Source organism: Lysinibacillus antri (genome assembly GCF_003977595.1).
Lineage (GTDB): Bacteria > Bacillota > Bacilli > Bacillales_A > Planococcaceae > Ureibacillus > Ureibacillus antri.
In genome coordinates, this window is sequence record NZ_RYYR01000010.1 from 57,672 (window position 1) to 115,342 (window position 57,671).

The 57,671-nt window shown below is 37.9% G+C and carries 59 protein-coding genes (2 of these 59 cut by a window edge); 57 read left to right on the plus strand and 2 right to left on the minus strand.

The features are described 5' to 3' along the window. The 15 genes from EK386_RS09235 to pyrG form a co-directional block, all read left to right on the plus strand. Positions 1 to 969 carry the 3' portion of an acyl-CoA dehydrogenase family protein gene (locus tag EK386_RS09235; protein ID WP_126658874.1) on the plus strand. 243 nt of this gene lie to the left of the window's left edge, so 969 of the gene's 1,212 nt are visible here — the last part of the coding sequence; its start codon lies off the left edge, out of view; its stop codon occupies positions 967 to 969. Beyond that, positions 966 to 1,847 (plus strand): transporter substrate-binding domain-containing protein, encoded by an 882-nt coding sequence (locus EK386_RS09240; protein ID WP_126658875.1) that lies wholly within the window; start codon positions 966 to 968, stop codon positions 1,845 to 1,847. The genes EK386_RS09235 and EK386_RS09240 overlap by 4 nt, the downstream gene beginning before the upstream one ends. A 108-nt stretch (positions 1,848 to 1,955) precedes the next feature. Further along, positions 1,956 to 2,666 (plus strand): amino acid ABC transporter permease, encoded by a 711-nt coding sequence (locus EK386_RS09245; RefSeq protein WP_126658876.1) that lies wholly within the window; start codon positions 1,956 to 1,958, stop codon positions 2,664 to 2,666. Positions 2,667 to 2,678: 12 nt separating this feature from the next. After that, complete coding sequence (locus EK386_RS09250) at positions 2,679 to 3,392, plus strand: amino acid ABC transporter permease (protein WP_246027634.1); 714 nt, start codon at positions 2,679 to 2,681, stop codon at positions 3,390 to 3,392. 12 nt (positions 3,393 to 3,404) lie between these two features. Then, entirely contained in the window at positions 3,405 to 4,160 is a 756-nt protein-coding gene (locus EK386_RS09255) for an amino acid ABC transporter ATP-binding protein (RefSeq protein WP_126658877.1), read from the plus strand. A 183-nt stretch (positions 4,161 to 4,343) separates the two neighbouring features. Next, positions 4,344 to 4,904, plus strand: a complete 561-nt coding sequence (locus EK386_RS09260; RefSeq protein WP_126658878.1) for a cob(I)yrinic acid a,c-diamide adenosyltransferase — start codon at positions 4,344 to 4,346, stop codon at positions 4,902 to 4,904. 411 nt (positions 4,905 to 5,315) lie between these two features. Continuing rightward, the gene (locus EK386_RS09265; RefSeq protein ID WP_126658879.1) at positions 5,316 to 7,490 is read left to right on the plus strand and encodes a (Fe-S)-binding protein; all 2,175 of its coding nucleotides are present in this window, start codon (positions 5,316 to 5,318) and stop codon (positions 7,488 to 7,490) included. Between the two features lie 481 nt (positions 7,491 to 7,971). Next, entirely contained in the window at positions 7,972 to 9,165 is a 1,194-nt protein-coding gene (locus EK386_RS09270; protein WP_126658880.1) for an acetyl-CoA C-acetyltransferase, read from the plus strand. Positions 9,166 to 9,207: 42 nt separating this feature from the next. Continuing rightward, complete coding sequence (locus EK386_RS09275) at positions 9,208 to 10,062, plus strand: 3-hydroxybutyryl-CoA dehydrogenase (protein ID WP_126658881.1); 855 nt, start codon at positions 9,208 to 9,210, stop codon at positions 10,060 to 10,062. 12 nt (positions 10,063 to 10,074) lie between these two features. Beyond that, positions 10,075 to 11,205 carry an acyl-CoA dehydrogenase gene (locus EK386_RS09280; protein ID WP_126658882.1) on the plus strand — a complete coding sequence of 377 codons (1,131 nt, stop codon included), beginning with the start codon at positions 10,075 to 10,077 and terminating at the stop codon, positions 11,203 to 11,205. An 89-nt stretch (positions 11,206 to 11,294) separates the two neighbouring features. Beyond that, positions 11,295 to 12,434 (plus strand): acyl-CoA dehydrogenase, encoded by a 1,140-nt coding sequence (locus EK386_RS09285; protein WP_126658883.1) that lies wholly within the window; start codon positions 11,295 to 11,297, stop codon positions 12,432 to 12,434. A gap of 3 nt (positions 12,435 to 12,437) precedes the next feature. Next, on the plus strand, positions 12,438 to 13,076 hold the full coding sequence (locus tag EK386_RS09290) for a TetR/AcrR family transcriptional regulator (RefSeq protein WP_126658884.1): 639 nt from the start codon (positions 12,438 to 12,440) through the stop codon (positions 13,074 to 13,076). A 163-nt stretch (positions 13,077 to 13,239) separates the two neighbouring features. After that, on the plus strand, positions 13,240 to 16,509 hold the full coding sequence (gene icmF, locus EK386_RS09295; RefSeq protein WP_126658885.1) for a fused isobutyryl-CoA mutase/GTPase IcmF: 3,270 nt from the start codon (positions 13,240 to 13,242) through the stop codon (positions 16,507 to 16,509). Positions 16,510 to 17,005: 496 nt separating this feature from the next. Next, positions 17,006 to 17,581, plus strand: a complete 576-nt coding sequence (gene rpoE, locus EK386_RS09300; RefSeq protein ID WP_179966016.1) for a DNA-directed RNA polymerase subunit delta — start codon at positions 17,006 to 17,008, stop codon at positions 17,579 to 17,581. 362 nt (positions 17,582 to 17,943) lie between these two features. After that, the gene (gene pyrG, locus EK386_RS09305; protein WP_126658887.1) at positions 17,944 to 19,539 is read left to right on the plus strand and encodes a CTP synthase; all 1,596 of its coding nucleotides are present in this window, start codon (positions 17,944 to 17,946) and stop codon (positions 19,537 to 19,539) included. 227 nt (positions 19,540 to 19,766) lie between these two features. Here pyrG and EK386_RS09310 read toward each other — a convergent pair whose 3' ends face one another. Continuing rightward, a complete protein-coding gene (locus EK386_RS09310; RefSeq protein WP_126658888.1) occupies positions 19,767 to 20,300 on the minus strand; it encodes a DUF2529 family protein in 534 nt (177 codons plus the stop codon). A gap of 165 nt (positions 20,301 to 20,465) precedes the next feature. Here EK386_RS09310 and EK386_RS09315 point away from each other — a divergent pair, with 165 nt between their 5' ends. The 41 genes from EK386_RS09315 (at position 20,466) to EK386_RS09515 (ending at position 56,877) form a co-directional block, all read left to right on the plus strand. Continuing rightward, a complete protein-coding gene (locus EK386_RS09315) occupies positions 20,466 to 20,825 on the plus strand; it encodes a response regulator (RefSeq protein WP_126658889.1) in 360 nt (119 codons plus the stop codon). A 482-nt stretch (positions 20,826 to 21,307) separates the two neighbouring features. After that, positions 21,308 to 22,162, plus strand: a complete 855-nt coding sequence (locus EK386_RS09320) for a class II fructose-bisphosphate aldolase (protein ID WP_126658890.1) — start codon at positions 21,308 to 21,310, stop codon at positions 22,160 to 22,162. Between the two features lie 215 nt (positions 22,163 to 22,377). Beyond that, the gene (gene fsa / locus EK386_RS09325; protein WP_126658891.1) at positions 22,378 to 23,028 is read left to right on the plus strand and encodes a fructose-6-phosphate aldolase; all 651 of its coding nucleotides are present in this window, start codon (positions 22,378 to 22,380) and stop codon (positions 23,026 to 23,028) included. A gap of 220 nt (positions 23,029 to 23,248) precedes the next feature. Then, positions 23,249 to 24,526 carry a UDP-N-acetylglucosamine 1-carboxyvinyltransferase gene (murA, locus tag EK386_RS09330; protein ID WP_126658892.1) on the plus strand — a complete coding sequence of 426 codons (1,278 nt, stop codon included), beginning with the start codon at positions 23,249 to 23,251 and terminating at the stop codon, positions 24,524 to 24,526. 110 nt (positions 24,527 to 24,636) lie between these two features. Next, complete coding sequence (glpX, locus tag EK386_RS09335) at positions 24,637 to 25,599, plus strand: class II fructose-bisphosphatase (protein ID WP_126658893.1); 963 nt, start codon at positions 24,637 to 24,639, stop codon at positions 25,597 to 25,599. A gap of 178 nt (positions 25,600 to 25,777) precedes the next feature. Then, positions 25,778 to 27,061 carry a transcription termination factor Rho gene (gene rho, locus EK386_RS09340; RefSeq protein WP_126658894.1) on the plus strand — a complete coding sequence of 428 codons (1,284 nt, stop codon included), beginning with the start codon at positions 25,778 to 25,780 and terminating at the stop codon, positions 27,059 to 27,061. A gap of 192 nt (positions 27,062 to 27,253) precedes the next feature. Then, positions 27,254 to 27,454: a 50S ribosomal protein L31 gene (rpmE, locus tag EK386_RS09345; RefSeq protein ID WP_126658895.1), complete on the plus strand. Its 201-nt coding sequence runs from the start codon at positions 27,254 to 27,256 to the stop codon at positions 27,452 to 27,454. Between the two features lie 134 nt (positions 27,455 to 27,588). Next, positions 27,589 to 28,161 (plus strand): thymidine kinase, encoded by a 573-nt coding sequence (locus EK386_RS09350; protein WP_126658896.1) that lies wholly within the window; start codon positions 27,589 to 27,591, stop codon positions 28,159 to 28,161. A 161-nt stretch (positions 28,162 to 28,322) separates the two neighbouring features. Next, entirely contained in the window at positions 28,323 to 29,399 is a 1,077-nt protein-coding gene (gene prfA / locus EK386_RS09355) for a peptide chain release factor 1 (protein WP_126658897.1), read from the plus strand. Then, positions 29,386 to 30,249: a peptide chain release factor N(5)-glutamine methyltransferase gene (prmC, locus tag EK386_RS09360; RefSeq protein WP_126658898.1), complete on the plus strand. Its 864-nt coding sequence runs from the start codon at positions 29,386 to 29,388 to the stop codon at positions 30,247 to 30,249. Before prfA ends, prmC begins: the two co-directional genes overlap by 14 nt. Positions 30,250 to 30,294: 45 nt before the next feature. Further along, complete coding sequence (locus tag EK386_RS09365; protein WP_158674402.1) at positions 30,295 to 30,888, plus strand: stage II sporulation protein R; 594 nt, start codon at positions 30,295 to 30,297, stop codon at positions 30,886 to 30,888. Positions 30,889 to 30,992: 104 nt separating this feature from the next. Continuing rightward, the gene (locus tag EK386_RS09370) at positions 30,993 to 32,036 is read left to right on the plus strand and encodes an L-threonylcarbamoyladenylate synthase (RefSeq protein WP_126658900.1); all 1,044 of its coding nucleotides are present in this window, start codon (positions 30,993 to 30,995) and stop codon (positions 32,034 to 32,036) included. Positions 32,037 to 32,240: 204 nt separating this feature from the next. Further along, positions 32,241 to 32,753 carry a manganese efflux pump MntP gene (locus EK386_RS09375; RefSeq protein WP_126658901.1) on the plus strand — a complete coding sequence of 171 codons (513 nt, stop codon included), beginning with the start codon at positions 32,241 to 32,243 and terminating at the stop codon, positions 32,751 to 32,753. 15 nt (positions 32,754 to 32,768) lie between these two features. Continuing rightward, entirely contained in the window at positions 32,769 to 33,221 is a 453-nt protein-coding gene (locus EK386_RS09380; RefSeq protein WP_126658902.1) for a low molecular weight protein arginine phosphatase, read from the plus strand. Next, positions 33,218 to 34,513 (plus strand): methyl-accepting chemotaxis protein, encoded by a 1,296-nt coding sequence (locus tag EK386_RS09385; RefSeq protein ID WP_126658903.1) that lies wholly within the window; start codon positions 33,218 to 33,220, stop codon positions 34,511 to 34,513. Before EK386_RS09380 ends, EK386_RS09385 begins: the two co-directional genes overlap by 4 nt. A gap of 340 nt (positions 34,514 to 34,853) precedes the next feature. Continuing rightward, positions 34,854 to 35,291: a ribose 5-phosphate isomerase B gene (gene rpiB / locus EK386_RS09390; RefSeq protein WP_126658904.1), complete on the plus strand. Its 438-nt coding sequence runs from the start codon at positions 34,854 to 34,856 to the stop codon at positions 35,289 to 35,291. Positions 35,292 to 35,300: 9 nt separating this feature from the next. After that, complete coding sequence (locus EK386_RS09395) at positions 35,301 to 35,852, plus strand: TIGR01440 family protein (protein WP_126658905.1); 552 nt, start codon at positions 35,301 to 35,303, stop codon at positions 35,850 to 35,852. Between the two features lie 102 nt (positions 35,853 to 35,954). Continuing rightward, positions 35,955 to 37,217, plus strand: a complete 1,263-nt coding sequence (glyA, locus tag EK386_RS09400; protein ID WP_126658906.1) for a serine hydroxymethyltransferase — start codon at positions 35,955 to 35,957, stop codon at positions 37,215 to 37,217. Positions 37,218 to 37,464: 247 nt separating this feature from the next. After that, entirely contained in the window at positions 37,465 to 38,094 is a 630-nt protein-coding gene (gene upp / locus EK386_RS09405) for a uracil phosphoribosyltransferase (protein ID WP_126658907.1), read from the plus strand. Positions 38,095 to 38,254: 160 nt separating this feature from the next. Next, positions 38,255 to 39,376 (plus strand): non-hydrolyzing UDP-N-acetylglucosamine 2-epimerase, encoded by a 1,122-nt coding sequence (wecB, locus tag EK386_RS09410; protein WP_126658908.1) that lies wholly within the window; start codon positions 38,255 to 38,257, stop codon positions 39,374 to 39,376. 533 nt (positions 39,377 to 39,909) lie between these two features. Then, positions 39,910 to 40,287 carry an ATP synthase subunit I gene (locus tag EK386_RS09415; protein WP_126658909.1) on the plus strand — a complete coding sequence of 126 codons (378 nt, stop codon included), beginning with the start codon at positions 39,910 to 39,912 and terminating at the stop codon, positions 40,285 to 40,287. A 21-nt stretch (positions 40,288 to 40,308) separates the two neighbouring features. After that, entirely contained in the window at positions 40,309 to 41,022 is a 714-nt protein-coding gene (gene atpB, locus EK386_RS09420) for a F0F1 ATP synthase subunit A (RefSeq protein WP_126658910.1), read from the plus strand. Positions 41,023 to 41,097: 75 nt separating this feature from the next. Continuing rightward, positions 41,098 to 41,310 (plus strand): F0F1 ATP synthase subunit C, encoded by a 213-nt coding sequence (gene atpE, locus EK386_RS09425; protein WP_036200106.1) that lies wholly within the window; start codon positions 41,098 to 41,100, stop codon positions 41,308 to 41,310. A 201-nt stretch (positions 41,311 to 41,511) separates the two neighbouring features. Next, the gene (gene atpF, locus EK386_RS09430) at positions 41,512 to 42,033 is read left to right on the plus strand and encodes a F0F1 ATP synthase subunit B (RefSeq protein ID WP_126658911.1); all 522 of its coding nucleotides are present in this window, start codon (positions 41,512 to 41,514) and stop codon (positions 42,031 to 42,033) included. After that, the gene (locus EK386_RS09435; RefSeq protein WP_126658912.1) at positions 42,030 to 42,560 is read left to right on the plus strand and encodes a F0F1 ATP synthase subunit delta; all 531 of its coding nucleotides are present in this window, start codon (positions 42,030 to 42,032) and stop codon (positions 42,558 to 42,560) included. Before atpF ends, EK386_RS09435 begins: the two co-directional genes overlap by 4 nt. Before the next feature lie 28 nt (positions 42,561 to 42,588). After that, positions 42,589 to 44,097: a F0F1 ATP synthase subunit alpha gene (gene atpA, locus EK386_RS09440; RefSeq protein ID WP_126658913.1), complete on the plus strand. Its 1,509-nt coding sequence runs from the start codon at positions 42,589 to 42,591 to the stop codon at positions 44,095 to 44,097. A gap of 53 nt (positions 44,098 to 44,150) precedes the next feature. Continuing rightward, entirely contained in the window at positions 44,151 to 45,014 is an 864-nt protein-coding gene (gene atpG, locus EK386_RS09445; RefSeq protein WP_126658914.1) for an ATP synthase F1 subunit gamma, read from the plus strand. 48 nt (positions 45,015 to 45,062) lie between these two features. Next, on the plus strand, positions 45,063 to 46,478 hold the full coding sequence (gene atpD / locus EK386_RS09450; RefSeq protein ID WP_126658915.1) for a F0F1 ATP synthase subunit beta: 1,416 nt from the start codon (positions 45,063 to 45,065) through the stop codon (positions 46,476 to 46,478). A gap of 23 nt (positions 46,479 to 46,501) precedes the next feature. Next, complete coding sequence (locus EK386_RS09455) at positions 46,502 to 46,912, plus strand: F0F1 ATP synthase subunit epsilon (protein ID WP_126658916.1); 411 nt, start codon at positions 46,502 to 46,504, stop codon at positions 46,910 to 46,912. 68 nt (positions 46,913 to 46,980) lie between these two features. Further along, on the plus strand, positions 46,981 to 47,223 hold the full coding sequence (locus EK386_RS09460; RefSeq protein WP_126658917.1) for a DUF1146 family protein: 243 nt from the start codon (positions 46,981 to 46,983) through the stop codon (positions 47,221 to 47,223). Between the two features lie 674 nt (positions 47,224 to 47,897). Beyond that, on the plus strand, positions 47,898 to 49,214 hold the full coding sequence (murA, locus tag EK386_RS09465) for a UDP-N-acetylglucosamine 1-carboxyvinyltransferase (protein ID WP_126658918.1): 1,317 nt from the start codon (positions 47,898 to 47,900) through the stop codon (positions 49,212 to 49,214). Between the two features lie 242 nt (positions 49,215 to 49,456). Then, a complete protein-coding gene (spoIID, locus tag EK386_RS09470) occupies positions 49,457 to 50,413 on the plus strand; it encodes a stage II sporulation protein D (RefSeq protein ID WP_126658919.1) in 957 nt (318 codons plus the stop codon). Between the two features lie 70 nt (positions 50,414 to 50,483). Continuing rightward, positions 50,484 to 51,140 (plus strand): M23 family metallopeptidase, encoded by a 657-nt coding sequence (locus tag EK386_RS09475; protein WP_126658920.1) that lies wholly within the window; start codon positions 50,484 to 50,486, stop codon positions 51,138 to 51,140. A gap of 312 nt (positions 51,141 to 51,452) precedes the next feature. Further along, positions 51,453 to 51,710, plus strand: a complete 258-nt coding sequence (locus EK386_RS09480) for a sporulation transcriptional regulator SpoIIID (RefSeq protein WP_126658921.1) — start codon at positions 51,453 to 51,455, stop codon at positions 51,708 to 51,710. 245 nt (positions 51,711 to 51,955) lie between these two features. Next, positions 51,956 to 52,954, plus strand: a complete 999-nt coding sequence (locus EK386_RS09485; protein ID WP_126658922.1) for a rod shape-determining protein — start codon at positions 51,956 to 51,958, stop codon at positions 52,952 to 52,954. A 68-nt stretch (positions 52,955 to 53,022) separates the two neighbouring features. After that, on the plus strand, positions 53,023 to 53,859 hold the full coding sequence (locus EK386_RS09490; protein ID WP_126658923.1) for a flagellar hook-basal body protein: 837 nt from the start codon (positions 53,023 to 53,025) through the stop codon (positions 53,857 to 53,859). A 25-nt stretch (positions 53,860 to 53,884) separates the two neighbouring features. Continuing rightward, on the plus strand, positions 53,885 to 54,724 hold the full coding sequence (locus EK386_RS09495; RefSeq protein WP_126658924.1) for a flagellar hook-basal body protein: 840 nt from the start codon (positions 53,885 to 53,887) through the stop codon (positions 54,722 to 54,724). Positions 54,725 to 54,836: 112 nt separating this feature from the next. Then, on the plus strand, positions 54,837 to 55,115 hold the full coding sequence (locus EK386_RS09500; RefSeq protein ID WP_126658925.1) for a DNA-directed RNA polymerase subunit beta: 279 nt from the start codon (positions 54,837 to 54,839) through the stop codon (positions 55,113 to 55,115). Between the two features lie 124 nt (positions 55,116 to 55,239). Further along, the gene (fabZ, locus tag EK386_RS09505; protein WP_126658926.1) at positions 55,240 to 55,677 is read left to right on the plus strand and encodes a 3-hydroxyacyl-ACP dehydratase FabZ; all 438 of its coding nucleotides are present in this window, start codon (positions 55,240 to 55,242) and stop codon (positions 55,675 to 55,677) included. Positions 55,678 to 55,884: 207 nt separating this feature from the next. Continuing rightward, the gene (locus EK386_RS09510) at positions 55,885 to 56,277 is read left to right on the plus strand and encodes a type 2 periplasmic-binding domain-containing protein (RefSeq protein WP_126658927.1); all 393 of its coding nucleotides are present in this window, start codon (positions 55,885 to 55,887) and stop codon (positions 56,275 to 56,277) included. A 198-nt stretch (positions 56,278 to 56,475) separates the two neighbouring features. Further along, positions 56,476 to 56,877, plus strand: a complete 402-nt coding sequence (locus EK386_RS09515) for a hypothetical protein (protein ID WP_126658928.1) — start codon at positions 56,476 to 56,478, stop codon at positions 56,875 to 56,877. Between the two features lie 34 nt (positions 56,878 to 56,911). On the opposite strand, the gene EK386_RS09520 is transcribed toward EK386_RS09515, so the two are convergent. Then, positions 56,912 to 57,337, minus strand: coding sequence for a YwpF family protein (locus EK386_RS09520; RefSeq protein WP_126658929.1), 426 nt, complete (start codon positions 57,335 to 57,337; stop codon positions 56,912 to 56,914). Positions 57,338 to 57,585: 248 nt separating this feature from the next. Here EK386_RS09520 and EK386_RS09525 point away from each other — a divergent pair, with 248 nt between their 5' ends. Further along, positions 57,586 to 57,671: the 5' portion of a single-stranded DNA-binding protein gene (locus tag EK386_RS09525; RefSeq protein ID WP_126658930.1), read on the plus strand. It continues 349 nt past the right edge of the window; the window shows 86 of its 435 coding nt (coding positions 1-86); its start codon is at positions 57,586 to 57,588; the stop codon falls past the right edge of the window.

Genomic DNA, 57,671 nt, shown 5'->3' on the forward strand with positions numbered 1-57,671 from the left:
GGCAGTACGGCCCTTGCGATTGGATGGACTTTGCTTGTAGTGGGAGAGCTTTTTGAAAATAAATATTGGGAACCTTCAAAATTAAGCGAGTTTGCTAAGAAAGTAGAAGACGGGGCCATTATTAATCGTTGTGTTAGTGAAGTAGCAACAGGTAGTCCGATTCGTGGCGGTCGTCCAGGTACAACGGCAACAAAATCAGGGAACCAATGGATTATTAATGGACGCAAAAGCTATACAACAGGATCGCCAGAATTAGATTATTTCTTAACATCAGCTTGGATAGAAGAACAAGAGAAAATTGGCTTCTTTTTAATTCCTAAAGATGCGGAAGGTTTATCAATCGATGAGACGTGGGACGTTATTGCGATGCGCGGCACTGGAAGTCACGATTTAGTTCTAAATAATGTAGCCGTTGATGAGTCGGATTTAGTGGAATTACCAACTTACACAACTGGTTTTAAATTAAATGGCTGGTTATTGCTTGTTTCTGCTACGTATTTAGGTATTGCACAAGCAGCAAGAGACTACGCTTTGGAGTTTGCGAACACGCACTCACCAAATAGTATAAAAGGTACGATTGCTTCATTACCAAACGTCCAATCATTACTTGGTGAAATTGAGTTAGAGCTTGCAACTGCTCGCTTCACACTATATGGCGCAGCACAAAGTTATGTGGAATTAAAACAAAAAGAAGCAAATGGTCAAGAGCTTACAACAGATGAAGCGGCTTTAATTGTCAATGCAGTGAACACAGCCAAACATGTCGTAACCAATGCAGCCATTACAGTAGTGGATAAAGCAATGCGTGTAGTTGGTGCGAAAAGCTTACAACGTACAAATCCACTTCAACGCTATTACCGTGATGTCCGCGCGGGATTACATAACCCACCAATGGATGATATGACGATTAAAAAATTAGCAGAAGAAGCATTAAAACAACAAGAAAATAAAGGGAGATCATCAAAATGAAATTTAACAAACTATTAAAATTTGCAGCAGTAAGTTTAGCATCTGTAACAATTTTAGCAGCATGCGGAGGAAATGAAGAAGATAAAGCGGTTGAAACTTCTGGCACAACAGATACACAATCTGGTGAAGTGAAAAAAGTAAAAGTAGCTTATGCAATCGGTTGGAAACCAATTTCTTATCAAGATGAAAACGGTGAAGCAGCAGGTTATGATTTAGATGCATTACGCCTAGTAGATGAAGCTTTAGAAGATTACGAGTTTGAATATATCGGTACTACTGATGATGACTTATTAATCGGTGTAGAACAAGGAAAATATGACATTGGTGTTAAAAACGTATTCTATACAGAAGAACGTGCACAAAAATATGTTTATCCAAAAGAGTTCTTAGGTTTAAGTAGTACAGGATTATTACTGAAAAAAGAAAAAGCTGATATTAAAAACTTAGTTGATTTTGCAACTGCAGGATTAGAGTTAGCACCAATCGCAGCAAACAATGCACAATACACAGTTATCGCAGAGCATAATGAAGCAAACCCAGATAATCCAGTAAAATTAGTAGCCGGTGATGAATTCGCTGTAGATGCGGTTCAATGGGTAAATGAAGGTCGTGCAGATGGTGCAGTTGCATTGGAACCAGTATTTAACTTACAAGTAATTGATGAAAAAGGACCATACCATAATTTAATTGATGAAGTAGTTTACAATGAATTTACAGTAATCAAAACTTGGCCTTTATTCAATAAAGAACAACAAGATTTAGCAAATGCTTATGATGAAGTAATGACTGAAATTAAAAAATCAGATGAGTTAAATCAATTAATGATCAAACATTATGGTAAAGATTTATTTGAAGTTTTAGAAACAGTAACTAGATAATTAAAAAAAGGCTGTTAGGTATACACCTTGCAGCCTTATTTTTTGATTAATATAAAATGAGAAGCGTGTCTAGCTCTAAGCATTCGCTCAAAAAAGAGGTGAAAATGAATGGAAAAATACTTTGATATAGATTACATATGGACTGCATTACCGAATTTATTGCCGTATTTAAAAGTTACCTTTCTTGTAGCAGGGCTTGCTGTACTTTTCGGGACGTTGCTTGGCTTACTTTTAGCATTTGCCAAAATGGGTAAAAGCAAGTTGTTACGCGCTTTGGCAAATGGCTATACGACAGTTATGCGTTGTACACCATCAATCGTCCTTTTATTTTTAGTTTACTATGGGATCCCATTTGTAGCAGATTCCCTATTTCGTATAAATCTACAAGATATTCATACAGGGGTATTTGTTGTGGTAACCTTCTCCTTACAATTTGCTGCCATGATGTCAGAAGTAATTCGTTCGGCAATCCAAGCGATCAATCACGGTCAATATGAAGCAGCCGTAAGTGTAGGATTAACACCGTTTCAAGCGTATCGACGCATTATTTTTCCACAAGCTTTTGTCGTAGCTTTACCAAACTTCGGGAACGGATTGATCTCGATTTTACAAGAAGGTGCCCTAGCCTACACAATCGGGTTTATTGATATCGTAGGGAAAGCCAATTTAATTATCGCATCGAATTTCAATACACATGCTCTCGAAATTTATATTGCCCTAGCCGTGATCTATTGGGTCGTTTCGATTACGATTGAAAAAGTTTTTGAGAAACTAGAAAAAATATTCAGCAAAGGTTCACGTTCATTAAAAGCATCGTAGGAGGTGGGGAAAATGGATTCAAGTTTGAACATACCTTTTTTAATTGATACATTTTGGGTTGCGTTAAGTGGAGTACCCACTGCGCTTCTTGTAACGGTTGTTGCGATGCTGATTGCTGTTCCAGTGGCATTCTTCTTTGCACTAACTCGAATAAATAACATTCCAGTAATTAGCCAAATTGCGAAAATTTACGTTTCCTTTGTCCGAGGAACACCGATCATTATTCAAATCTTTGTATTATATAGTTTCATCCCAATTTTCTTGAATAGTATATTTACAAAATACAATATTGATTATCCGATTTATGATATCCACCCGTTATGGTATGCCTTTATTATTTTCTCCTTCAATACAACTGCGGTGCTAATTGAAGTATTCCGTTCCGCACTAGGTACTGTCGATCGAGGACAATTAGAGGCGGCTCATTCTGTGGGGCTTACGACGAAACAAGCGTACATACGAATCATTATTCCACAAGCATTAGTTTCGGCTTTACCGAATATTTGTACGGCGACAGTCAATTTAATCAAAGCAACTTCTCTTGGTTATGCGATTTCATTACAGGAAATTACATTAAGAGCGAAAGTGGAAGCAAACTTAGGATATAACTATTTAGAAGCCTATATTGATATTTTCATCGTCTACTTAATTGTTTGTATTGCAGTAGAGCAACTATTTAAATGGTGGGAAAAACGATTAAGTCGCTATAAAATGGCTAGCGCGTAAGGAGGGAAATCTATGTTAGAAATTAAAAATATCCATAAATCGTTCGGCAAAAACGAAATATTAAAAGGTGTAGATTTAAGAATTGATAAAGGTGACGTGGTTGTCATTTTAGGTCCGAGTGGTTCAGGGAAAACAACACTATTACGATGTGTGAATTTCTTAGAGCGCGCGGATAAAGGAACGGCGAGCTTTGGTGATATAAATGTCGATTTAAAAGAAGCGTCTAAAAAGGATGTACTAGCGATTCGTAAAAAAACGGCCTTTGTCTTCCAAAACTACAATTTGTTTAATAATAAAACAGCGCTAGAAAACGTAGCGGAAGGTTTAATTATCGGAAGAAAAGTACCGAAACAAGAAGCTTACGAAATTTCGAAAAAAGCCCTTGATAAAGTAGGATTATCAGAGAAATACGATTTTTATCCGAGCCAGCTTTCTGGAGGTCAGCAACAACGTGTCGGGATTGCCCGCGCCGTTGCACTGAATCCGGATATTATTTTATTTGACGAACCAACCTCTGCACTGGATCCAGAGTTAGTAGGTGAGGTACTTCAAGTAATGAAAGACATTGCAAAAGAAGGTACAACAATGTTAGTCGTAACGCACGAGATGGGATTTGCCAAAGATGTAGCCAATAAAGTCATCTTCATGGATGGCGGGGTTATCGTAGAAGAAGGTACACCCCACGATATTTTCGATACACCAAAAGAAGAACGTACACGCAAATTTTTACGCCGTGTATTACCGGATAATTATGAATTTGATAATTAAGTTTGTTGGGCCAGTCCTTTTTGTGGGGCTGGTTTTTTTCATATGCGAGTAAAATGGTTAGAAGCGCGAGTATTTTCATAAATTCCGCGAGTATTTACACAAAAAGCACGAGTAAATGTAGGATTCTATACAATACGTTAAAATAAGATATAATAATAAAAAGTTTAAAGGGGATCTTAAAATATGAAACTTTACACAAAGACAGGGGATAAAGGGAAAACAAGTTTAATGGGCGGCCGTGTTAGCAAAGATGATTTACGTGTTGAAGCATACGGCACAATTGATGAATTGAATTCCTTTATTGGCAAGGCTGTAACAGAACTAGATCAACAAAAATTTAAAGATATTTTAGCTGACTTAGAAACAATTCAACATGAGCTGTTTGATTGTGGTGGCGACTTAGCAAATGTAATGAAAGAACGGAACTATAAATTGCAAGAAACTTCTATTGAGGCACTCGAAAAACGTATCGATGCTTTAACGGATGAAGTACCACCTTTAAAACGTTTTATTCTACCAGGTGGGACTCCAGCAGCTGCAACTCTCCATATTGCCCGCACAGTAACACGCCGAGCTGAACGTCGAGTCGTTACATTAATGAATGAAGTAGAAGATGTTCCGGCAATTGTGCAAAAGTATTTGAACCGTTTATCCGATTATTTCTTTGCTGTAGCTCGCGCAGTGAATTTTAGATTAAACGTAAATGATATTGAATACATTCGTAGTGGGGATGTATTTAAATAATTTAAAAAGAACAATCCTATCATGATGGTAGGGTTGTTTTAATTTCCCCATAAAATGGGCATTGGATTTGCAACAGAATATATAAATTAGGAGCTAGAAGAGGATGTATGAACATCAATGTTAAATATTTAAACAAAAGGAAAGCAAAATGAACAAAATGAGGGAGGTCAGTAACAAACAACGAACAAAAAGCAGAAAAAATAAGCGTAATGAACAAAAAGCGAAACAAATTGTTAGAAAAATTTGAACAATGCGTTGACTGAATGCTCATTCATAATTACAATGAACACATAGGATAATTTAGTAAAAGGTTATCGGTTTATTTTATCTATAAAACTTGTATCATATTTATAGTTTTACAGATACCGATCAACACAAAAAAGGGGAGTATATGTCAAAGGAGGAGCGTTAATGAGTCCGTTATTAATTGCAAACTGGGTGTTCTTCGTAGCGGTTGTACTGTATGCATTAGGATTGTTTATCTATTTATTGAAAACACGAACAGCATACGTCAAGCTAGGAAAAAAAGAAGAGTTCAATGAAAGTATAAAAGAACGACTCGAAAAAATTTGGGTCAACGTATTTGGACAATCTAAACTATTAAAAGATAAAAAAAGTGGATTTATTCATGTTTTATTTTTCTATGGATTCCTACTTGTTCAATTAGGGGCAATTGATTTTATCTGGAAAGGGTTGGCTCCAGAATCACATTTACCATTAGGTCCGCTATATGAAGTGTTTACTTTGTTTGAAGAAATTGTCGCGGTTGTCATTTTAGTTGCAGTGTTTGGCGCATTTTATCGCCGTTATATTGAAAAATTAGTTCGATTAAAACGCGGTTGGAAAAATGGACTCGTATTAATCTTTATCGGTGGATTAATGGTGACAACGTTAATCGGTAACGGAATGGGCATTATTTGGCATGGACATGGCTTTACTGGAAGCGAACCAATTGCATCCGGTATTGCTGCAATCTTTGGCTTTTTATCATCTGAAGTTGCCACAGCAGGATTTTACGTGATGTGGTGGGCGCATCTACTAATTTTGTTAACATTCTTAGTATATGTACCACAATCAAAACACTTCCATTTAATTTCAGGTCCAGTCAATGTGTACTTTAACCGTTTAGACCGTGCCGGAACGCTTCGCCCAATTAATTTTGAGGAAATGGAAGAGGCAGAAGATGAAGAAGAAATGCCTTCATTCGGTGTTGGCAAAGTAACTGATTTCACACAAAAACAATTAATTGATTTATATGCTTGTGTGGAATGTGGCCGTTGTACGAATATGTGTCCTGCAACGGGTACAGGGAAGATGCTTTCACCTATGGATTTAATCGTAAAGTTACGCGATCACTTAACAAATACAGGCGCAGTAGCTACAAAACAAAAGCCTTGGGTACCAGCATTTGCCTTTAACAATACAAAAGGCAACCAATTAGCAATGGCGGCTGGAGCAGAAGGTGCAGTGATTGAAGATATCTATAGTCCATCATTAATTGGAGATGTGATTACAGAAGAAGAAATTTGGGCTTGTACAACTTGCCGTAACTGTGAAGATCAATGTCCAGTAATGAATGAACATGTAGATAAAATTATTGACCTACGCCGTTACTTAACGATGACGGAAGGAAAAGTAAACTCTGACGCACAGCGCGCAATGAATAATATTGAACGTCAAGGAAATCCTTGGGGTCTTAACCGAAAAGAAAAAGAAAACTGGCGTGACCTTGATCCAGAAGTAAATATCCCAACAGTAAAAGAAGCGAAAAAATCTGGGGAAGGTTTTGAATACTTATTCTGGGTTGGTTCAATGGGTGCTTTCGATAGCCGTTCCCAAAAAATTGCATTATCTTTTGCTCGCTTAATGAACGAAGCTGGGATCAAATTTGCGATTCTAGGAAATAAAGAGAAAAACTCAGGAGACACACCACGTCGTCTAGGAAATGAATTTTTATTCCAAGAGCTTGCAACAGCGAATATTGAAGAATTCGAAAAAAATGAAGTAACGAAAATCGTCACAATCGATCCGCATGCATACAATATCTTTAAAAATGAATACAAAGATTTTGGTTGGGAAGGCGAAGTATATCACCATACAGAACTGTTATATGACTTAGTAAACGAAGGTCGACTAACGTTAAATCATCCAGTAGAGGAAACGATTGTATTCCACGATTCTTGTTACTTAGGTCGTTACAATGATGTCTACGATGCACCGCGAGAAATTTTAAAAGCCATTCCAGGTGTAAATTTAGTAGAGATGGAACGAAACCGCGAAACAGCGATGTGTTGTGGAGCAGGTGGTGGCTTAATGTGGATGGAAGAACATGTTGGAAACCGCATTAACGTAGCACGAACAGAACAAGCACTTGAAACAAATGCATCTGTCATTTCTTCTGGATGTCCATATTGCTTAACAATGCTTTCAGATGGAACAAAAGCAAAAGAAGTAGAAGAAAATGTCGGTACATTTGATATTGCAGAACTTTTAGAGCGATCTGTGTTTGGTGAAAAGCAAGTAGAAGAGGATGCAGCTTCAATAGAAGAAGGTATCCCAACAGAAATTGCCGTAACAGAAGAATAATGCAATAACGCAATGAATTTGTGGAAATTTAACGGATATTATTAGTTTTTAGAAAAATATAAATTGAAAGAAAAATGAATGTTTTGTACAATGGATATGAAAAGGAAAATGGGAGTTCTACACGACTCCCATTTTTCATAGGGTGAGGTTGAGCGAGCGTTCAGTCAAGTTACATACCTAAGCTTGCTTTGGTATGTAACTTTGCGACGAGTAATCGCAGGAGCACACTTTTGACGAGCAGGCTTGCCAGCGCAGGAGCAACATAACATGGCTCTGCCGGATCGAGAGCCATGTTATGTCTGCGTCGAGTAACCGCAGACGCACAATTACTTATGGCTCTGCCGGATCAAGAGCCATGTTATATCTGCGACGAGCAATCGCAGACGCACAAACCTGCGACCAGTAAGCTTGCATCGAACAACCAAAAATAATTAACAAAAGAAAACTCAGTATCTACAATCAAACAAAAGGGGATGGGGATTTGAGTAAGACAGTGATTTTAGATGGGGCAAGAACACCATTTGGTAAATTTGGGGGAAGTTTATCAGCATTATCCGCTAGTGATCTTGGGGGAAGAGCGATCGCAGCAGCGTTAGAAAAATCGAATGTAAAGCCAGAAGAAGTAAATGAAGTCATTATGGGGACAGTCTTACAAGCAGGGCAAGGGCAAATCCCATCTCGCCAAGCAGCAACAAAAGCGGGGATTCCTTACAACGTTAAAACGGAAACCATCAACAAAGTATGTGCTTCAGGCATGCGCAGTGTCACATTAGCCGATCAACTGATTCGTTTAGGAGAAGAAGACGTGATTGTGGCAGGTGGTATGGAATCGATGTCTAACGCACCGTACTATTTGCCAAAAGGACGATGGGGACTTCGAATGGGCGATGCGAGTTTAGTAGACGGAATGGTTTTTGACGGCCTTTCTTGTGCATTTGATCCAAACCATGTGCATATGGGGACTTACGGTAATTCCACTGCAAATCAATTTGACCTGTCACGAGAAGCACAAGATCAATGGGCGGCTCGAAGTCATCAGTTAGCAATAAAAGCAATCGAAGAAGGTAAGTTTGCAGAAGAAATTACTTCAATTGAAATAAAGGGGCGTAAAGGGGACGTCACAACAGTTTCTATTGATGAAGCACCTCGTAAAGATACATCTCTGGAAACGCTCTCAAAACTGCGACCAGCATTTGATAAAGACGGAACGATTACTGCAGGGAATGCACCAGGGATTAATGATGGGGCTTGTGCGCTTGTGTTAATGAGTGAACAAAAGGCGCAACAAGAAGGTCGTACACCACTTGCCGATATTATCGGTCATGCAGAAGTGGGAGTTGAGCCAAAAGATTTTCCACAAACTCCAGGTCTTGTGATCAACGAACTATTAAAGAAAACAGGAAAAACAGCTAGTGAGATTGACTTAATTGAAATTAACGAAGCTTTTGCAGCCGTAGCTCTTGTTAGTAATCAAATCGCTGGATTAGATCCAGAAAAGGTAAATGTCAACGGAGGAGCTGTTGCACTAGGTCATCCAATCGGCGCATCGGGAGCAAGAATCATTTTAACCCTTGCCTATGAATTAAAACGCCGTGGTGGTGGAATTGGGATTGCAGCAATTTGTTCTGGTGGTGGTCAAGGGGATGCCATCATGATCGAAGTTCCAAAGCAATAAGGGGATCGAAATGTTCACATGTTCAAAAAAGGGGATTAATATATGACAATTCAAAAAGTAATGATCGTTGGTGCAGGGCAAATGGGGTCAGGGGTTGCGCAAGTTTGTGCACAAGCTGGCTTTACTGTATTACTAAATGATATGAAGCAAGAGTTTTTTGATAGAGGATTAGGGGTAATTACAAAAAATCTTTCTCGTGATGTGGAAAAGGGGCGCAAAACAGAGGAAGAAAAACAAGCAATCTTAAATCGCATTTCAATGTCACTAGATTTAAAGGATGCCGTTGATGTGGATATCGTCATTGAAGCAGCTACTGAAAATATGGATATTAAACAATCAATTTTCAGAGAGCTAGATGCGATTGCACCAAAGCATGCCATCCTTGCAACGAATACGTCATCACTTCCAATTACGGAAATCGCAGCCGTAACAGAACGACCAGAGCAAGTAATTGGGATGCACTTTATGAATCCTGTACCTGTAATGAAGCTCGTTGAAATTATCCGCGGACTTGCAACAGCAGATGAAGTGTACCAATCAGTAGAGGAAATGACGCGTAAGCTTTCAAAAACGCCTGTTGAAGTAAACGATTTCCCAGGCTTTGTCTCAAATCGAATCTTACTTCCAATGATCAATGAAGCAATCTACGCGTTGTATGAAGGGGTTGCAACGAAAGAAGCAATTGATGATGTGATGAAACTAGGAATGAATCATCCAATGGGGCCATTAACACTCGCAGACTTTATTGGTCTTGATACGTGTTTATATATCATGGAAATCTTGCATGACGGATTAGGCGATAGTAAATACCGTCCATGTCCACTTCTTCGTAAATATGTGGCAGCTGGATGGTTAGGAAAGAAAACAGGTAGAGGCTTCTATGTATACGAAAATTAAGGAGGGGTTTCAATGAATCTCGTCTTCTCAGAAGAACAAACTATGATGCGTGAGATGGTTCGGCAATTTGCTGAAAGTGAAATCGCTCCTTTCGTTGAGAAAATGGAAGAAGGGGAATTTCCACGAGACATTCTAAAAAAAATGGGTGAGCTCGGGTTAATGGGAATTACGATACCTGAAAAATTTGGTGGGGCTGGCATGGACTTCACCTCTTATATACTCGCAATCAATGAAATTTCAAAAGTAAGTGCAGTCGTTGGGGTCATCTTATCTGTTCACACATCGGTAGGGACCAATCCAATCCTTTACTTTGGCACAGAGGAACAAAAGGAAAAGTACGTGCCAAAGCTTGCAAGGGGAGAGTATCTGGGTGCCTTTTGTTTAACAGAGCCTGAAGCGGGTTCAGACGCAGGCGCATTAAAATCAAAAGCGGTGAAAAAAGACGATCATTATGTGATTAATGGATCCAAAGTGTTTATTACAAATGGTGGAGAAGCAGATGTCTATATCGTATTTGCTTCCACTTCACCGGATAAAGGTTCTCGAGGTATTTCTGCGTTTATCGTAGAGAAAAATACGCCTGGACTAATTATCGGAAAAGATGAACATAAAATGGGGCTCCATGGCTCAAGAACAGTGCAACTAACCTTTGAAAATATGAAAGTACCTGCAAGCAATTTGTTAGGTGTGGAGAATGAAGGTTTTAAAATTGCGTTAGCCAACTTAAATGTGGGGCGTATTGGCATTGCAGCACAAGCTTTAGGAATTGCAGAAGCTGCATTAGAGCAAGCGACCAATTATGCAAAAGAACGCATCCAATTTGGCAAACCAATTGCAGTAAATCAAGGAATCGGCTTTAAGCTTGCAGATATGGCTACATCTGTAGAAGCTGCACGATTACTCATCTATCGTGCTGCAGATTTACAGTCACGAGGGGTATCAAATGGAAAAGAAGCATCTATGGCCAAATTATTCGCCACTCGAACGGCCGTTGAAGTAACTACAGAAGCAATCCAAGTCTTTGGAGGGTATGGCTTTACAAAAGACTATCCTGTAGAACGCTACTTCCGAGATGCAAAAGTAACAGAAATTTATGAAGGCACAAGTGAAATCCAAAAAATCGTAATAAGTAAATACATTTAAGGTGCCAGGTACTCATATAATTCGGAAAATTCATAATAGTTTTAGAGTTGTGTGAGTGCCAGGCACCCAAACAAACGGGGGTTATGGGGATGAATTTTCAATTATCAGAGGAACATGAACAATTGAGAGAGATGATTCGCGATTTTGCTTTAAATGAGGTAGCACCTACTGCAGCTGAACGCGATGAACATGAACGATTTGACCAAGATATTTGGAACAAAATGGCGGAACTTGGCTTAACGGGAATTCCATGGCCTGAAGAATATGGTGGGGCAGGATTCGATTATTTAGCTTATTGTATCGCAGTGGAAGAACTATCACGCGTTTGTGCATCTACCGGGGTAACGCTATCCGCACACACGTCTCTAGCAGGGTGGCCACTTTATAAGTTTGGCTCAGAAGAACAAAAACAAAAGTATTTACGTCCAATGGCAGAAGGAAAAAAAATTGGCGCGTATTGTTTAACTGAAGCTGGCTCAGGAAGTGATGCAGGTGGAATGAAAACGACGGCGAAATTAGAAGGCGACGAATACGTGATCAATGGTTCGAAAATCTTCATTACAAATGGTGGGGTTGCGGATACGTATATCGTGTTTGCTGTTACAGATCCTGACTCAAAGCACAAAGGAACAAGCGCATTTATCGTTGAATCAAGCTTCCCAGGCTTTGGCGTAGGGAAAAAAGAAAAGAAAATGGGCATTCGTTCATCACCAACAACGGAAATTATTTTCGATAACTGCCGTGTACCGAAAGAAAATTTATTAGGTAGCGAAGGAGAAGGGTTTAAAATTGCCATGCAAACATTGGATGGCGGGCGAAATGGTATCGCTGCTCAAGCAGTTGGAATTGCCCAAGGTGCTCTAGACGCGGCTACAGAATACGCGAAAGAACGTGTTCAATTTGGCAAACCAATCGCGGCTAATCAAGGCGTTTCATTCAAATTAGCGGATATGGCAACAGCAATTGAAGCTTCAAGACTATTAACATATCAAGCAGCGTGGCTCGAGTCGAATAATCTATCATACGGAAAAGCTTCTGCGATGGCGAAATTAATGGCGGGTGATACAGCAATGTCTGTCACAACAGATGCGGTTCAAATATTTGGCGGCTACGGTTATACAAAAGAATACCCAGTAGAGCGTTATATGCGTGATGCAAAAATCACTCAAATTTATGAAGGTACGCAAGAGATTCAGCGCCTGGTTATCTCGCGTATGTTAACGAAATAATTTATGCAGGCAAAAGATGAAAAATTTTTAGTTCAAACCAATGTCAAAGATGAAAGTCTAATCGAAATAAGGCGCAGTCAAATCGTTAGTGGAGCAGTCAAATTATTCAAAGAAAAAGGCTTTCATCGAGCGACAACAAGGGAAATTGCAAAAGCTGCAGGATTTAGTATTGGTACGTTGTATGAATACATTCGAACGAAAGAAGATGTGCTCTATCTCGTCTGTGATAACATCTTTGATCAAGTAATGAAGCAGCTTTCCACCATTTCAACAAGTGCTGGGACAATTGAAGGACTAAAAATTGCAATTAAACAATATTTTGCGTTGATTGATAGTATGGTAGACGAATTTACGATTATGTATCAAGAAACAAAATCACTACCAAAAGATAAGCAGCAATATATATTAGCGAAAGAATTAGAAATGGTTTCGCTTTTTGAAAAAATTATTCAAAATTGCGTGCAATCGGGGAAACTCACTATCTCTGAAAACGAAATCTATCTAGCTGCTAATCATATTGTCATTCAAGGTCAAGCTTGGGCATTCCGAAAATGGGCACTTCAAAAACGTTTTACTTTAAAAGATTACACCGTTGCTCAAACGAAATTGTGCTTATCCGGTATGTTGCATTATGAAGAGTAGGGAGGACACCGCTACATTTGCATACGTTTAAATGCGTTGCAAGTGGCGGTGTTTTTTGACCTTAATGATGCAATGGCGGATAAATCACAAAATTTGGCGGATAAACAAAGAAAAATGGCGGAAATAACAAAAGCTTCACGTTCATTGAAAGGGGTAAACATGTATGGTGAAAGTTGATGAAAAAGCAGAAAAAAACGGGGTATATAAACCAACACATCACGTGCGTTTTGTAACGGCATCTAGTTTATTTGATGGGCACGATGTATCAGTCAATATTATGCGCAGAATTTTACAAGCGAGCGGGGCGGAAGTAATTCACCTTGGACACAATCGTTCCGTAGAAGAAGTAGTCAATGCGGCCATCCAAGAAGATGCGCAAGCTGTTGCCATTTCTTCCTACCAAGGGGGGCATATGGAATACTTCAAATATATGCACGACCTGTTAAAAGAAAAAGGAGCACCACATATCAAAATTTACGGAGGCGGCGGAGGGGTTATTCTTCCACGCGAAATTGAAGAGCTTCACCAATATGGCATTGCGGGCATTTTCTCGCCTGAGGATGGTATGAAGCTCGGCTTGCAAGGGATGATTAACAAACAATTAGAAGGAGCCGATTTTTCCACATTATCGGGCAACTATTTAGAACGATTTGAACAATTGTCAACGGATACTCCGGAAATTTTAGCAAATCTAATTACAGCCGTTGAAATTGGTGGGGATGGCGAAACGGCAAACTTACTTGCTGAAGCCCGGAAAAGAACAAAAAACACTCCTGTATTAGGTATTACTGGCACAGGTGGCGCAGGGAAATCTTCCTTAACAGATGAATTAATTCGTCGCTTCTTACGAGAGTTCCCTGACAAAAAAGTAGCGATTATCTCAGTAGATCCAACGAAACAAAAAACAGGTGGTGCGTTACTGGGTGACCGTATTCGCATGAATGCCATCTTTGATAACCGAGTGTATATGCGAAGTCTTGCAACACGTGGTTCTAGAACGGAACTATCAGCTTCAATTGGCGAGGTTCTGGATATTGTTAAAGCAGCTGGTTACGATTTAATCATTGTTGAAACAAGTGGGATTGGTCAAGGAGATGCAGAAATTACGAAATATACGGATTTATCGATGTATGTGATGACAAGTGAATTCGGTGCACCGACGCAGCTTGAAAAGATCGATATGATTGACTATGCCGATTTAATCGCCATTAATAAATTTGAGCGAAAAGGTTCTGAGGATGCACTACGCCAAGTTCAAAAGCAATATCAACGTTCCCATGAATTATGGTCAGAAAACTTGGATACAATGCCAGTATATGGAACAATTGCAAGCCAATTCAATGATAAAGGAACCAATTCATTATTTGCAGCACTTGTAGCGAAAATTAATGAGAAATTCCAGTACAATTGGCAAACATCCTACGAGCAATTTGTCAAAACGCAAAAGCAAGATGTCATTATACCAAACGACCGTCGATATTATTTACGTGAAATTGTTGATACGGTACGAAATTATCATAAGCAAGCAAGTCAACAAGTAGAGCTAGCCCGCAAATTATACCAACTAGAAGGCGCTATTTCGCAAATTGTTGATACGAAATCAGAAAATGCATTAATTCAATCGCTACAATCTCTTGCAGATAGCGTGAAAGACGAATTATCCGCAGAATCGAAACGTATATTAAACAATTGGGAAAAAATTAAGGCCATGTATGCGGGCGATGAATATATCACAAAAGTGCGTGATAAAGAAATTCGTACGATCTTAAAAACGACTTCTTTATCAGGGACAAAAATTCCGAAAGTTGTATTACCTAAATTTAAAGATTACGGTGAAATCCTTCGATGGGTCTATGCAGAAAATGTACCAGGAGAGTTTCCATATACTGCGGGCGTTTTCCCATTCAAACGAGAAGGGGAAGATCCAAAGCGTCAATTTGCTGGAGAAGGCACACCGGAGCGGACAAATAGACGTTTCCACTACCTTTCAAAAGATGATGATGCAAAACGTTTATCGACTGCTTTTGATTCCGTAACACTTTACGGTGAAGATCCTGATTACCGTCCTGATATTTATGGGAAAGTTGGGGAGTCGGGTGTTAGTGTTTGTACGTTAGATGATATGAAAAAGTTGTATGCAGGATTTGATTTATGTGCACCATCTACTTCTGTTTCAATGACAATTAATGGGCCAGCTCCAATTATTTTAGCGATGTTTATGAATACAGCGATCGATCAGCAAGTGAAAAAGCTTGAAGAAGAGCTTGGCCGTACACTAACGGTAGAAGAGTTTACCCAAGTTCGAAAAGAAACTCTGCAAGTTGTGCGCGGTACCGTACAGGCAGATATTTTAAAAGAAGATCAAGGTCAAAATACATGCATTTTCTCTACAGAGTTTGCGCTTCGTTTAATGGGCGATATTCAGCAGTATTTTATTGACAATAAAGTGCGAAACTATTACTCCGTTTCCATTTCTGGCTACCATATTGCAGAAGCTGGGGCAAACCCGATTTCACAATTAGCCTTTACGTTATCAAATGGCTTTACGTATGTAGAGTATTATTTAAGTCGTGGCATGAAGATTGATGATTTTGCAGCGAACCTGTCCTTCTTCTTCTCCAATGGACTTGATCCGGAGTATACGGTTATTGGTCGTGTTGCGCGAAGAATTTGGGCTATTGTGATGCGTGATAAATATGGTGCAAATGAGCGTTCACAAAAATTAAAATATCACATTCAAACGTCAGGGCGTTCTCTTCATGCACAAGAGATTGACTTCAATGATATTCGTACAACACTTCAAGCATTAATGGCACTGCAAGATAACTGTAATTCTCTTCATACGAATGCCTATGATGAAGCAATTACGACACCAACGGAAGAATCGGTACGCCGCGCAATGGCGATCCAAATGATTATTACAAAAGAAAATGGCTTATCAAAAAATGAAAATCCATTGCAAGGCTCCTTCATCATCGAGGAGTTAACGGATTTAGTAGAGCAAGCGGTATTAGAGGAATTTGAACGAATCAATGACCGTGGTGGCGTACTAGGTGCTATGGAGACGCAATACCAACGTGGGAAAATCCAAGAAGAATCGATGTACTACGAGCACTTAAAACATACGGGTGAATTCCCGATTGTTGGGGTCAATACGTATTTAAACCCGAATCCTCCATCAGCCGATGAAATTAATAATATGGAAATTGCTCGGGCGTCAAAGGAAGAAAAGGAATTACAAATTCAAAATTTACGTGAATTCCAAAAACGAAACGAAACAGCTATTACGGAAAGCTTAAATAAATTAAAAGAGACAGCACTTTCCGGTGGCAATGTTTTTGCGGAACTAATGGAAACAGTGAAAGTAGCAAGCCTTGGCCAAATCACAAAAGCGTTATATGAAGTTGGAGGCCAATATAGAAGAAATATGTAATTGAGTACAGTGAGCGCTTGCAAATGGTGGATGAGCAAGCGCTACATTTTTTTCTTCCAATCTGAGCTAATTTTGATTATCATTTCTTAGTTAACATGATATTGTTATTTTAATACACCTACTACTAGTTAAGAGAGAGTAATTTCTATTATGTTTTCTATAATGGAGCTAGAATTTACTGTTTTTAATATAATATTTAACAATAACTTCAAGGTTTTGGATATAATATAGAATGCGAAAAGAAAGGATGGCAGGCAAATGAAACAATATACACATTACATAATTATACTCGCTTGTCTTTTAGCAACCTTTTTTTTGTATAATAAGCAGTTGGGTTCAGTACCTTTGCTTATATTATCAGCATTTCTATTTTATTTAGGAATAAAAGAGATCTATAATATAAAAAACAGTAAATGAAACTAGCATAGTGTATAGTACTTTGTATATAATGGATATTATGCTTAAGATATGTAATGAAAGAAAGGACGTGCACGAGTTGAATATTCGTGAAATGACAATAGAACAATTAGCAGAAGAATCGTTAATTGACTTAGCCTACGCAGTACTAGAAGAGAGAAAATCTCCAATCGCTTTCCACGACTTACTAAAAGAAATTCAAACTTTAAACGGTCTAACTGATGATGAAATTCAAGAAAGACTTGTACAGTTTTATACAGATATGAATATTGATGGACGTTTCCTATTAAATCATGAAAATGGTTGGGGTCTTCGTGAATGGTATAAAGTTGAAACAATTGAAGAAGAAACAGCGCCAACAGTTAAAGCACGTAAACGTAAAACAAAAGCGGTTCTTGATGGAGACGAAGAAGAGTTGCTTGTTGATGAGGACGATTTAGTCTTTGAAGAGGACTTTGAAGAATTCGTTGATGAAGAAGAAGAGCTAGACGACGAAGAAGATTTAGATTTTGTTGAAGAAGTAATTGATGATATTGACGAAGTAGATGTCGATGCAGATCTAGATGACGAAATTATTGAAGAAGATGATGGTTTTATCATTGATGAAGACGAAGATGAAGAGTTAGAAGAAGAAATAGAGGAAGATGAGAACTAATTTTGGTCTCTGGTTGTAGTCGAACCATTTTTACAGATAGTTAGGTACTTTTTTATTTAAGGTCTTGACTTCTTTTATATTTCAATATACTCTTTTACTTGGGCTCCATTTGGAATGGAGATTGACCGTGATAAATTCACGCTCCCTCTGCAAAATTTGCAGGCGGAGCGTTTTTTTATTTTTTCATTTAACAGGTAAAGTCTTTACCTAAAACGTATAGCTTTGAATAACTCGTGGAATGTTGCTAATAGAAGATAGAGTTTTCAAGCTTTTCTTAATTCCCATGAAGGTTCGTCCCGATCAACGAGACAATAACCAAGTAATTAAATCATTCGTAACAGTAGTAATAGGAGGAAATCATAATGACAAAGTATATATTTGTAACAGGTGGCGTAGTTTCATCACTTGGAAAAGGGATTGTTGCATCATCTTTAGGTCGACTTTTAAAAAATCGCGGACTTCAAGTGACAATTCAAAAATTCGATCCGTATTTAAATATCGATCCAGGTACAATGAGTCCATATCAACATGGTGAAGTTTTCGTAACAGATGACGGTGCAGAAGCTGACTTAGACTTAGGTCACTACGAACGCTTTATCGACATCAATTTAGGTAAGCATTCTACTGTTACTTCTGGACGTGTATATCAATCCGTTTTAGCGAAAGAACGTCGTGGCGATTATAACGGAAAAACAGTTCAAGTAATTCCTCATGTGACAAATGAAATTAAAGACCGCATTCAACGTGCTGGCCGTGAAACAAATGCAGATATCGTAATTACAGAAGTAGGCGGTACGGTTGGGGATATCGAATCCCTACCATTCCTTGAAGCAATTCGCCAAATGAGATCAGATTTAGGACATAAAAATGTGATGTACATCCACTGTACGTTAATTCCATACATTGCAGCAGCTGGGGAGTTAAAAACAAAACCAACGCAACATTCTGTAAAAGAATTACGCTCTTTAGGGATTCAACCAAATATTTTAGTTGTCCGTACAGAACAACCAGTTTCTCAAGACATGAGAGAAAAATTAGCGTTATTCTGTGACGTAACAGCGCGTGACATCATTGAATCGCGTGATGCAGAACATTTATATGAAATTCCTTTAAATCTACATGCACAAGATTTTGACGATATCGTGTTAGAGCATTTTGGAATTGAAGCACCAGAAGCGGATATGTCTGATTGGAAAGAACTTGTTCATAAAGTGAAAAACCTTTCAAATAAAACACGTATTGCCCTTGTAGGAAAATACGTAGAACTGCAAGATGCTTATATCTCAGTAGTAGAAGCTTTAAAACACGCCGGATATGTATATGATTCAGAAATCGAAGTAGACTGGGTTAATGCAGAACATGTCAACGCAGACAATGTAAATGAGCTATTGCAAAATGCGGATGGTATTTTAGTACCGGGTGGCTTTGGTGATCGCGGTATTGAAGGAAAAATCGCAGCAATTCAATATGCACGTGAAAATGATGTTCCATTCCTAGGAATTTGTTTAGGTATGCAATTGGCAACAATCGAATTTGCTCGTAACGTTCTTGGATTACAAGGAGCACATTCTACAGAACTAGATAAAGAAACACCATATCCAATTATCGACTTCTTACCGGATCAAAGTGATGAGATTGATTTAGGTGGAACATTACGTTTAGGTTTATACCCATGTAAATTAAAAGAAGGTTCTCGTGCAATGGCTGCTTATGACGATGAATTAGTATACGAACGTCACCGTCACCGTTATGAGTTTAACAACGAATTCCGTGAAGCAATGGAAGCAGAGGGTCTAGTATTTTCAGGAACAAGCCCAGACAACCGTTTAGTAGAAATTATCGAATTACCAGAGAAAAAATTCTACGTGGCTTGTCAATTCCACCCAGAATTAATTTCTCGTCCACAACGTCCACAACCACTATTCCGTGAGTTTGTTGGGGCTGCATTTAATAAATAATTCCTAAATAAGCTACTTAAGAACTATCTCTTGTTAAAGAGGTAGTTCTTTTTTTGCTTAATTCAAAAAATAGATTATACTTATAAAGTATAAAAATTTAATTTAATTAAACATTTAATATTTAACCATTTCTTAACATTTAGGGTGTATGATTAAAAAATTGTAACTTAAAAAACCTCTTTTCATAAAAAAAGAGGTTCAAGGAATAAGAGGATTAAGAAAAACTACTAAAAATCTTCGTCTTCAGAAAGCATTTCGTCATAATTTAACTTAATAGCCTCATATATAAATAATGCGGACATTAAGTAGGGAATGATAACTCGTTCTCCTAGTTTTGTTGGATGCGGTAATAGACCTCCTCGAATTTTCATCGAAACATAAGTATAGGCTAGCGCACTTAATTCATTTGTATCATTTTGTAGTTCACTGGAAACCACTGCAAACGGAATAAAATCTTCATATAATTTTTTTGCGAGAGTTAAAGCTGTTGGATCTGAGCAACTTGTCGTAAATATACAAACACGATCCACATCACTCACGATGGTTTCAGGTGTCCATTGTGCAAGATTTGTAAACTTTTCGCTTCCGTATAAAGCTTTCATTTCAATTGCTTGTAATTCATCGAAACAAGCAAAGTAAACCTTCCCTTGACCTACACTGGCTTGGGCAAGGAGACGAGCAGTTTCTTCAATTGCTTCTTCTTCGCTTTGTATAATTCGTTGGAATAATCCACTCATTTGAGTAGAAAGTATTTTTGACATTAGTTCCACCTCTTCAAAAAGTATTATAAAAGCTTAAGTGTGAAAATGTAAAATGCATAGCTATGTTGGAAAGACCAAAACAATATTATATTAATGTTTAGTGATTTAAATTAAGGGAATATATACGGTAGAGTAGATAACTATTTTTTTGAGGGGACAAAGACTGTGAGAAATATATTAATAGTAGACGATCAAAGAGGCATCCGCCTTTTATTAGAAGAAGTGTTATTAAAAGAAGGGTACCATGTTGATCAAGCATCGAATGGTATCGAAGCTTTAAAAATCCTAGAAGTACAGGAAATTGACTGTGTTTTATTAGATTTGAAAATTCCTGGAATGAATGGTTTGGAGATTTTAAAAAAAATTCGTGAAATGAATTTAACGATTCCTGTATTTATGATGACAGCTTTAGACGGACAAGAAGTTAAAGAGCAGGCTAAAGATTTAGAAATCGAAAATTGTTTTACAAAACCATTTAATATTTTTGACATCATCCATGAAGTTAATAGAGTGTTAAAAAAATAGTATAGTACGATCTACGTGAAAACATAAAGTCTAACAAAGTTCCCCGATTAATATAGCTGGTATATGTAGAGAAAAATAGTACTAGTTTTCATAGACGATTTATAGATTTGTTTCATACTAAGAATTTTTTTGCGCCTGACGCAAGCTTTCGGCGTAGAAAACAATCCCGTCTCCCTTGAGAGACTAAGAAAATGAATAATTTTTAGAATTCGTTTGATACTATGAAGGTTTTTGCGCCTGACGCAAGCTTTCGGCGCAGAAAAGGGTTGCATCTCGTACTACTTGAGAGATGAGAAAAGTGAAAGATTTCTGAAATTAATTTAGTACTAATACGGTTTTTGCTCCTTCGCAAAGCTCCGTCGCAGAAAACGATGTAGTCTCACTTGAGAGACTACATCGTTTTTGTTATAGTTAATCTGGAATATTTAATGGAATGTTTTAGCATAATAATTAAAAATTGCGTTCGTAGGAGGATTTTCGAGATGCCATTAGTATCTATGAAAGAAATGTTAATAAAAGCGAAAAAAGAAGGATATGCGGTAGGTCAATTTAATATAAATAACTTGGAATTTACACAAGCGATTTTACTTGCTGCTGAGGAAGAGAAATCGCCAGTTATTCTTGGGGTTTCTGAAGGTGCAGGGAAATATATGGGTGGATTTATTTCGGTTGTCCACATGGTAAAAGGCTTAATGGAAAGTTATAAAATTACGGTTCCTGTGGCGATTCATTTAGATCACGGTTCAAGCTTTGACAAATGTAAAGAAGCGGTAGATGCTGGTTTTACTTCGGTTATGATTGATGCTTCTCACCATTCATTTGAAGAAAACGTTAAAATTACATCTGAAGTTGTGGAATATGCCCATGCAAAAGGTGTTTCGGTTGAAGCCGAGTTGGGTACTGTTGGTGGAGAAGAAGATGGCGTTATTGGCGGCATTATGTATGCAGATCCACAAGAATGTAAAGCGTTAGTTGAACAAACTGCGATTGATTGCTTAGCGCCAGCTCTTGGTTCTGTTCACGGACCATACAAAGGCGAACCAAACTTAGGATTTGCTGAAATGGAAGAAATCTCGAAATTAACAGATCTTCCACTTGTATTACATGGCGGAACAGGTATCCCAACAAAAGATATTCAACGTTCAATTTCTTTAGGTACTGCAAAAATTAACGTAAATACTGAAAATCAAATTGCTGCAACAAAAGTCATTCGTGAAATTTTAGATAACGACAAAAAAGTTTACGATCCACGTAAATATTTAGCACCGGCTCGTGATGCGATTAAAACAACAGTTATTGGCAAAATGCGCGAATTTGGCAGCTCACAAAAAGCTTAAAAAGAATTAAAGGCAAGCAGATTGTTTTTATTTACTCAGGAATTTGTTTACTATATTGTAAAACTTAAAGTCCTTCATGTGGGTGATCGTTTCACTAGGAGTGACCACAACTGCTTTTCTTGATTCAATAACGTTTTACAGGAGAAGTGTCGTGTTTTATTCGACCTTCTCTTCATTTTTGATATGCGATTATAAGAAATAGGGGAGGAATTATAATGAAATTTTTTATCGATACAGCAAACTTTGAGGAAATTAAAGAAGCCCATTCTTGGGGGATTTTATCTGGTGTAACAACAAATCCATCGTTAGTGGCAAAAGAGGAAAATGTATCGTTCCATGATCGTCTTCGTGAAATTGCGGAGCTTGTAAATGGTTCTGTTAGTGGGGAAGTAATTTCTTTAGACGCAGAAGGAATGATTAAAGAAGGTTTAGAACTTGCGGCCATTGCGCCAAATATCACAGTAAAATTACCAATGACACCTGAAGGGTTAAAAGCTTGTAAATTCTTCTCTGAAAAAGGCATTAAAACAAACGTAACACTTATTTTCAGTGCGAATCAAGCATTAATGGCGGCTCGTGCTGGCGCTACTTATGTGTCTCCGTTCGTGGGTCGTCTTGATGATATCGGTCAAACAGGTTCTGATCTAATTGCAACAATTGCAGATATTTTTGCCATTCATGATATCCCAACAGAAATTATTGCAGCATCGATCCGTCATCCACAACACATTCAAGAAGTAGCATTAGCGGGTGCAGATATTGCGACTACACCATTTAAAGTTTTAAAACAATTATTCCACCACCCATTAACTGACAAAGGGATTGAAGGATTTTTAGCAGACTGGGAAAAACGTAAATCGCTATAATTTGATCAAGTAACTCTTGCAGTCAACATATAAGAATTATTCAATAATATATAAATAAAGGAAAAAATTTGTAAATCTGAAGCTTTAAATTGTGAAAATGGTAAATAATAAAAGTAATATTATTATTTGGCTACCTTTTTTTAGAAAGTGAACGGATTTGGCTGGATTACGTAAAGGACAATAATAAGTGAAACTTTCCAATCATAAGGGAGAACGTGTAATGGATGTTTATAAAATCATTGGCGGTAATCGCCTTAAAGGAACAGTGAAAGTCAGTGGAGCAAAAAATAGTGCAGTCGCTTTAATTCCCGCTTCAATCCTTGCCAATTCTTCTGTCACAATTGGTGGAATTCCCGAAATATCGGATGCTTGGACGTTAAAAGCACTGATGGAGGAAATTGGTGGAGAAGTGACGTTTAAAGATGGTCAAATGGTGATTGATCCATCAAATATGCAAGCTATTCCATTACCAAATGGAAATGTCAAAAAATTGCGTGCTTCCTATTATTTAATGGGGGCAATGTTAGGTCGTTTTAAAAAGGCGGTAATTGGATTACCAGGAGGGTGCTTTTTAGGGCCTCGTCCAATCGATCAACATATTAAAGGTTTTGAAGCACTCGGAGCGAAAGTGACAAACGAACACGGGGCAATTTATTTACGTGCAGATGAATTAATCGGTGCGAAAATATACTTGGACGTGGCCAGTGTTGGTGCAACCATTAACATCATGTTGGCAGCAGTACGTGCAAAAGGGCGTACCGTTATTGAAAATGCTGCAAAAGAACCGGAAATTATCGATGTGGCCACACTTTTAACAAATATGGGTGCAAACATTAAAGGTGCGGGTACAAGTGTTATTCGGATTGATGGGGTAGATGAATTACACGGGACGAAACATACAATTATCCCAGACCGAATTGAAGCAGCTACCTTCATGATTATGGCTGCGGCGATTGGCGATGGTGTGACGATTGATAATATTATTCCACTTCATCTAGAAGCTATTACAGCAAAATTACGGGAAATGGGTGTGAAAATCGAAGAAAGAGAAGAAAGTATCTTTATTCCAAGAAGTGACGTACTTTCTTCTGTTGATGTGAAAACCCTTGTTTATCCAGGGTTCCCTACAGACGTTCAACAACCACTTTCCGTACTAATGACGCAAGCTGTTGGTGCCTCAAAAGTGACAGATACAATTTATTCGGCACGTTTCAAACATATCGATGAATTACGTCGGATGAATGCCAACGCAAGAGTAGAGGGAAATACAGCTATTATTCAAGGACCAACCAAACTGCATGGTTCAAAAGTGACGGCAACAGATCTTCGTGCAGGAGCAGCGCTTGTATTAGCTGGCTTACTTGCTGAAGGTGAGACTGAAATCCAAGAAATTTATCATATTGAACGTGGGTACAGTTCATTAATTCAAAAACTTTGTGCAATCGGAGCAAATATTCGTCGTGAAACCATTGCTGTTAGTTCAAAAAGAGCTGAGTAACAGTAAAAATAATTTCAAAAAATACCCAAAATGCAAATATAACAAAATATGTTACAATAGAGGGAACAACATAGTTTCGGGATAACCGAACACTAGGAGGCAAATGAAGAATGGAACGTAGCTTAACGATGGAAGTAGTACGCGTAACAGAGGCAGCAGCAATCGCTTCTGCAAAATGGATGGGACGCGGGTTAAAAGAGGAAGCAGATGAAGCAGCAACATCATCAATGCGTGCATTATTTGATACAATTCCAATGCATGGCACAGTTGTGATCGGTGAAGGTGAAATGGATGAGGCGCCAATGCTTTATATTGGTGAAGAACTTGGCCTTCGAAATGGTGGACCACAAGTGGATATCGCTGTAGACCCTCTTGAAGGAACAAACATCGTTGCAAAAGGTACAAATGGAGCAATGACAGTACTTGCAATTGCAGACCGTGGCAACCTATTAAATGCACCAGATATGTATATGGATAAATTAGCAGTTGGTCCAGAGGCAGCTGGTAAAGTTGATATTAATGCATCGGTTACGGATAATTTAAAAGCTGTTGCAAAGGCTAAAAATAAAGAAATTTCTGATGTAGTAGCCATATTACTTGATCGCCCTCGTCATCAACACATTGTAGATGAAATTCGTGCAGCAGGAGCGCGTATTAAATTTATTCAAGATGGTGACGTGAACGCGGCAATTAGTACAGCATTTGATGAAACAGGTATTGACATCATGTTTGGTACTGGTGGTGCACCAGAAGGAGTTATTTCTGCTGTAGCGTTAAAATGTTTAGGTGGAGATTTCCAAGCAAAACTAGTACCAGAAGATGATGCGCAAACTGAACGATGCAAAAAAATGGGAATCGACGTAGATAAAGTGTTATACTTAGAAGACCTTGTTAAAGGCGATGACGCGATTTTTGCTGCAACGGCTGTAACAGATAGTGAATTACTACGTGGGGTGCAATATAAAGGTGCCTACTGTTTAACTCATTCTGTTGTCATGCGTGCAAAAACAGGAACAGTACGTTTCATTGAAGGTCGTCACAGTATCGATAAAAAACCAAGATACGAAAAATAAAAACTTCAAATTAAAAATGCCTGATTAAAAAAAGTAAATTTGGATATCTTAAATGAAAAGTTCCTCATTCACACTACATAATTTTTTATCAGGCATCTTTTCCTTCTCAAAAAACCCTACAGTAAGATTTATTCCAATAAATTAGTACATTTAAAATTTAAAAGACTGGAGAAATGCTATGTCAGCACTTACAATAGCTCAATTAGAAAATATGACGTTAAAAGAGTTATATGCTCTTGCACGTGATTACAAGGTTTCATATTATAGTAAATTAACAAAAAAAGAATTAATTTTTGCTATTTTAAAATCCCGTTCCGAACAAGAAGGTTTCTTCTTTATGGAGGGTGTGTTAGAAATTGTAAATCAAGAAGGCTTTGGGTTCCTTCGACCAATTAACTACTCTCCATCGAAGGAAGACATCTATATTTCAGCATCACAAATTCGCCGTTTCGATCTACGAAATGGGGATAAAGTTTCTGGTAAAGTACGCCCACCGAAAGAAAATGAACGTTATTTTGGATTATTACAAGTTGATGCAGTTAACGGAGAAAATCCAGAAATTGCAAAAGAACGTGTCCATTTCCCAGCTCTAACACCACTTTACCCAGACAGACATATTAAGTTAGAAACAGAATCTAATAAACTCTCGACTCGTATTATGGATTTAGTTGCCCCAGTTGGTTTTGGTCAACGTGGTTTAATTGTCGCTCCTCCAAAAGCAGGGAAAACATCACTGTTAAAAGAGATTGCGAATGCTATCACAACCAATTATCCAGAAGCTGAGTTGATTGTTTTATTAATTGATGAACGTCCAGAAGAGGTAACAGATATCGAACGTTCTGTAAAAGCAGATGTTGTAAGTTCAACCTTTGATGAAGTGCCTGAAAACCATGTAAAAGTGGCGGAGCTTGTATTAGAACGTGCACGTCGTCTAGTAGAACACAAACGAGATGTGATCATTTTAATGGATTCGATCACACGTTTAGCTCGTGCTTACAATTTAGTCATTCCGCCAAGTGGTCGTACGTTATCAGGTGGTATTGACCCAGCAGCGTTCCATCGCCCAAAACGATTCTTCGGTTCTGCTCGTAATATTGAAGATGGTGGAAGTTTAACAATTCTAGCAACTGCTTTAGTAGATACAGGTTCCCGTATGGACGAGGTAATCTATGAAGAGTTTAAAGGAACAGGTAACTTGGAACTTCATTTAGATCGTCACTTAGCAGAACGTCGTATTTTCCCAGCGCTTGATATTCGTCGTTCGGGTACGCGTAAAGAAGAACTATTAATCCCATCCGATCAACTAGAAAAACTATGGGCAATTCGAAAAACGTTCTCGGATGCACCAGACTTTGCAGAACGCTTCCTAAGAAAACTACGTAGCTCAAAATCAAACGAAGAATTCTTTGAAAAGCTAGATAGCGACATGAAAAAGGCGACAAAAGGAAAAGGCTTGCTTTAAATAAATTTGAATTGGTACAAGCGAGGCGTGGGAAATTGTTTTCACTTTTTCTCTTGCATTCATTAGTTTGTCCTGCTATAATTCTTTAGGTATGTAACGTGTACATATGTAACTGGCATATTCGGGTTATGTAAGGTACAGTTCGAAAAAATACTCTGTTCCGGATGGTTCAGGGCGAGAGGAGAAACGAATATGAAACAAGGAATTCACCCAGATTACAAAACTGCAACAGTAACTTGCTCTTGTGGTAACTCTTTTGAAACTGGTTCAGTAAAAGAAAAAATCGTTGTTGAGTTTTGCAACGAGTGTCACCCATTCTATACTGGCCGTCAAAAATTCGCGTCTGCTGACGGACGTGTTGATCGTTTTAACAAAAAATACGGTATTAAATAATAAGACCTATATAAAATGCCTGCCAAGCAACTGCTGGCAGGCATTTTTTAATCTTTACACTAACAACAATAAACGAATGAAAAAATCGCGACATCGAACTGCACAAACATCGACGAAACGAGGTACTACTAGCCATGGCGCAATTATTTTTTAAACATGGTGCAATGAATAGCGGAAAGTCTATTGAAATTATAAAAGTTGCACATAACTATGAAGAACAAGATAAGCCAGTACTACTTTTTACTTCTGGACTTGATACAAGAGATGAAGTGGGCTATGTATCCAGCCGAATTGGACTTCGCCGTCAAGCAATTCCGGTATTTGATGAGACGGACCTGTTTGACTATGTAAAAAACTATCCTCAAAAACTATACTGTATTTTAGTCGACGAAGTACAATTTCTAAAAAAAGAACATGTGCTACAATTAACGAAAATTGTAGACGTTTTAAATATTCCAGTAATGGGCTTTGGTTTGAAAAATGATTTTCAAAATGAACTTTTTGAAGGCAGTCGCTATATGCTGATTTATGCAGACAAAATAGAAGAAATGAAAACAATCTGTTGGTTTTGTCATAAAAAGGCAACAATGAACTTACGGGTAGATGAAAATCAGAAGCCCGTTTATACAGGAGAACAAATCCAAATTGGTGGAAATGACTCTTACTATCCCGTTTGTCGTAAGTGCCATGTAAACCCACCGTTATAAGAAAATGTAGCAAGATAAATCCATTTTCTTTATACTAAGTAAGTACAAATTTAAAAAACACTGTTGGCGGATAAAACGAAAACTTTGGCGGATATCCATCAGACTTAAAGGTTCCAAACTATTCCCGCCCTAAACTATATAATTATATAAGAGGTGAAACTATGTTTGATCGATTACAAGCGGTTGAAGATCGTTATGAAAGATTAAATGAATTATTAAGCGATCCAGATATCGTAAGCGACAGCAAAAAACTTCGCGACTATTCAAAAGAGCAGTCAGATATTCAAGAAATGGTAGAAGTTTATCGTGAATATAAAGATGTAAAACAACAACTAGCAGATACAAGAGAAATGCTAGACAACGAAAAAGATCCTGAAATGCACGACATGGTAAAAGAAGAATTTAACGAATTGAATGCGCGTATCCCGCAATTAGAAGAAAAATTAAAAATCTTACTTATTCCAAAAGACCCGAACGATGACAAAAACGTTATCATGGAAATTCGTGGAGCTGCTGGTGGGGATGAAGCGAACATTTTCGCAGGGGACCTTTTCCGTATGTATTCTCGTTATGCTGAGACACAAGGTTGGAAAATCGACATTATGGAAGCCACTCCAAATGAAATGGGTGGATACAAAGAAGTGATCTTCATGATTAACGGGCAAGGTGCGTATTCAAAATTCAAATACGAAAATGGAGCTCACCGTGTTCAACGTGTACCAAAAACAGAATCCCAAGGTCGTATCCATACATCGACGGCAACAGTTGCATGTCTTCCTGAAGTAGAAGAAGTAGATGTTGAAATTCATGAAAAAGATATTCGTGTTGATACATTCGCATCTTCTGGTGCAGGTGGTCAGTCCGTTAACACGACAATGTCAGCTGTTCGTATGACCCATCTTCCAACAGGTGTTGTCGTATCGATGCAAGATGAGCGTTCACAAATTAAAAACCGTGAAAAAGCAATGAAAATCTTACGTGCACGTGTAGCGGATATGTACATGCAAGAAGCACAAAAAGAAATCGATGCAACGCGTAAATCTGCGGTTGGTACTGGAGACCGTTCAGAACGTATTCGCACATACAATTATCCACAAAATCGTGTCACAGACCATCGTATCGGCTTAACGTTACAAAAACTCGATATCATCATGGAAGGCAAGCTAGATGAAGTAATCGATGCATTAATGCTAGAAGACCAATCTTCAAAACTTGCCAACTTAAATGATGAAGCATAACACAATCTTCGAGGCCCTGAATTGGGCTTCTTCTTTTTTAGTTGACAATGGTCGTGATGAAAATGCTGCAAGACTATTATTGCAGCATATTTTACAAACAAACTATTCTGGATTAATGATGCGAATGCACGATGACATAACGAAAGAGCAATTCGAACAATTTCAATCTTACGTAGAACAACATGCAAAAGGTCGCCCTGTACAATACATTACGGGTGTTGAAGAATTTTATGGACGCACATTTCAAGTAGACGAATCTGTATTAATTCCAAGACCAGAAACGGAAGAACTGATTGTGGCGGCGCTAGAACGTATGCACAAATTATTTGAGAAAAAAGCTTCAATTAAACTAGCGGATATCGGTACGGGTAGTGGGGCCATTGCTATAACGATGAAAAGTGAACTGCCCAAACTACATGTTACAGCTACCGACATTTCAGAAGCAGCTTTAAAGACCGCGCAAAAAAATGCCGAGATCCTTGGAGCGACAATTGATTTCCGACTCGGAGACTTAACAGAGCCTCTTAAAGATGAAAAATGGGACGTTATTTTATCGAACCCACCGTATATTGCGTATGATGAAGCAAAAGAAATGTCAGAAGTTGTAGTAGAGCATGAACCACACTCTGCTCTTTTTGCTGAAGAAGATGGGTTAATTTTATATCGAAAGCTTGCACAACAACTACCTAATCTAGTAAATAAGCCAGCTTTAATCGGCGTTGAAATCGGTTATACACAGGGAGAAACTGTGGCAAATTTCTTTCAATCTAGTTTTCCACAGGCGAAAATAGAAATCGTAAAAGATATAAATCAAAAAAATAGATTTGTTTTTTGTGAAATTCATGTATAAAAAATTCCTTTCCTGCCAATTATGATGTCAGGGAGGGATTTACTTATGTTAAACGATTACGAGATTACAAGAGTTGAAAATGAAAAGGTACAATACATTTTAAGTCTATTAAAATTAGTTGCGTGTTCAGTAGCAATCCTTTGTTCTATTTTATTATTACCAGACGTTGCAAATAAAGTATATGAAACTAGAGAAACAATGGTAGATGATTCATTAAAAATTCGAGTAGTTGCGAATAGCAACCTCGAAGCAGATCAGCAATTTAAAAATGAGGTTGTGGAGAACTTGCAACCGATTTTTGTACAAATTCAGAAAAATGAAATAAGTGGTGTGGATAACGATGAGACTTATGCACAATTAGCAACTTTTGTGGAAAAATATTATGCAGATGCTAATGTAAAAATCAATATTGGGGAAAACTTAATTCCACCGAAGCTTGATGAGACGTTCTTTTATCCACAATCTTTATACAATTCAGTCGTCTTAACGATTGGTGATGGACGTGGAGACAACTGGTGGTGCTCGATCTTCTCAAATGTTTGCGAACGTTCAGCGGAAAAAGAAGAAGCACAAGAAGTAGAAGAAGAGAAAAAAGTAAAGTTTATTATATGGGAATGGATTAAAAAATTATTCGACTAAAGTTTACTCACAGATTCATAAAAACTTATGCACAATAAAGTGAAACTTATCCACATATTGTGAATAAGTGTGGATACATCCCTGAAATAAAAGGAGGGACATAGATGAATACAAAACGATTGCTTGTGGATAACGATGGGGATAATGAACAGATTTATTCACAAGCTGTGGATTTATTAAATGATGGGGAAGTTGTGGCATTTCCGACCGAGACTGTTTACGGCTTAGGTGCAGTCGCAACCGATGAGAAGGCGGTTAAAAAAATCTTCCAAGCAAAAGGCCGTCCTTCTGATAACCCATTGATCGTACATATTGGAACAATTGAAGAAGTATCGAATTATATTGAACATATTTCAGAAAACGCACTAGAATTAATGAATGTATTTTGGCCCGGTCCTTTAACGATTGTTATGAAAGCGAAAAGTGGCATTCTTGCACCGAATGTTACGGCAGGACTTTCAACAGTAGGAATCCGTATGCCAGACCATGAAGTGGCATTGCGATTATTAAGAAAATTAAAAAAACCAGTGGCCGCTCCAAGTGCAAATCGAAGTGGCAAACCAAGTCCAACAAAGGCGCAACATGTAGAAGAGGACTTACAAGGTAAAATTCCATTAATCCTTGATGGGGGGACAACGGGAATCGGTCTAGAATCAACTGTGTTAGATATGACAGTAACACCACCCGTTATATTACGTCCTGGTGGAGTAACGAAGGAAATGCTGCAAGAAGTCATTGGGGAAGTCATTCAACCGAACAAGGAACAACAAAAACTCGATTCAACCCCAAAAGCGCCAGGGATGAAATATACGCACTATGCACCAAATGCACCCGTATTGTTAATTGAAAAAGATCAACATACCGTAAGCACTGCCATCGCTTATTTACAAAAGGATGGGCATAAGGTTGCCTTACTTGCGCCAATTAACTTTAGCAAGCTCGGTTCCGATTATTTCTTTGCCTTTGGACAAGAGGAAGACAAGGAACAAATGGGAGCGAAACTGTATGAGGATTTACGTGCCTGTGATAAAACTGATGCTACGATTATTCTTGCCACAACGACGTCAACTGAAGGAGTCGGGGCGGCCATTATGAATCGTCTCGAAAAAGCGGCAGGGGGCAAATGGTTTCGCTTAAGTGAAATTTAATAACAATATAATATCAACTACACAATGTATTAATAATTGAATGTATAAAATAAGATTTGGCACCTTTAAATAGGGTCGTCAAATCTTTTTATGTGCACAAAAAATCTATAGTAACGAAATCAAACTCTGTCGATGAAAAGCCATGATATTGGGTAGCTTGTTCGCATAAGATAGTAGAAATCTTATATAGGAAAGAGGACTAGCTTGCAGGAAATATTAACAGGACTGATTGTTGCATTAGATGTGGTTGCGCTCTATTTGCTTCTACCAGATGTGAAAAGACGTTTTTTACTTTCATTGTGGACAGCCTTATTACATATGATATTTCCGATTATTGGATACTCAGTAGGGAGTTGGATGGTCTCTATTTTATCTCAATGGTCGAGTTTAATTTCCAGTATCTTATTATTCTTTATTGGGCTCCAATTGATACTATCGACAAAAAATCGCCAAATAATAGCAATTCCTATAGTTATTTTAGCAATTACTGCAAGTTTAGATACCTTTTCAGTTAGCGTTTCTTTTGGTATGCTAAACTTACAAAAATATTTGTTTATCATAAGCGCAGGCATATGGACTTTTATACTTTCATATATCTCCCTGCACTTAGCAAAAAACCGGTTCCCCATTAAAGGTGATACGTTGAAGTGGATTGCTGGTATTTCATTAATAACAATTAGTATGATTACTTTAGTTGATAGTTTAAACAATTCATAAGAAGTGAGTGACAACATGAATATTTATTTTATTTGTACAGGTAATACATGTAGAAGTCCAATGGCAGAGGCCATTTTAAAATCGCGAAATATTCAAGGGGTGCAAGTGAAATCTGCGGGAATCTATGCGCTAGAAGGGGGCGAAATATCCGAAAATGCGAAAGAAGTTCTCGCACAAGACCGAATTCGATTTGACCATATTACGGCTCAAGTAAAGCACGAGGATATCGAGTGGGCAGATTTAATTCTTACGATGACATTAGCGCATAAAAATATGATTCTTCACACATTTCCAAATGCATACCAAAAAACATTCACCCTAAAAGAATACGTAACACCATATAGTTCAAAAGATGTTTCCGATCCATTCGGAGGAGACATTCATATGTACCGACATACTTTCCAAGAATTAACGAAATTGATCGACGAATTGCAATTAAAAATTACTGGGGGTCGTACTAGCGAATGAAGAATAATAAAACCTTTAACTTACGCAGAAAGTTAGTTTTATTCGTTGGCGTATTAGCACTTGTTACTTATTCTACTAGTTTTGTATTTATCCATTACTTACACCCAATATTTTTTGAAAAATTCATCCCAAATTCAATAGTGTTTGAAATCATTACGTATGCTTTAGGAATCGCTTGGTCGTGTATTTTAGCTGCTATCTTTAGTGTTATTTTAGTAAAACCTTTACAACGTCTTGAAGAAACAGCGACTCGTGTAGCAGAGGGGAAAATCGGACAAGATGTGGAAATCCCTAAAACGAAAGATGAAATTCAATCCGTTGCAGAAGCGTTCCAATTAATGCTAACAAACTTAAGACAAATGGTAGATAGCATTGATGGCAACTTCCAAAAAACAAATGAAACAATTATTGAGTTATCTGAACAAACGTCATCTGCTTCTCGCAAGGCAGAGGGGATTGCTAGAACTGTTAGCCAAATTTCGCAAGGGGCAGAGGCATCAGCAGTTGCCGTTCAAGATACAGTAGAGGCAATAGAAGATGTGAGATTGCTAGCTTCCGAGGTAAATTCCCGTGCAGTGAATTCTGCTTCTCAATCAAAACAAATCATTGCTAACTTACAAACAACAACGGATTCAATTCAAGGACTTGTAAGTAGCATTCAACAAATTGCAAAAGGGAACGAAAAAGCATTAGACAACATCCATCAGTTAGAAAAAAATGCGGAACAAATTGAACGCATTATTAGCTTAGTAGGGGATATTGCAGCTCAAACAAACTTACTCGCTTTAAATGCTTCGATCGAGGCTGCTCGTGCAGGAGAACATGGAAAAGGTTTTGCGGTAGTGGCTGAAGAAGTGCGTGGTTTAGCAGACGAAAGTGCCAAAGCGGTTCAAGGAATTACAGCACTCATTCAAACGATGCAAGAAAACGTAAACATCGTCGTGAAACAAATGAACGAACAAGTATCCTTTGCGGTAAAAGAATCATCCAAAGTTTCTGAAACAACAGCTACAGTAGAAGGAATGGCTTCGAATGTACGACAAATGGCCGATGCGGTTGTGGACATTTCTCAATTAATTGAACGACAAATGATTAATATTGAAACAACGGCACATCAATCACAAGAGGTAGCAGCTATTGCACAACAAACATCAGCAGGGGCGCAAGAAGTCCGTGGCTCAACCGAAGAGCAAGCCTATGCCATCGAACAAGTCGAAAACCTCTCAAAAGATTTAAAACGTCAATCCGAGGAACTTTACCGAATGATCCAGCAGTTTGATCGTACAAAATAAAATACCATTTTTTGTAGTGCTATAATATGTTATATAGCACTATTTTTTATTTTGGAAAGGAAGGTTTTATGAGGGGGAAGTGTACTCGCTCGTAAACCCGCAAAACTTAAAATAGAGCTAAGTTTAAGGGGTTAGTCAATTCCCAGTTAATTACGAATATAAAAAGGGTCATCTATCATTATTTACATAGAAATGCATTTAAAAGTGAACATTTTCTTATTTGTAAGCGAAATCATTCGTATTTTATAAAAAAGTTTCGAATTGTCTATGTAAAATACATGTTATTCTTTTGTAATAAGTGGTACACTGTTCATGAACAAACATGTAGGAGGTAACAAGAGTGAAAATCGCAATTTCTTCAGACCATGGTGGTAATAATTTACGTAAAGAAGTGATGTCACTTTTAGATGAGCTAAACATTAGCTATGAAGATTTTGGTCCGCAAAATTCAGATTCTGTCGACTACCCAGATTATGCAAAGCCTGTAGCAGACGGTGTAGCAAGCGGGAAGTTTGATCGTGGGATTGTTATTTGTGGTACTGGCATCGGCATGTCAATTGCAGCAAACAAAGTAAAAGGCATTCGTTGTGCACTCGTACATGATGTTTTTAGTGCTAAAGCAACACGTTGTCATAACGATTCAAACATTTTAGCAATGGGTGAACGTGTAATTGGGCCAGGCTTAGCATGTGAAATCGTAAAAGCGTGGTTAGGTACTGAATTTGAAGGTGGTCGCCATACTCGACGCATCGAAAAAATTACTGAACTTGAAGGGTAAGTGTCGAAAATGACTTCATTTCAACATTTGCAACAACCATTGTCTCAGCTATTACATGAACTCGAAGAACAAGTTGACTTTCAACCAAACCAACTTTTTGTGGTTGGCTGCTCAACCTCAGAAGTAGCAGGTGCGAAAATCGGTACAGCAGGCGCTTTGGAAATAGCAGAAGTTCTTTACGAGGAATTCAATCGATTTGCGAAAAAACATAATTTATATTTAGTGTTCCAAGGTTGTGAGCATATAAACCGCGCACTAACGTTGGAATATGAAGCAGCAGTAAAATATTCTCTTGAACCAGTTACAGTCATTCCAGCAAAACACGCAGGTGGGTCGATGTCGGCTTATGCTTACACGCAATTGGACAATCCGGTTGTGGTGGAACATGTACGTGCCCATGCAGGAATTGATATTGGACAAACAATGATTGGGATGCATTTGAAGGAAGTAGCAGTACCTATTCGAACGTCTATTCGACAGATTGGCGATGCGGTAGTCACTGTTGCAAAAACGCGACCAAAACTCATTGGTGGAGAACGTGCTATCTATATTAAGGAATAGCGCGGTTTTATAAGGAGTTTTCAGATAAGTTTGATAAAAATCCGAGTAAAAGGGTTTTTTCATATAAAAAATATTAAAAGAACTTTAGGGGGATTTTAAGCAATGGCTTACGAAAAACTAGCAGTGCAAGATAAAGCAGTTCTAGAAGGAATTTTAGCAGAGAAAAAACGTCAACAAGCAAACATCGAATTAATCGCTTCCGAAAACATCGTGTCAGAAGCAGTAATGGAAGCTCAAGGTTCTGTATTAACGAACAAATATGCAGAAGGTTACCCTGGCAAACGTTATTATGGTGGTTGTGAACACGTTGACGTTGTGGAAGATATCGCTCGTGATCGTGTAAAAGAAATCTTCGGAGCTAAATTTGCAAACGTACAAGCTCACTCTGGTGCACAAGCAAATATGGCTGTATACTACACAATTTTACAACCAGGTGACACAGTTCTTGGGATGAACCTATCTCATGGTGGTCACTTAACACACGGATCTCCAGTAAACTTCTCTGGTGTACAATATAATTTCGTTGAATATGGCGTAACAAAAGATACTAACGTCATCGATTATGAAGATGTTCGTGCAAAAGCATTAGAACATAAACCAAAATTAATCGTTGCGGGTGCATCTGCATATCCACGTGAAATCGACTTCAAAAAATTCCGTGAAATCGCGGATGAAGTGGGAGCTTACTTCATGGTAGATATGGCGCACATTGCTGGTCTTGTAGCTGCTGGTGAACATCCATCTCCAGTTCCTTATGCACATTTTACAACGTCAACAACTCATAAAACATTACGTGGTCCTCGTGGTGGTTTAATCTTAACAAACGATGAAGAGTTCGCAAAAAAAATCGACAAAGCAGTATTCCCAGGAATCCAAGGTGGTCCATTAATGCACGTAATCGCTGCGAAAGCTGTAGCATTTGGTGAAGCACTTCAACCGGAGTTCAAAGAATACGCAAAACAAATTAAAGCAAACGCAAATGCTTTAGCTGAAACATTACTTGCTGAAGGTTTACAATTAGTTTCGGGTGGTACAGATAACCATTTATTACTAGTAAACGTAAAATCAGTTGGTTTAACAGGGAAAGTGGCTGAACACTTACTAGATGAAGTTTTACTAACAACAAATAAAAATACAATTCCTTACGATGAAGAAAAACCATTCGTTACTTCAGGGATTCGTTTAGGTACTGCAGCGGTAACTTCTCGTGGCTTTAAAGAAGAAGACTTAAAAGAAGTTGGTTTAATTATCGCGAAAGTATTAAAAAATCCAGAAGATGAAGCAGTAAAAGCAGAAGCTCGCGATCGCGTGAAAGCTTTAACTGACAAATACCCAATCTATGAAGATTTAGTAACAAACATCTAATTTTAATTTGAATCCTCGCTCTTTTTTAGAGTGGGGATTTTTTTATGGGTGATAAGTTCACAAATAGGGGAATAACTTCACAAATGAGGGGCAAATTCTTGTAGTGTAATATAATTCGTCACAAACCCTTTTCGACATAATGTTTTATGTTTTAACAATTTTTGATATACTAGGCTAGATAATGAGAACTACCTTTAGAGAAGGGGACATTCTAAATGGTAGACGAAAATAGTTAGGAGCGAACATTTTGAGCAAAGTATATGTATTTGACCACCCATTAATCCAACATAAGCTAACGTATATTCGCGATAAAAACACAGGAACAAAAGAATTCCGTGAACTTGTTGACGAAGTAGGAACGTTAATGGCTTTTGAAATTACACGTGATCTGCCATTGCAAGAAATTGAAATTGAAACACCAGTTCAAACGGCAAAAGCGAAAGTACTTTCAGGGAAAAAAATCGCATTAGTGCCAATCTTACGTGCCGGTATTGGCATGGTAGATGGTGTGCTTAAACTAATCCCAGCTGCAAAAGTAGGACACATTGGTTTATATCGCGACCCAGAAACGTTAAAACCAGTGGAATACTACGTAAAACTTCCAGCTGATGTGGAAGAGCGTGATTTCATCGTAGTTGACCCAATGCTTGCAACAGGTGGATCAGCGGTAGAAGCGATTCATTCATTGAAAAAGCGCGGAGCAAAAAGCATTAAGTTTATGTGTTTAATTGCCGCTCCTGAAGGCGTTCAAGCAATTCAAGAAGAACACCCTGATGTAGATATTTATATTGCTGCATTAGATGAAAAATTAAATGACCATGGTTATATCGTACCGGGCCTTGGGGATGCGGGCGACCGTTTATTCGGCACGAAGTAAAATATCTTTGTGAGGAGTTGTCCAACTTCCTCAGCGAACTGTTGGATTCCCCGAGTAAAGTGTCCGATTTCCCAAAGAACCACTTAATCTATACTGAAAAAACGCGCTCTTCACTATTATGAAGGGCGCTTCAAAATATCTAAGGATGGTGCAACACATTATGACTAGAAAATGGAAAGTAATGACGATCTTTGGAACAAGACCGGAAGCAATTAAAATGGCCCCACTTGTTCTAGAATTGCAAAAACATCCCGATAAAATTGAATCGGTCGTAACGGTAACTGCGCAACATAGACAAATGTTAGACCAAGTGCTAGAAACTTTTCAAATAAAGCCTGATTATGATTTAAATATAATGAAGGAACGTCAAACATTAATTGACGTGACAACAAATGCTCTTCACGGTTTAGATGAAGTAATGAAAGATGCACAACCTGACATCGTGTTAGTTCATGGTGATACGTCTACCACTTTTGTAGGAAGCCTTGCAGCATTTTATAATCAAATTGCAATTGGGCACGTTGAAGCAGGTCTTCGTACCGGGAATAAATACTCTCCTTACCCTGAAGAGATGAACCGTCAATTAACAGGTGTTATGGCGGATCTACATTTTGCACCAACTGAAATGTCCAGAGACAATTTATTAAAAGAAAACAAAAAGAATGAAACAATCTATATTACAGGAAATACAGCGATAGACGCATTAAAAACGACTGTTCGTGAAAACTATTCGCATCCTGTACTAGAAAAAATAGGAGACAGTCGAATTATCCTGCTAACTGCTCACCGTAGAGAAAATCTCGGACAACCGATGCGCAATATGTTCCGTGCCATTAAACGACTATTACAAGATCACGAGGATGTTCAAGTCATTTATCCAGTTCATTTAAATCCAGCTGTACGTGAAGTAGCAGATGAAATTTTAGGTGACGATCCTCGAATTCATTTAATCGAGCCGTTAGAAGTTTTTGATTTCCATAACTTCGCTGCCCGCTCATATATGATCTTAACGGATTCAGGTGGCATTCAAGAAGAAGCACCATCACTAGGTAAACCGGTTCTTGTATTACGTGATACTACTGAACGACCTGAAGGAATTGCAGCCGGAACGTTAAAACTAGCAGGTACAGATGAAGAAACAATCTATTTACTAGCAAAAGAATTGTTAGAAGATGCAAAAGCTTATGAAGAAATGGCGCATGCATCAAACCCTTACGGAGATGGACATGCTTCAGAAAGAATTGTGCAAGCATTGATTAGTTTTTTAGAAAAACGTGAATAATATGGTGCAGTAATAAGAAATATTTTACTAAAAAAACTATTTTTATTGGTTAACTAACAAAAATAGGTGGAGTAATTTATTTCTTGAATTGGTAGGGGTCACATAATTTCTTCAAATTATACTCACAAATTTGTCGACAATTTGACAAGATTTCACTTGTCTTTAAGTTTTTCACCTTAACCGATTGACATCAAATTTAGGCTATTGTATGCTTACAAAGGGTAAGAATGATAAGGGTTTTATGTCCAAATTAGGGCTTGAAACACTTGTTATATCAAGTTTCTACTAGATTGACAGGTAAAACATTTCTTTGTCAATTTGCAACGTTTTCAGGCGCCTGAATACTTAATGATTGCAATGGGGAAAATGCGGAATGACAGAAAATTCTCACATTAAAGAGAATTTAAAGCTACTTTTGCAGATTTTTCGACATCAATAGTAATCGCTTAGATTACACTTTGTTACACTTGGTACCTCTAAGTAGAGAACGGTTAAACATTTTACTCGAAAAAGATTTGGGAGATAATTTGCCAATGCTAGATTTGCATCACATTTTCGCTATGCAGAAGAAAGCGTTATTTTTTTTGCTTGCTCTTTGTGCATTAGGATGGGGATTTACGTCGTATCCTACAGTCTTTGCTGGAATTGCTATCGGTGCTTGCTTTGGTACATATAACTTTTGGATTCTTGTTCGACGAATGGACAAGTTTGATCGTTCCATTAGTGAGGGAAGAAAAGTAGCGTCACTCGGCTCAGCTTTGCGTTTTGGATCAGGTATTGCAGCAGTCGCTATCGCAATTACGTTGCCAGAATATTTCCACTTAATTAGCGCAGTGATAGGGCTAATGGTTCCATACGTTTTCCTATTTATAGGAGTATTCGTATCTTCAGTAAGAAACAAGGGTAACTAAGAAAGTGAGGTGAGTGCAAGAATGGATCATGGTTCTCCAGAGCTTACGATAGGCTTTTTAACTTTCAACTTATCAACAGTTCTAATGCTAGTTATTACAGCAGTTATAGTGTTTTTAATTGCATTTATTGCTACACGTAACTTAAAGCTAAAACCAACTGGTATGCAAAACTTTATGGAATGGGTTATGGACTTTGTTAAAGGAATTATTCAAAGTAACATGGACTGGAAAACAGGTGGCCGATTCCACGTTTTAGGTATTACATTAATTATGTTTATCGCAATTGCCAACCTATTAGGTTTACCATTCTCAGGGATTGTAATTAATCACGAGTTATGGTGGAAATCACCTACAGCTGACCCAACTGTTACATTAACGTTAGCAGCAATGGTTATGGTATTAGCAACATACTACGGTATTAAAATGCGTGGTGCAAAAAATTACTTCGGTACATTTTTCCAACCAATGTCATTCATGTTCCCATTGAAAATTGTAGAGGAGTTTGCCAACACATTAACGTTAGGTCTACGTCTTTACGGTAACATTTATGCGGGTGAGATTTTACTTGGTTTAATCGCAGGTATTGCTGGATCAGGAGTGTTAGGATTCTTAGGCGGAATTATTCCTGGTATGGCATGGATAGGATTCTCTATCTTCATTGGCTTTATCCAAGCCTTCATTTTTACAATGTTAACAATGGTTTACTTATCACACAAAGTGAGTGCAGACCATTAATATAAAGCTTTTAGTGTTTAACATTAGATGCTTAACAAAAAATAAAACATACAATTCCAAGGAGGAAATTTTAAAATGGGTTTATTAGCAGCAGCAATCGCAATCGGTTTAGGTGCACTTGGTGCAGGTATTGGTAACGGTCTTATCGTTTCACGTACAGTAGAAGGTATCGCTCGTCAACCAGAGGCTCGTGGTGTTCTTCAAACTACAATGTTCATCGGGGTAGCATTAGTTGAGGCCCTTCCGATCATCGCGGTAGTAGTAGCATTCATCGTAATGAACCGATAATTATCGGCTAAAATGTGGCGAAGATGATTTCACAAGAAGAAACTTCGCCATTCCTTTTGTATGAACTAATCATTTGATTCTTAATTTGATAGCAAATGTATAAAACATAGATTTTACAATGCAAAAGCGTGTTTACATTACGTGAACATGACAAGTTAGTATACATTATTATTGAAAGCTCTTGAAGGGAGTGAAACAATCGTGAATTTAGATAACCTAGTACTAGGTGCTGGAGCTACTAGTTTTAACGGTGGGGACGTTCTTGCCACACTATTAATTTTCCTTATTCTAATGGCTCTTCTTAAGAAATTCGCGTGGGGTCCATTAATGGGCGTGATGCAACAACGTGAAGAGTTAGTTTCTAGTGAAATTGAAGCAGCTGAAAACGCACGTAAAGAATCTGCGAAATTACTAGAAGAACAAAGAAGTCTTTTAAAAGAAGCACGCACAGAAGCACAAACTATTGTAGAAAGTGCTAAAAAACAAGGCGAAATTCAACGTGATGAAATCGTCAACGCTGCACGCACAGAAGCAAATCGCTTAAAAGAATCTGCTGTTCGTGAAATCGAAACAGAGAAAGAAAAAGCAATTGCTGCAGTTCGCCAAGAAGTCGTTTCACTATCGGTTCTTGCTGCATCTAAAGTTCTTGGAAAGGAAATTTCTGAAGAGGACAATAGCGCATTAATTAAAGAAACGATTGCGAAGGCAGGCGAGGCGAAATGAGTCAAGTAGCTAAACGTTATGCGGATGCATTATTTCTTTTAGCGGGAGAAAAACAAATCGTTGCGGATGTTAACGCTGATTTAGAAGAATTAGTTAAAGTTATTGAAACAACTCCAGAGTTACTTTCATTACTTGATTCTCCTAAGTTCTCTATTGAACGTAAAAAACAAATCGTAGCTGAAATCTTTGCAAATGCGAACGAATTCGTTATTAACACACTAGTACTTCTTATCGAGAAAAAACGTGTAAACGAAACAAAAGCATTAGCACAAGAATTTAAAGTATTAGCAGCAGAAGCACAAGGATCTGCTGATGCAAAAGTTTACTCTACTCGTGAATTAACAGATGCAGAAAAAGATGAAATTTCTACTGCATTCGGTAAATTAGTAGGAAAAGGTAAACTAAACATTACAAACGTAATCGAACCATCATTACTTGGTGGAGTTCGAGTTCAAATCGGTAACTACATTTTTGATAACACTGTAGCAAATAAGCTAGAGGGTTTAAAACGTACGTTAGTTGGTTAATTCAAAAGAAATGTGAGAGGTGAAATTCATGGGCATCAAGGCTGAAGAAATCAGCGTGCTGATAAAAAAGCAGATTGAAAATTATCAATCTGAATTAGAAGTAAGCGAAGTTGGTACGGTAATCACAGTTGGTGACGGTATCGCTCGTGCTCATGGCCTCGACAACGTCATGGCTGGAGAGCTACTTGAGTTCTCTAATGGTGTTATGGGTATGGCTCAAAACTTAGAAGAAGGTAACGTTGGTATCATTATTCTAGGTAACTACCTTGGCATTAAAGAAGGCGATGAAGTTCGTCGTACAGGTCGTATCATGGAAGTTCCAGTTGGTGAAGAACTAATTGGTCGCGTTGTTAACCCACTTGGTCAACCAGTGGATGGACAAGGCCCTATTAATACAACAAAAACACGTCCAATCGAAAGCCCAGCTTACGGTGTAATGGCACGTAAATCAGTACATGAACCATTACAAACAGGTATTAAAGCGATTGACGCATTAGTTCCAATCGGTCGTGGTCAACGTGAATTAATTATCGGTGACCGTCAAGTAGGTAAAACTTCGGTTGCAATCGATACAATCCTGAACCAAGCAGACCAAGATATGATTTGTATCTACGTTGCAATTGGTCAAAAAGAATCAACAGTTCGTGGTGTAGTTGAAACATTACGTAAACACGGTGCTCTTGATTACTCAATCGTAGTAACTGCATCTGCTTCTATGCCAGCTCCATTATTATACCTAGCTCCTTACGCTGGTGTATCTATGGCAGAAGAGTTCATGTTACAAGGTAAACACGTATTAATCGTATATGATGATTTATCTAAACAAGCAGCTGCTTACCGTGAGCTTTCATTATTATTACGTCGTCCTCCAGGTCGTGAAGCTTACCCAGGTGACGTATTCTACTTACACAGTCGTTTATTAGAACGTGCTGCTAAATTAAACGAAACATACAAAAATGGTTCGATTACAGCTCTTCCATTCGTTGAGACACAAGCTGGGGATATCTCTGCATACATCCCAACAAACGTTATCTCAATCACTGATGGACAAATCTTCTTACAATCTGACTTATTCCACTCAGGTGTACGTCCAGCGATTAACGCCGGTCTTTCTGTATCACGTGTAGGTGGATCTGCTCAAATTAAAGCAATGAAAAAAGTTGCGGGTACACTACGTCTTGACTTAGCTGCTTTCCGTGAACTTGAATCATTCGCACAATTTGGTTCAGATTTAGATAAAGCAACTCTTGCAAAACTTGAGCGTGGTAAACGTACGGTTGAAGTTCTTAAACAAGATCTTAACAAACCAATCAAAGTTGAAAAGCAAGTTACAATTCTATATGCTCTAACTCGTGGTTTCTTAGATGATATCCCAGTACAAGATATCGTTCGCTTCGAAGCTGAATTATATAGCTGGTTAGATGTAAACCACACGAATGTTTTAGATCATATCCGCACTACAAAAGAACTTCCATCTGATGCAGAAATGGCAGCTGCTCTTAACGAATTCAAAAAGACTTTTGCTAAATCAGAATAAGTTCTATTGAAAAATGTGTTTTGTGATTAAAAACTAAAGGTGGTGAAATACCAGTGGCAAACTTACGTGAAATAAAAAGTCGTATTACTTCTACGAAGAAAACGAGTGCAATGACGAAAGCCATGCAAATGGTTTCTGCTTCTAAAAGTAAGCGTGCTGAATCAAATGCAAAATCTTATGTTCCTTATATGGAAAAAGTACAAGATGTAGTTGCTGCAATTGCATCAGGTACTACAGACGCATCACATCCAATGTTAACGTCTCGTCCAGTTAAGAAAACAGCTTATCTTGTAATTGGTTCTGACCGTGGTCTTGCAGGTGCATATAACTCAAGTATCTTACGTCAATTAACACGTACATTAAGCGAACGTCACAAATCAAGAGATGAATTTGTGATTGTAGCGATTGGTCGTGTTGCTCGTGATTATTTCGTAAAACGTGGTTACAACGTAATAGATAGTATGGTTGGTTTACCAGATCAACCTACATTCTCTGACGTAAAACAAATCGCTCGTAAAGCTGTTGGTATGTTCGCTGATGGTACATATGATGAACTTTATATGTACTATAACCACTTTGTCAGTGTTATTTCACAAGAAGTTACTGAGAAAAAGGTATTACCAATTACTGATTTAGCTCCGGCAAGTGAAGGCGTATCGGCTTCTTATGAATTCGAACCTTCTGCGGAAGCAATTCTAGAAGTATTACTTCCACAATACGCTGAAAGCTTAATTTATGGTGCTTTATTAGATGGTAAAGCAAGTGAACATGCTGCTCGTATGACAGCGATGAAAGCTGCAACGGATAATGCGCAAGAACTTATTGGATCATTATCTCTTGTTTATAACCGTGCACGTCAAGCGGCGATTACACAAGAAATTACAGAAATCGTTGGTGGAGCTGCAGCCTTAGAATAGGCGAGCTTCCCAACTTCGTATAAAAGTACGATAGGAGGGTACACAGGAATGAACATAGGACACGTTATTCAAGTAATGGGTCCGGTTGTTGACGTAAAATTCAGCAACGGTCAATTACCAGCAATCTATAACGCTTTAACTGTTAAGATTGAACGTCCAAATCAAGAAGCTGTTTCTTTAACTTTAGAAGTAGCTCTTCACTTAGGTGACGATTCTGTTCGCACAATTGCCATGTCATCTACTGACGGCTTACAACGTGGAGCAGAAGTTACAGATTTAGGAAAAGCAATCTCTGTACCAGTTGGTGATGTAACTTTAGGACGTGTATTCAACGTACTAGGTGAAGTTATTGACTTAGGAGAAGAAATCGCAAGTGATGCTCGTCGTGATTCAATCCACCGCGAAGCTCCAAAATTTGAAGAATTAACTACAGAAGTTCAAATCCTTGAAACAGGGATCAAAGTAGTAGACTTATTAGCACCTTACATCAAAGGTGGTAAAGTAGGTTTATTCGGTGGTGCCGGTGTAGGTAAAACTGTATTAATCCAAGAATTAATTAACAACATCGCTCAAGGTCACGGTGGTATCTCTGTATTCGCTGGTGTAGGTGAACGTACTCGTGAAGGGAACGACTTATTCCACGAGATGAGCGACTCAGGCGTTATTAGTAAAACATCAATGGTATTCGGTCAAATGAACGAGCCACCTGGAGCACGTATGCGCGTAGCTTTAACTGGTCTTACAATGGCTGAATTCTTCCGTGATGAACAAGGTCAAGACGTACTTTTATTCATCGACAACATCTTCCGTTTCACTCAAGCAGGTTCTGAGGTTTCTGCCTTATTAGGTCGTATGCCTTCTGCGGTAGGTTACCAACCAACACTTGCTACTGAAATGGGTAACTTACAAGAACGTATTACTTCAACAAACAAAGGTTCGGTTACATCGATCCAAGCGATCTACGTACCAGCCGATGACTATACTGACCCAGCTCCAGCAACAACTTTCGCTCACTTAGACGCAACAACAAACTTAGAGCGTAAATTATCTGAAATGGGTATTTATCCAGCGGTGGATCCACTAGCTTCTACTTCACGTGCTTTATCACCTGAAATTGTTGGTGAAGAACACTATAATGTTGCTCGTCAAGTTCAAATGACTTTACAACGTTATAATGAATTACAAGATATCATCGCTATCCTTGGTATGGATGAATTATCTGATGAAGACAAGCAAACAGTAGAACGTGCTCGTCGTATTCAATTCTTCTTATCACAAAACTTCCACGTAGCAGAACAATTTACTGGTCAAAAAGGTTCTTTTGTACAAGTAAAAGATACTGTTCGTTCATTCAAGGAAATCCTTGAAGGTAAATACGATCACTTACCAGAAGATGCATTCCGTTTAGTTGGTAGCATTGAAGAAGTAGTAGAAAAAGCGAAAAGCATGGGCGTAGAGGTATAATCTAGGTACGAGGAGGAAAAAATATGAAGACAGTTCAAGTCAATATTGTCACTCCCGACGGCCCAGTATACGATTCAGAAGTCGCAATGGTTATCGCAAAAACAGTTTCTGGTGAAATTGGGGTACTACCAGGACATATTCCTATGGTAGCTCCTCTTGCAATTGGTGCAATTACACTAAAAAAAGAAGACGGTTCCCAAGAAGTTGTAGCTACTAGCGGTGGCTTTATTGAAGTTCGTCCAGAACAAATTTCAATTTTAGCACCATCTGCGGAAGTTGCAACTAGCATTGATGTTGCTCGTGCAAAAGAGTCATTAAAACGTGCTGAAGAACGCCTTCAAAAGAAACAAGATGACATCGATTTCAAACGCGCGGAGCTTGCTTTAAAACGTGCGATTAATCGTATCAGCGTTCATGAGGGTAAGAATCAATAAATAAACAAGAAAGCGGGCAGTTTATCTGTCCGCTTTTTTCACATGTCTACATACTGGAGGAAATGATAATGGAAATTTACCAATCTTTAGGCGTACAAGCTACATTAGGTATTTTTTCTCATATATTCTTTATAGGTATATCTTTTTATGCAATTCAAGCATTTCGTTTAGAACAACTTTTTAAAAAAGGCCGTACTTTCCAAATACAATTAATTTATATTCTTCTCAGCATAGCGATTGGTTCGAGTGTGTCAAATTTTGTTTTAGAATTTACAAAATGGTCTCGACAATTACCTTATCTTTTTTCGTAAATCGAACATACTATAGGAACAAGGCAAACGTTATATGGCTTGTAAGGGCAAATGAATGATCGTTTGCTGTTACAACACATATAGAATAACTATCCCTTCGCATTACTTATAAAAACGCATCCAAAACCTTGTTTAATAATGCCATACTTTGGTGAGATTAATTATTTCCTGGGTAATGTTGTAGAAAAATGCAATTCCTCTAATCATTAGTTTTTCCCTGATTAGTCATTTTATGAGCATATAATATATTCACCAATATGTACTAGTAAGCGTAAAATAAAATGATTTTAATTTTTTGAGCTACTTATATTTCATTAGTACTATCAATTATTTTGGGTAATTGTTACCTATTTATTCGCTTAGCTCTATGCCATTGTATAGAGCTAAATAAAATAGTAGCTAATTAGCGGGAATTGCATTAAAATAGTGATTTGGATGCTTGTTTAACCTAAGAAGAGGCAGTACCATAGTGATAGTTTGTGTGTTTAATAGAAACTATTTTATCTTCATTCAATCCAAATTCCATTCCTTTTCTGTGGGCTTTAACTAAACTGAATGAAGAAAAGACTTTGACGAATTATGCGATTTTGGAAAGCAATCTCCTAGCCGTAATTTGTCGAGGTGTAACTGATTTTATTATGACTTTTGGACAATTGAATTCGGAGGGACGAATTGTGGAGAAAATTATTGTTACGGGAGGCCAGAAATTACGTGGAGACGTAAAAGTAGAGGGAGCCAAAAATGCCGTACTACCAATTCTAGCAGCATCCTTATTAGCTTCAAAGAGTATAAATATAATTAAAGACGTTCCGAATTTAGCGGATGTTCATACAATTAATGAAGTACTAAAAAGCTTAAATGCTACAGTAGAATACGATGTAAAAAATAATGAAATTCATATAGATGCCACAAAACAGTTATCAAGTGAAGCGCAGTTTGAATATGTAAGTAAAATGCGAGCTTCTATATTGGTAATGGGCTCACTACTTGCTCGTAATGGTTATGCACGAGTTGCCTTACCTGGAGGATGTGCGATTGGATCACGTCCGATTGAGTTACATTTAAAAGGCTTCGAAGCAATGGGCGCAAAAATTTCATTTGGACACGGATTTGTTGAAGCTAAGACGGTTGATGGACTACATGGAGCAGATATATATTTAGATTTCCCAAGTGTGGGTGCAACTGAAAATATTATGACAGCTGCAGCATTAGCAAAAGGAACTACAATTATCGAAAACGCTGCAAAAGAACCAGAAATTGTAGACTTGGCGAATTTTATTAATGGTATGGGCGGTCGTGTAATCGGTGCTGGTACAGATACGATTCGTATTGAAGGTGTAACTGAGTTGCATGGTACAGTACATCATGTTATTCCGGATCGAATTGAAGCAGGTACATTTATGATTGCTGCTGCTATTACGCGTGGTGATGTGTTTATTGAAAATGCTGTACCTGAGCACATGACAGCTTTAATTGCAAAAATGCGCGAAATGGGCGTTGAAATTATTGAAGAAAATGATGGTCTACGAGTGCGTGCAAATGACCCATTAAAAGCAGTAGACATCAAAACAATGCCTCATCCTGGTTTCCCAACGGATATGCAGGCACAAATGATGGCGTTACTTTTAACGGCGCAAGGAACGAGTATCATAACAGAAACTGTATTTGAAAATCGTTTTATGCATGTGGAAGAATTCCGTCGCATGAATGCACAAGCGAAAATCGAAAGCCGTTCAGTTTTCATTGAAGGTCCAGTCAAATTACAAGGCGCAGAAGTAAGCGCTACGGATTTACGAGCTGCCGCTGCATTAATATTAACTGGTCTTGTATCTGAAGGCATAACTCGAGTGACAAAACTTTATCATTTAGATCGTGGGTATGTGAATTTCCATCAAAAGCTAGCTGCTCTAGGCGCGAATATTGAACGCGTTGAGGATATGGAAGTTAAACAAGTGGAATTTTCAGTAGCCGACGATAAAATCGAAATTTAAAAAGCTTGCACAATACGCCACCATATAATTTATCTATTTTAACTAAAAATATGTATCGATTATTTAAATTATGACGTAAAGTTACAAAAAAAGTTTTCACGACAAAATCCTTTTAGTAGGGTTTTGTCGTTTTTTCTTCGTTTAAATTACACCCCCTCTATTCTGTGTCAGTATCCCAAAAATTATTCTATTTTGCTTCTATATCTGATATATTTCCGATTACCACATCATAAGTAATATGTATGAAAAAAATAAAACGAAATAAACAGTTGATAATCGTCGCATCCATTTTCTGTTTTCTTTCAATGTTGTTTTTCTTCCCATTTATTTTTAAACAATCGGATGAAAAGTCAGAAGCAACGCCTGAATCCAAAAAAGATGCAATAGCGAATGCATGTGAACTTTCGATTCAAGTAAGTGGAAGTGAGGTCCCTATTGATTTAGAGGAGTATGTCATCGGTGTAGTAGCTGCTGAGATGCCTGCCAACTTTCACTCTGAAGCTTTAAAGGCACAAGCTATTGCTGCGAGAACCTACGTATTAAAATCAACTAATTTTGGACAAACAGCCATAGAACCAACAGTAGCAAAACAAGTATTTTATGATCCCAATACGCGTAAAAGCAACTGGGAAGGATCTTTTGAAGAATATGAAGAAAAAGTAAGGCAAGCAGTTGAAAGTACAAAAGGAGAGATCATTAACTATAATGGGGAGCTTATTACAGCAATGTTTCATTCGATGAGTAACGGAATGACCGAAAGCTCCAAAAACTATAGTGGAACTGATTTACCGTACTTACAACCCGTGGCAAGTACTGATTTTCAATATGCCGATAACTACGAAACCGAAAAAACCTTTACACTAGCACAATGGAATCAACTATTGAGTACAAACGTAACGATGGATCAAGTCAAAAGCGCACGTATTAAAAGGAATAACACAGGGAGGGTAGAAACGGTAACGGTTGGTGGAAAAGAATGGACAGGCCGAGATATGCGAACTTTACTCGATTTACGGTCTACCGATTTTCGAATTAATGTTCGAGAAGGAAACATTGTGGTGACAACAGAGGGCTATGGTCATGGTGTTGGTATGAGCCAATATGGAGCAGATGCTATGGCTGATAACGGCGCAACCGCACATGAAATTATCCAACATTATTATAAAAATACAAATATTGAAAAAATAACTTGTAAATAATAGAAATTTTTTTCCATAATGTGTTTAGAATTGTAAAATCTTGTTCATCCTTCAGTTAGAGGTGATGAACATGAGAGAAGAAAAACAATTTAAGCCTTCTCCTAATAAAAACAGTTGGCAGAAAAAGCCATGGTTTTGGCCGTCCATTTATGCAGGGATCGCTGCAGTATTAATCGGTCTAATTTTCAGTTATAATGCACTTATCAACGATGATGAAGAACAAGAAGTGGTATCAGAAAACCCAACTTCCGAAGAAACAGTCATCGAAACAAATGCACGTCAAGAGACAATGAAGTATCCTTTCAATGAAGAGCAACTAGACAATCTTCAAGTTTTACAAGACTTTTATGATGTAGCCGCTGATGAAGCGACAAGAGAAAAAGCACTACTAGTGTTTAATCAAACTTTCTCCACTTCATCTGGTGTATCATTGTCTGTAAATAGCGAAGCATTTGAAGTACTTGCTGCAATGAGCGGTGAAGTAAAAGAAGTAAAATTAGATGCATTTACTGGAAACAAAATTGTAATTGCACATCCAAATGGTATGGAAACGCGCTATAGCTCCGTGACAGATATTCTTGTTAAAGAAGGCGACACGGTAGAACAAGGACAACCTTTAGCAACAACAACTGAAAATGAATGGAATCCAACTGCTGGAAACCATCTCCACTTTGAAGTATTACAAGATGGAGAACACGTAAACCCAAGAAATTTCTTAGCTTTCTAATCAATACCTGACTTTAAATTTGACAAGATCATAACTTTTGTACAAGCATAGCAAGAACGCCCATTACTCTATAAACGTTGAAATCGACGAAACTTTTTTAAGTAATTCAACGTCTAAGGAGATTTAATGGGCGTTTTTCGGAGTTTTTTGGAAAAATGGTTCTTAAATCACGGAACACCTCATATTGTGAATAAACGTTAAATCGCTAGTTGCAAAAATATCAATGAAACACTCGCAATATGAACACGTTGAAAAACACGCCTCTCGTTAGCAAAACGGCACATTCTTATATCCGATAGAAAGGAAGAGAACGTGCACGAGCACATTCGGCATCGCTGCGTTCGGCTTGGAGAGCTGCTTATTGAAACAGGTGAGACGGTTCGTGTCCTTGCGAAAATGACGGGTTATTCGAAAAGTACAGTGCATAAAGACTTAACCGAAAGACTATTCCTAGTCAATGAAGAACTAGCAAATGAAGTAAAGGAAATATTAGCATATCACAAATCGATTCGTCATTTACGAGGAGGCGAGGCGACCCGCAAGAAATGGCAGTCCCGACAAACACAATGAAAGAGCATTTAGTTTGGCTTTAATTTTGAAGTCAACTAAATGCTTTTTTACTTTGTCTGAGTGCCAGATACCCGAACAATTCTGAAAATTACAAGTGCCAGTCAATCCAAAATATACTTGTAATACAACTGTAACAGCATTGAAATTAAAGATGTAATTACTACTTGAATATGATAAAATAAGCTAGATAAAGATAACTATTTGAACGTGAACAATGTTGGAATTGGCGGGAAGGAGAAATATAAATGTTTTCTAAAGATATTGGTATCGACTTAGGAACGGCTAACGTCCTAATCTATGTAAAAGGTAAGGGGATTGTTTTGAATGAGCCTTCCGTCGTAGCAATAGATAAAAATACTAGCAAAGTCCTTGCAGTTGGTGAAGAAGCACGCCAAATGGTAGGTCGTACACCGGGGAATATTGTGGCGATTCGCCCACTAAAAGATGGTGTTATTGCAGACTTTGATGTAACAGAAGCAATGTTAAGACATTTTTTAAATAAATTAGACTTAAAAGGATTCTTTTCCAAACCACGCATCCTTATTTGCTGTCCAACAAACATTACTAGTGTGGAACAAAAAGCGATCCGTGAAGCTGCCGAAAAATCAGGTGGTAAAAAAGTATACTTAGAGGAAGAACCAAAAGTCGCTGCAATTGGTGCAGGCATGGACATTTTTCAACCAAGTGGAAACATGGTAGTAGATATCGGCGGTGGGACAACAGACGTCGCAGTTCTTTCAATGGGGGATATTGTCACTAGCGAATCCATCAAAGTTGCAGGAGACGTATTTGATAACGATATATTGCAATACATAAAAAAAGAGTACAAGTTACTAATTGGTGAACGTACAGCAGAAGCGATTAAAATTACAATCGGAACAGTCTACCCTGACGCTCGTGATGAATCGATGGAAATTCGAGGACGTGACATGGTAACAGGTTTACCGAGAACGATTACGATTCATTCTTCAGAAATTGAAAAGGCTTTACACGAATCGGTTTCATTAATCGTGCAAGCAGCGAAAAACGTATTAGAAAAAACACCACCAGAATTATCCGCAGACATTATTGACCGCGGTGTATGCATTACAGGTGGTGGAGCGCTTTTACACGGAATCGACCAATTATTAATCCAAGAGTTAAAAGTACCAGTATTTGTTGCAGAGAACCCAATGGACTGCGTGGCAGTTGGTACGGGATTAATGTTAGATAATATCGATCGTTCTCCTGGCTCCCGTATGTAAACATTTTGAAACTTGATTGAAATAATTTCGCAATATAGTTCCGATACAATATAGAGAGGTGAATTCATTTGTTTAAAGGATTTTATACTGTCGCTTCAGGTATGATTGCACAACAAAGAAAAACAGAAATCATTACAAATAATATGGCAAATGCCAATACACCTGGGTTTAAAGCAGATCAATCAACAATTCGTTCATTTCCGGATATGCTTCTTTCCGCTCGAGGTATGACAAATATTCCAACTGAAAATGGGTTAAACCAATCTACTTCGGATCAAATTGGTTCATTAAATGCTGGAGTATACTTACAGGAAACATTAGCAAACTATATGCAAGGTACAATTTACGAAACGAACCTTTCTACAGATTTTGCGTTAATAAATGGAGCAATGCCTATTGATGAAGAATCAGGCAAGCCCGGTACTATTTTCTTCCGCCTAGAGCATCCAGAAGGTGGAGAAGCGTACACGCGTAACGGGAATTTTACTTTAGATGGTCAAGGCTACTTAGTGAACGGTCAAGGATTATATGTTTTATCGAATGAAGGGGAACGTATTCAATTACAAAATGAAGATTTTCAGCTTTCACAAGACGGCAATATCCTTGTAAATGGTGGACAAGTGGCGACTTTAGGTATTTCATTTTCAGCTAATCCAGACGTCCTGCAAAAACTTGATAACGGCCTGTTCCGCACGGTTGATGGGGCAGAGCTTCCAACTGCATTTGGTGAAGATGGCGTAACATTTGCACTGCAACAAAGCTACTTAGAAGGCTCTAACGTGGATTCAGCACAATCGATGACAGATTTACTTACATCTTATCGTGCATTTGAAGCAAACCAAAAAGTACTACAAGCATACGATCGAAGTATGGAAAAAGCTGTGAATGAAATTGGTAAAGTGTAAGAAGACCAAAAAAGGAGACTAAAAAATGATTCGTACAATGATTACTGCAACGAACACTTTAGGTCAATTGCAAAGCCAAATCGATACAATTAGTCATAATATCGCCAATAGTAATACAACCGGGTACAAAGCAAGAGAAGCTCGTTTTTCAGAATTGTTATATCAACAATTTGAAAATGATCAACTGGACCCAACAGTTCGTCAATCGCCAGTAGGTATTCGTTATGGTGTGGGCGCGCATATTTCTCAAATTCAAATGAATACAAAACAAGGTAGTCTTCAATTAACAGATCGTGACCTAGACTTTGCTTTCACAAAGGAAAATCAATACTTCAATGTGATTATGCCCGATGGAGTAAATGGTCAGCGTACAGCGTATACACGTCAAGGCGATTTTTACGTAACACCTGTTGCGGCTGGACAAGTAATGCTTGTTAATAATGAAGGCTATGCGGTAGCTGATTCAAATGGGAATGCCATCTCGTTTCCAGATAATATGAAAAACTTTAACTTATCTGAAGGTGGAACGTTATTAGTTAATTACCCAGATGGAACATCTTTAAACTTCGAATTAGCAGTTACACAAATTCAAAAACCGCAATCAATGGAACAACTTTCAGGTACATACATCGCTTTACCAACAAATTTAGATGAATTAGGCTTAACAGAGGCAGATCTTTATACAGATTTACTAGGTGCTGCTCGAACACAAGTGGGTATGACAAATCAAAAAATTGAAATGTCCAATGTGGATGTGTCAAAAGAAATGACAGATCTTATAAACGCACAACGATCTTATCAATTTAGCTCACGCGCTATTACCATTGCGGACCAAATGCTAGGGTTAATCAACGGCATTCGTTAAGGAGCTTAAGTAGTATGTGCACTTACTATATGTTATTGCATGAAAAGCATTTTTAAGTGCACATATAATGAAAAACAAAAGACGCTAAATGCTCTAAAGGGAGAAACGGCCAATGACAAACGAATTAAAAAGTGAATCGAAAAAGCCGAATATTCCACAAGAACAGAAAGAAAAAAGAAGCGAGAGATACTCAGAAAGACCGATTCGCTGGTATAGTTTCCGACTTTTTCCGATCTGGTTAAGATTACTCATCATATTTATTTTACTTCTCCTTGCTACAAGTTTCGGCTTAATGATTGGCTTTGGCGTGATTGGTGAAGGAAAACCAATTGATGCGCTTAAATGGGGAACATGGCAACACATATTAGATATGATCAGTGGAAAAGAATGAAAAAATACTATTCCAAAATAATTTATATACCTTGAGACAAAAGAAGCTTGCAAATAATAAGTGTTGCTGTTAATACGTTTTAGTGTCAAAAATACATATAAGCTTGTAATTAGGGGGAAAGTAAATGTTAACTGCTGAACAAATTCAGGCAATTCTACCACATCGTTATCCTTTTTTATTAGTGGATCGCATTGTTGAAATCGAAGAAGGGAAGCGTGCGGTTGGAATCAAAAATGTTTCAATTAACGAAGACTTCTTTAATGGCCATTTTCCAGGCTATCCAGTTATGCCAGGAGTATTAATCGTAGAAGCATTAGCTCAAGTAGGTGGCGTAGCCTTATTAAAATCCGATGAATTTAGAGGACGACTTGCTTTTTTAACGGGAATTGATAATTGTCGTTTTAAACGACAAGTAATACCTGGAGATCAATTAAAATTAGAAGTAGAATTTGTAAAACTACGCGGAGCTATGGGAAAAGGACATGCAATCGCAACAGTTGACGGCGAACTGGTTTGTGAAGCAGATATTTTATTTGCAATCGGCCCTGTTCAACCGAAGTAATTCATTAGCCTTCATTAAAAATAATTGTATTTTCCTAGTATAATACGTCTTTTCAAATGGGCATGAATGCTATAAGGGATTTTGTCGAAATGTACGTGAATTTGCAATTTATTGATGAAGGTTATAAAATGAAAAGGTTGAATAATAGTACGTATGTAGAAAGTTACGTATGGATTGGCTTTTTAAACGTAGGAGGTTATTAAATAGATGTATAAACAGTTGTCTTCGGGCGTAAAGATAAGCATCACTCGGTCCATCGCAACGTCTTTTGAATCCTATTTAGCAAGTATTGGTTGGGATGAAGGAAAGTTCTCAATGGAAGATTACATGCAATGGTGGCAAAATTATTTCACTGAAAATGCTGCCTGGTATGATAAAGTACCTAAAGATATATTAGTAAATCCAGAATTCCATGAAGAGTTAGCTAAGAAAATTGATGAAGTGATCGAAAAAATTCTAAATGAAGAACCAACGAAAAAGCAAACTGAGTCAATTGAAAAACTGCAAAAACAACTGGGGACGAACTATACATACAGTTGTAAAGCAGAAGCAGCATATGTAGAGCAGCTTTTACAAACTCAGTTAAAAGAAAGTAAGTAAGTAACAGTTTACTTCTGAACGAATTCCCATTTTAGTAAAGTGTAATTGCCATAAGTCTCGACACCTAAGAAATAATTACCTAATTATCTAAAATAGACACCTTCTTTTGAAGGATAGATCCTTCCTTACACGCACACTCTATGATTAGTCACATGCCATATGTGATGGAGTGAAATGTTGAAAGGAGGGACTTTTTTTATGTGGAAAAAGCCAGTCTTTGCATTCGTTTTGGGTTCTGCTTTCCTTGTTGGTTGTAATAATGCAGATGAGGATGCAACTCAAGATCGAGACGCCTTAGAGGAAGTGGGCGAAGACGTCAATCAAGGTGTCAATGACATACAAGAGGGTGCTGACGATGCACTTGATAATTACGGTATGGATGGAGAAAATGACACGAATGGGATGAACGGTACAAACAGTAATGTAAATGGTACCGACCCAAGTGTTGACAATGACGGTGCTTCCAATAGTAACGGTGCTGGCCAAAATGGAATCTCTGGTACAGTCAATAACAACGATGAACGAATTTTAGATGACAACCAGGAAGACATTGTGGAAGACGCCAAAGATGTTAAAGACCGTGATACAAAAGACGAATAACAAAAAATCGCCTCATGCAAGTGAGGCGATTTTTTCATGACTCCTTCAACCGTGGTCGCTCCCGCATCCCTTTTTTAAATCGATTCAAAAGCTCTTCTTTAGAAAGATTTTCTTCTAACAAAAGCATTAATAGTTGTTCTGCATATTTGCTACGTTTTGTTTTAATCGTTCCTTTTAATAAAACGGATATTTGCTCTCCAATGTCACGGATCTCGCTAACGATGACTTTAAATGGTGCTGGTTCATTGTCGGGAAATGAAATAATAACGTGTACTTCTAAAATGTCGCCAGAGGAATGGTACTTTTCAAAGGTGGAATGATGCTCTTTAGAGAGAAACAACTCTAATATCCAAGATTTATGACTATTTTCTTGATTAATAACAATGCCGTCGATAATCGGAATATTTAATCCGCCCGTTTTATTGATCAAATCAAATGAGAGCATTTTAAAAGTCTTCATTCGCATACCTCCTAAAGTTTTTTAGTTAATTTCAGTATAACATAGAAAAAATGCGAAACTTATATTTTGGACACACTTTATAAACCTTCATGGAACCTACAGCTGTCTGTATTTCGACAAAAAACTAGCGCAAAAGTCCTGTATTGAAAAAAGAATTTTCATCGCGAAAAACAGGGGAAAACAAGATTTTCAGATTTTGCCAAAATCGCTTTTGTCCATTAAGATATAAGCGAAAGGAGGTGATGACAATGAATCATGTCGGACTAGTCGGTAGAATCACAAGAGATCCTGTACTTAAAGCAATTTCTGAAAATCGAAACCAAACGAATTTTGT

Coding starts and splice junctions, on each gene's coding strand:
- murA (WP_126658892.1), top strand. CDS start 23,249: ATGGATGTTTATAAAATCATTGGCGGTAATCGCCTTAAAGGAACAGTG.
- EK386_RS09455 (WP_126658916.1), top strand. CDS start 46,502: ATGAAGACAGTTCAAGTCAATATTGTCACTCCCGACGGCCCAGTATAC.
- EK386_RS09415 (WP_126658909.1), top strand. CDS start 39,910: ATGCTAGATTTGCATCACATTTTCGCTATGCAGAAGAAAGCGTTATTT.
- EK386_RS09460 (WP_126658917.1), top strand. CDS start 46,981: ATGGAAATTTACCAATCTTTAGGCGTACAAGCTACATTAGGTATTTTT.
- EK386_RS09255 (WP_126658877.1), top strand. CDS start 3,405: ATGTTAGAAATTAAAAATATCCATAAATCGTTCGGCAAAAACGAAATA.
- EK386_RS09320 (WP_126658890.1), top strand. CDS start 21,308: ATGCCATTAGTATCTATGAAAGAAATGTTAATAAAAGCGAAAAAAGAA.
- EK386_RS09350 (WP_126658896.1), top strand. CDS start 27,589: ATGGCGCAATTATTTTTTAAACATGGTGCAATGAATAGCGGAAAGTCT.
- EK386_RS09380 (WP_126658902.1), top strand. CDS start 32,769: ATGAATATTTATTTTATTTGTACAGGTAATACATGTAGAAGTCCAATG.
- EK386_RS09500 (WP_126658925.1), top strand. CDS start 54,837: ATGACAAACGAATTAAAAAGTGAATCGAAAAAGCCGAATATTCCACAA.
- EK386_RS09395 (WP_126658905.1), top strand. CDS start 35,301: ATGACTTCATTTCAACATTTGCAACAACCATTGTCTCAGCTATTACAT.
- fsa (WP_126658891.1), top strand. CDS start 22,378: ATGAAATTTTTTATCGATACAGCAAACTTTGAGGAAATTAAAGAAGCC.
- atpE (WP_036200106.1), top strand. CDS start 41,098: ATGGGTTTATTAGCAGCAGCAATCGCAATCGGTTTAGGTGCACTTGGT.
- EK386_RS09310 (WP_126658888.1), bottom strand. CDS start 20,300: ATGTCAAAAATACTTTCTACTCAAATGAGTGGATTATTCCAACGAATT.
- EK386_RS09475 (WP_126658920.1), top strand. CDS start 50,484: ATGAGAGAAGAAAAACAATTTAAGCCTTCTCCTAATAAAAACAGTTGG.
- EK386_RS09370 (WP_126658900.1), top strand. CDS start 30,993: ATGAATACAAAACGATTGCTTGTGGATAACGATGGGGATAATGAACAG.
- prmC (WP_126658898.1), top strand. CDS start 29,386: ATGATGAAGCATAACACAATCTTCGAGGCCCTGAATTGGGCTTCTTCT.
- glpX (WP_126658893.1), top strand. CDS start 24,637: ATGGAACGTAGCTTAACGATGGAAGTAGTACGCGTAACAGAGGCAGCA.
- EK386_RS09265 (WP_126658879.1), top strand. CDS start 5,316: ATGAGTCCGTTATTAATTGCAAACTGGGTGTTCTTCGTAGCGGTTGTA.
- EK386_RS09250 (WP_246027634.1), top strand. CDS start 2,679: ATGGATTCAAGTTTGAACATACCTTTTTTAATTGATACATTTTGGGTT.
- EK386_RS09485 (WP_126658922.1), top strand. CDS start 51,956: ATGTTTTCTAAAGATATTGGTATCGACTTAGGAACGGCTAACGTCCTA.
- EK386_RS09280 (WP_126658882.1), top strand. CDS start 10,075: ATGAATCTCGTCTTCTCAGAAGAACAAACTATGATGCGTGAGATGGTT.
- glyA (WP_126658906.1), top strand. CDS start 35,955: ATGGCTTACGAAAAACTAGCAGTGCAAGATAAAGCAGTTCTAGAAGGA.
- rpmE (WP_126658895.1), top strand. CDS start 27,254: ATGAAACAAGGAATTCACCCAGATTACAAAACTGCAACAGTAACTTGC.
- wecB (WP_126658908.1), top strand. CDS start 38,255: ATGACTAGAAAATGGAAAGTAATGACGATCTTTGGAACAAGACCGGAA.
- EK386_RS09385 (WP_126658903.1), top strand. CDS start 33,218: ATGAAGAATAATAAAACCTTTAACTTACGCAGAAAGTTAGTTTTATTC.
- spoIID (WP_126658919.1), top strand. CDS start 49,457: ATGAAAAAAATAAAACGAAATAAACAGTTGATAATCGTCGCATCCATT.
- pyrG (WP_126658887.1), top strand. CDS start 17,944: ATGACAAAGTATATATTTGTAACAGGTGGCGTAGTTTCATCACTTGGA.
- EK386_RS09435 (WP_126658912.1), top strand. CDS start 42,030: ATGAGTCAAGTAGCTAAACGTTATGCGGATGCATTATTTCTTTTAGCG.
- icmF (WP_126658885.1), top strand. CDS start 13,240: ATGGTGAAAGTTGATGAAAAAGCAGAAAAAAACGGGGTATATAAACCA.
- EK386_RS09510 (WP_126658927.1), top strand. CDS start 55,885: ATGTATAAACAGTTGTCTTCGGGCGTAAAGATAAGCATCACTCGGTCC.
- atpA (WP_126658913.1), top strand. CDS start 42,589: ATGGGCATCAAGGCTGAAGAAATCAGCGTGCTGATAAAAAAGCAGATT.
- EK386_RS09520 (WP_126658929.1), bottom strand. CDS start 57,337: ATGAAGACTTTTAAAATGCTCTCATTTGATTTGATCAATAAAACGGGC.
- EK386_RS09365 (WP_158674402.1), top strand. CDS start 30,295: ATGTTAAACGATTACGAGATTACAAGAGTTGAAAATGAAAAGGTACAA.
- EK386_RS09245 (WP_126658876.1), top strand. CDS start 1,956: ATGGAAAAATACTTTGATATAGATTACATATGGACTGCATTACCGAAT.
- EK386_RS09290 (WP_126658884.1), top strand. CDS start 12,438: ATGCAGGCAAAAGATGAAAAATTTTTAGTTCAAACCAATGTCAAAGAT.
- EK386_RS09275 (WP_126658881.1), top strand. CDS start 9,208: ATGACAATTCAAAAAGTAATGATCGTTGGTGCAGGGCAAATGGGGTCA.
- fabZ (WP_126658926.1), top strand. CDS start 55,240: ATGTTAACTGCTGAACAAATTCAGGCAATTCTACCACATCGTTATCCT.
- EK386_RS09515 (WP_126658928.1), top strand. CDS start 56,476: ATGTGGAAAAAGCCAGTCTTTGCATTCGTTTTGGGTTCTGCTTTCCTT.
- EK386_RS09285 (WP_126658883.1), top strand. CDS start 11,295: ATGAATTTTCAATTATCAGAGGAACATGAACAATTGAGAGAGATGATT.
- prfA (WP_126658897.1), top strand. CDS start 28,323: ATGTTTGATCGATTACAAGCGGTTGAAGATCGTTATGAAAGATTAAAT.
- atpD (WP_126658915.1), top strand. CDS start 45,063: ATGAACATAGGACACGTTATTCAAGTAATGGGTCCGGTTGTTGACGTA.
- atpB (WP_126658910.1), top strand. CDS start 40,309: ATGGATCATGGTTCTCCAGAGCTTACGATAGGCTTTTTAACTTTCAAC.
- EK386_RS09260 (WP_126658878.1), top strand. CDS start 4,344: ATGAAACTTTACACAAAGACAGGGGATAAAGGGAAAACAAGTTTAATG.
- rho (WP_126658894.1), top strand. CDS start 25,778: ATGTCAGCACTTACAATAGCTCAATTAGAAAATATGACGTTAAAAGAG.
- EK386_RS09240 (WP_126658875.1), top strand. CDS start 966: ATGAAATTTAACAAACTATTAAAATTTGCAGCAGTAAGTTTAGCATCT.
- EK386_RS09495 (WP_126658924.1), top strand. CDS start 53,885: ATGATTCGTACAATGATTACTGCAACGAACACTTTAGGTCAATTGCAA.